The following is a 56516-nucleotide window of genomic DNA, read 5'->3' on the forward strand; positions in this document are numbered from 1 at the left end:
GGATAATTCAGCACGACATCCGATGTGCCGGTGGCAAGACCGATCAGATAGAAAACGGCGGCGAGCAATAGCGTGAACAGCGAGAAGAGCAGCATCGCCAGTGACAGGGGCACGCGATAGCGCCAATAAAAGAGCGCAAGCAGCGGCGGGAACGGCAAGGCAATCGTCATCCAGGAGGTCATGAGGCCCAGGCCGCCGGCATTTTGCGTACCGAAATGCATGACGGCTACCCAGAAGGTCCAATGGACCAACGCGATCGTCAACACGACGGCGGGAAGCGCCAGACGTTGGCGGCGGACCAGGATTTCGGCCAGGATGATGATGGCCGGTAGTGGACCATAATAGCCGGTGAGCCCCCACAGGCCAACAAGCAGGACGATGATGCCGATGGTGATTAGCACGTCATGGAAGCCACGAATGAAACGCGGCGCTTCGCTGTCCTCCAGCGGGTTCGCCACGTCGTCCTCGCGAGGCTGCGAAAGATCGTGCCTGATGGTCGCCCCTTTGACGCCGATATTTCGCTCGGCGAGATAAGGCAAAAGCCGTGTGGCCTGATCCGAGGAGATGATCCCCTCGCCGGCGGCGCCTTCCAGCGCGGTCTTGAGATCGCTCATGTCATTCCTGCCTGATGATATCGTTGCCCAGCCTCATCATATCGCCGGTACACAATCAAGGGCTGCGAGGCAGCCGACACCATTCGCCGCGCCTCTTTTCCCATAGCGGCCATGAAAATGCTTGCACCATTGCCGCCTCGCATGCGATTGCGCACGGACGGAATGAAGAGACTGGTGACGGATATGGCAAAATTGACATATGAGGATTTTCAGCCCGAACAAGTGTTTCCGCTCGGCCCGAAACATGTGACCGCGGAAGAGATCGTCGAGTTTGCGCGCGAGTTCGATCCGCAACCGATGCATCTCGACGAAGCTGCCGGTCGCGCCAGCATCCTGGGCGGGCTCGCAGCCTCCGGCTGGCACACCTCGGCAATGTTCATGCGCATGATGACCGACAGTTATCTGCTGAACACCGAGGCCGAAGGCGCACCGGGCATCGACTTCATGGACTGGAAGAAGCCGGTTCTGGCAGGCGATACGCTCTCGGGACGGTCGATCGTGCTCGAATCCCGCGCCATGCGTTCCCGCCCCGGCATCGGCATTGTCCGATTCCGTCATGAGGTGGAAAACCAACGCGGCGAGCTCGTTTGCCTCGGCGAAAACGCGACGATGATCCGCATGCGCTTACCCATGGAGGTTTCCGCATGAAGATGACGGAGCTTTATCCGATCGGTGCGCGCGCCGAGATCGGCAACCATACGTTCACCGCCGAAAATATCGTCCGTTTCGCCTCGCGCTTCGATCCGCAGATTTTCCACATGGATGCGGAAGCGGCCAAACACACATTGTTCGGTGGGCTCTGCGCCTCCGGTTGGCATACCTGCGCGGTCTGGATGCGCACCTTCGTCGACTATTGGAAAAGCGAAACCGCGCGCCTCCAGGCCGAAGGCAAAAAACCGCCAAATCTCGGCCCTTCTCCCGGGTTCCAGAAGCTGCAATGGCTTCGCCCGGTCTTTGCCGGCGACACCGTCGCCTACGGCGTGACCTTGCTTGCCAGCCGCCCCTTGGCGTCACGCCCCGGCTGGACGCTCAACACCATCCTCTGCGATGGAGCCAACCAGCACGGCGCGGCAGTGTTGCGGTTCGAAAGCACCGTGCTGGAATTCGAGTAAAGCCTTCGCCCCTTTTGGAGGTGAAGGCATGCTGTTCTTCAATGCCCTGCGAATTCCACCAGGGTGTGAACCGGCACATCGAGCGCTTCCAGCTTCTTGCGGCCACCGAGATCCGGCAGGTCGATGACGAAGCAGGCGGCAACGACCTGGGCGCCGATCTGGCGCAGCAATTGGGTGGCGCCCACTGCGGTGCCGCCGGTAGCGATGAGGTCGTCGACCAGGATCACCTTCTCGCCGGGATTCACCGCATCGCGATGCATCTCCATCTCATCGACACCATATTCCAGGCTATAGGCGATGCGCACGATATCGTGCGGCAGCTTGCCCTTCTTGCGGATCGGCACGAAGCCGGCCGACAACTGATGCGCCACCGCGCCGCCCAGAATGAAACCGCGTGCCTCCATGCCGGCGACCTTGTCGATCTTGGTGCCGGCGTAGGGCTGCACCAGCGCGTCGACTGCACGGCGAAATGCCTTGGCATTGCCGAGCATCGTGGTGATGTCACGGAAGATGATGCCGGGTTTTGGATAATCCGGAATGGAGCGGATGCTGGCGGCAAGCTCCGAAGCGATAGTGTCCATGTAAATATGTGCTCTCAGGCTATGATTGGGCGCGGCGCACACTATCAAGACGGCGTGCTCGATACCAACAAAAAAGGCGACCCTGAAGGCCGCCTTTCGCTGATTGCATGGCTGAGGCGCTTAGTGGGCGCCGGCCTTGGCATAGACCGAACGCTTGGTGAGGTAGATCAGCGCCGAGAAGATCAGCAGGAAGATGATGACCATGAAGCCGAGTTGCTTGCGGTCTTCGAGATGCGGCTCCGAGGCCCACATCAGGAAGGAGGCAACGTCGCGCGCATATTGGTCGACCGTCTGCGGCGAGCCGTCGTCATAGGTGACCTGGCCGTCGGAGAGTGGCTTCGGCATGGCAAAGCTCGCCGCCGCATCGAAATACGGATTGTAGTGCGAGTTCTGCGGCACCTGGAAGCCGGCCGGCGGCTCTTCATAGCCGGTCAGCAGCGAGTAGATATAATCCGGGCCGCCTTCCTGATACTGCGTGAAGATATCGAAGATGAACTGCGGGAAACCGCGTTCGACCTCACGCGCCTTGGCAAGCAGCGACATGTCCGGCGGCACCGCACCATTGTTCGAGGCGGCCGCCGCTTCGTCATTCGGGAATGGCGGCGGGAAGTGGTCGGACGGAACCGCCTTGCGGGTGAACATCTCACCCTGGGCGTTCGGGCCGTCCTGCACCTCGTAATTCGCCGCGAAGGTTTTGACCTGCGCTTCCGAATAGCCGAGCTCTTCCAGCGTGCGGAACGGCACCAGCTTCATCGAATGACAGGCGGAGCAGACTTCCGTATAGACCTTCAGGCCGCGCTGAAGCTGCGCCTTGTCGTAGTAGCCGAAGGGACCGGAGAAGGTCCAGTGCTGCTCCCTCGGCTCCTTCAGCGGATAATGCGGCGTCGCCGCTTCGGCGGCAGGCTTGGTCTCCGCGGCAACGGCTGCAACCGTCGCAAAGCCACCGATGAGGGCGATCGACAGAAGGCCGGCAACAAGCTTTTTCATGTTCTCTTCCTCTATCGTCGCCGGTTATGCTTCAACCGGAGCGGCTGTCTTGCCACTCTGCTTTTCAAGAACCGCCTCCGTAATCGAATTCGGAATGCGTCTCGGGGTTTCCACCAGGCCGAGAACCGGCATGGCGACGAGGAAGAACAGGAAGTAGAACAGCGTCGCAAACTGCGCAGCCGTGGTGTAGACGCCTTCCGCCGGCTGCGAGCCGAGCCAGCCGAGCAGGATGGCATCGGCGACGAACAGCCAGAAGAACAGCTTGTACCACGGACGATAAACCGCCGAACGGATCTTCGAGGTGTCGAGCCAGGGCAGGAAGAACAATACGATGATCGCACCGAACATCGTCAGAACGCCGCCGAGCTTGGAATCGATCGGGCCGATGTTGAAGGTGATCGAACGCAGCATCGCGTAGAACGGCAGGAAGTACCATTCCGGAACGATGTGGGCCGGCGTCTTCAGTGGGTTGGCCGGAATGTAGTTGTCGGCATGGCCGAGGAAGTTCGGCAGATAGAAGACGAAATAGGCAAACACCAGCAGGAAGATGGAGACGCCGAGCGCATCCTTCAGCGTCGCATAGGGCGTGAAGGCCACGGTATCGGTCTTCGACTTGACCTCGACGCCGGTCGGGTTCGTCTGGCCGGTGACATGCAGCGCCCAGATGTGCAGGACGACGACGCCGGCGATCATGAACGGCAGCAGGTAATGCAGCGAGAAGAAGCGGTTGAGGGTCGGGTCGTCGACGGCAAAGCCGCCGAGCAGGAAGGTCTGGATCCAATCGCCGACCCAGGGGAAGGCCGAGAAGAAGCCGGTGATGACGGTCGCCCCCCAAAACGACATCTGACCCCAGGGCAGAACATAGCCCATGAAGGCCGTCGCCATCATCAGGAGATAGATGATCACGCCGAGGATCCAGAGGATTTCGCGCGGCGCCTTGTAGGAGCCGTAATAAAGACCGCGGGCGATGTGCAGATAGACCGCCACGAAGAAGAAGGAGGCGCCGTTGGCGTGCATGTAGCGCAGCAGCCAGCCGTGATTGACGTCGCGGACGATCTTTTCGACCGAGTTGAAGGCGATCGTCGTATCGGCCGCATAATGCATGGCGAGAACGACGCCGGTCAGGATCTGCAGGACCAGCATCACGGCCAGCATGGCGCCGAACGTATAGGCATAGTTCAGATTGCGCGGGACCGGATAGGCGATGAAACTGTCATAGACCATACGCGGCAGCGGCAGCCGCGCGTCGACCCATTTTTCGAGCCCCGTAGATGGCTCGTAAGACGAATGACCACTCATGATTCAGTTCCCCCTCAACCGACCTTGATCTTTTTTTCTGCGGTGAACGCATATACTGGAATGGCGAGGTTCTGGGGCGCAGGCCCATGGCGGATGCGACCGGCGGTATCATAGACCGAACCGTGGCAGGGACAGAACCAGCCACCATATTCTCCCGCCTGACCGAGCGGTATACAGCCGAGATGCGTGCAGACGCCGACCATGACAAGCCAGTTCTCCTTCCCATCACCGGCCGAACGGGCCACATCGGTGGCTTGCGCATCGGCCGGGAGATTGGCATTGCGGGCAACCGGGTCCTTCAGATCAGAGATCTGCGCACCCTTCGCATCGTCGATTTCCTTCTGCGTGCGATTGCGGATGAAGACCGGCTTGCCGCGCCATTTCACCGTCATCGACATGCCGGGTTCCAGGCTCGAGACGTCGACTTCGATGGAAGCAAGAGCGAGCGCCGAGGCATCCGGCCGCATCTGGTCGATAAACGGCCAGGCGACCGCGACGGCGCCTACTGCGCCAGCCATGCCCGTCGTCAGATAAAGGAAATCTCGGCGAGTCGGCTCGCCCGTGGTTTCACCTGTCGTAGTATGCTCGCTCAATGCCGGACCATCCTCTTCCGCAAAACCCGCAGCTAGGCGCTGCGGTACCCCCTCACTAACGACGAATCAACGCGACCATAATTCCGCCATAGATTCCTCCGTAACCCGCCGCGTTCTAAGCTTGATCGCAAATTATGTCCAGTCTTGGCAAGGGGTGGGGGCACAATGTCGCGGGAAAACTGCACTATTTAGCCGCAAGCGCCGGACTTAGAATCCACGCCATCGCTTAAGCAGGCGTAAGCACATGAAATATCATCAGATATGCATAATAGTTTTTCGCAATGCACCGCGAAAGAAACGGCGATTTCAATGCTGCATTGCAACATAGTCGACCGCATCCTGACGATTGATTGATGCTAAGTCTTACTTCCTACTCCTTAAATCCGAGTGGATTTAAGCAGTGACTTGTGTGCCTTTATGATGCCGCCGCCGCTCTCAAAGCCACCGACGAATACGGCTGAGGACATGACTATGAGACACACGATCTACTGCGTTCTATGCGTCCTTGCCACATTGGCGCTGGCCATCCTTGCGGCGCGTTATGTAACCGATCTCTGGCTGCTCGCCTTCTTTGAAAGCCTGCAGACCCACATCAGCCTTTTCGGCATCGCGCTTGCCCTGCTCGCCCTTCTCTTCAAGCGGCATTGGTATGCGGTTTTCCTGCTGGCTGTCGGTGCCGGGCTTACCGTCCATTCCGTCGTGATGCTGCGCGAATACGCCGCCTCGCCTCCGATGAACCCGCCGGCAGTCGCCGATGAGAGCAAGAGCTTCACCCTACTCTCTTTCAATATTGAAGACAGTAACTTCGAAAACGGCGCACGGATCGCTGATCTCATCGTCAACTCGAAAGCCGATGTCGTGGAAATCTTCGAGGCCGGCCCGATCCAATCGGAACTGAAGCGGATAACCAAAGTCTATCCCAACTATATCGGCTGCGGCATCATGACCACCGATTGCGATTCCCTACTGCTGTCGAAACGGCCGTTCCAGACGCAGGTAATGCGCAGTCTCGGCAGCCTCTGGGACAATCGTTTTGTGCTGGCGACCATCGATATGGACGGTCAGCCGGTCAACTTTGCCTCCGCTCATCTCAGTAAACCCTATTTCGACGAGTTTCATGAAATAGAGTTGGATATCCTCGGTCCGATCCTAAAGGATGTTCAGGGGCCGCTGATCCTTGCCGGCGATTTCAACGCCTCGGTCATTGCACCCGATATGCGGGCCTTCCTCAATGACACCAGTCTACGCCACGCCTTCCCTGAACCCGCCACCTGGCCGATCATAGCCGGCGGCTATGGCATCTCCATCGATCATGTTTTCGCGCGCGCCCCGCTGCGGCTGAAATCCGTACAGCAGATACCCGATGCCATGGGATCGAACCATTTCGGGCTGATGACGGAATTCAGCGTTTCGAAATAACGCTTTGATTTTGCGCAAGCTTGTGCGGGAACTACTCGGCTTCGGCTGCTATGAAGCCGCCGGACTGACGCGCCCATAGTTCTGAATAGAGACCGCCCCGGGCAATCAGTTCGTCGTGGGCGCCCTCTTCAATGATCCTGCCCTTGTCGATGACGATCAGCCGGTCGAGCTTGGCGATGGTCGATAGGCGATGTGCGATCGCGAGCACCGTCTTGCCCTCCATCAATGCTTCCAGATTGGACTGTAGCGCCGCCTCGACCTCGGAATCCAACGCCGACGTCGCCTCATCCAGCACCAGGATCGGCGCGTCCTTCAACATGACGCGGGCAATCGCGATGCGCTGGCGTTGGCCACCGGATAATTTGACCCCCCGTTCGCCAACATGGGCGGCATAGCCCTTGCGGCCCTTCTGATCCTCCAGCGTCACAATAAACTGGTCCGCCTCCGCCCGCCGGGTCGCCTGTGCCATCTGCTCCTCGCTCGCCTCCGGACGGCCAAAGAGGATATTGTCGCGAATGGAACGATTGAGCAGCGCAGTGTCCTGCGTCACCATGCCAACCTCTCCACGCAGCGACTCCTGCCGCACCGTGGCGATATCCTGGCCATCGATCAGGATGCGCCCGCCTTCGAGATCATAGAAACGCAGCAGCAGATTGACGAGCGTCGTCTTGCCGGCACCGGAGCGACCGACAATGCCGACCTTCTCGCCGGCACGGACCGTCAACGAAAAATCGTCGATGACGCCGCTGCCGCGACCATAGTGGAAGCTCACGCGCTCGAAGCGGATTTCCGGACGGACAATCTGCAGGTCTCTGGCGCCCGGACGATCGACCAGGCCGATCGGCTCGGAGATCATCTCAGCAGAATTCTGGATCGTGCCGAGATTGCGCATGATCGCATTGAACTGCGCCATCATGCGGCCGAAGAGCATATTGAGCCGCAGTACCATGCTGAGCGTGAAGGCGACGCCGCCGGTGGAAATCTCGCCGGCGAGCCAGAGGTGGATGGCGAGCGCCGCAATCGTCGTGATCATCACCCCGGACAGGAGCGCCAGCGACGAGCGCACGCCGGTCAGAAGCCGCGTGAACGGCATGACGGCGCCTTGGAAGTGATCGAAGCCGTTGCGGATATAATCGTCGTTCTGCTCCTCGCGGCCGAAAAGTTTCAGCGTCTGGATATTGGCATAGGTGTCGACCATGCGGCCGTTCAACATCGACGACGCCTCGGCGGCGTTGCGCGCATGGCGCCGGATGCGCGGCACGAAATAGCGGGCGAGCAGTGAAAAGATACCGATCCAGACCGCGATCACCAGCGCAAGGCGCCAATCGAGCCCGCCGACCAGCGCTATGGTCGAGGCAGCATAGATGATGATGAACCAGACCACCTGCAGCAGCGACACGACGAGATCGCCCGTCGACTGCCCCGCCGACCAGACCTTGGTGACGATGCGGCCGGAGAAATCGTTCTGGAAGAAGCTCACCGACTGGCGCGCGACATGTACATAGGCCTGCCAGCGCACGAGATTGAGAAAGCCGGGCACAACCACCTGCTCCTCGACCAGCGCCCCGAGACTGACCACAACGAAACGGACGACCAGCACGACGAAAACCATGCCGAGCAGCGCGCCACCGTGGCCTGACAGCAACCCTGCCCAGCCCGCGCCCGGCTGCACCTTGTCCAGGATGTCGACGAGATGCCCGACAAACCAGAACAGCGCCGCCTCCAGCACCGCCACCGCGCCGCCGAGCGCCGCCATCGCCAAAAACGGCCCCTTCGCCTGGCCGACATAATACCAGATGAAAGCCCAAAGCGACCGCGGCGGACGCAGATCGCCAGTGCGGTAGTAGGGATCAATCCAGGTTTCGAACAGGCGATAGACGGAACGGATCAGCATCCCAGCGATATAGGAGGTTTCACCGGGGGAGCAAAGGAAAGTGAGTGGTTATGGAATCTTATATTTTTGTCATGTTCCACAATTGGAGGCTGCAGTACAAAGTCACCAATGAGTCGGAATTCAGAACCATGTCTATTTCAGCTTGATACTCATACTATTGTGATTTATATATTACGGACGCTCCATGCTTCGCATACTCCAGACAGTTACTTATCAACGCTGGGAACGCCGGCTTCGGGATGAGCGCGCTCGAGCGGCGATTGCTGCACGACTTTCCCGCTTAGCATTTGGTCTTATGGGAGACATCAAACCGGTCGGCGACGGCGTGAATGAAATGCGTATCCATTACGGACCGGGCTACCGAGTCTATTTTGTTCAACGCGGCGGAGAGATCATTATCCTCCTGTGTGGCGGCGATAAGAGCAGCCAAGCCAGGGATATCGAACAAGCGAAAATGCTCGCCAAAAATGCGGACGAATTTGATGCCTGAGAAATTAATCCCGTACGATCCCGCAGAGGCGCTGACTTCCAACGACGCCGTCGATGAATTCATGAGGGACGCCTTTGAAAGCGGTGACGCAGGATATATCGCCCATGCGCTCGGCGTCGTCGCCCGCACAAAAGGCATGACTGGAATAGCGAAAGAGACTGGTAAGGCGCGGGAAGCGCTCTACCGCTCCTTCGCATCGGATGGCAACCCGACGCTGAAGTCCGTCCTTGCAGTAATGCAATCGCTTGGATTTGAACTAACGGTCAAACGACACAACATTTGACATAGTGGGAACCGCCGCAGGGATGGCCCGTAACCTCTTTCAGCCAGATCTCAGCAATAAATAGCCTCAACAAAAAAGGGCGAGCCCGAAGCCCGCCCCTCTTCTCATTCCGCGGCCGCCTCGGCCTCTTCGTGATCCGCCAGGAACCCGCCGGACTGCCGGTTCCAAAGGTCGGCATAGATGCCGCCGTGTTGGACCAGATCGTGATGGGTGCCCGTCTCGATGATGCGGCCCTTGTCCAGCACGATGAGGCGGTCCATCTCGGTCAGCGTCGACAGCCGGTGGGCGATGGCGATTACCGTCTTGCCCTGCATCAGCGCGAAGAGGTTTTCCTGGATCGCCGCTTCCACTTCGGAATCGAGCGCCGAGGTCGCCTCGTCCAGCACCAGGATCGGCGCGTCCTTCAGGAAGACGCGGGCAATCGCGATACGCTGCCGCTGGCCGCCGGAAAGCTTGACGCCGCGCTCACCGACCTGGGCGTCGAGCCCCGTGCGGCCCTGCATATCCGACAGCCCTTCGATGAACTCCCAGGCATTGGCGCGCTTGGCCGCCTGGATCACCTCCGCATCGGTCGCCTCCGGATGACCGTAGGCGATGTTGTCGCGGATCGAGCGATGCAGCAGCGATGTGTCCTGCGTCACCACACCGATCAGCGAGCGCAGGCTATCCTGTGTCACCTTGGCGATATCCTGGCCATCGATGGTGATGCGCCCGTTTTCGAGATCGTAGAAACGCAGCAGCAGGTTCATCAGTGTCGTCTTGCCAGCGCCGGAGCGGCCGACGAGACCAACCTTCTCACCCGCCTGGATATCGAAAGTCAGATTGTCGATGACACCTTTGGCCTTGCCGTAATGGAAGCGGACATGATCGAAGTGGATCGCCCCCTGCTTGGCCGTGATCGCGGGAGCTGCCGGCACGTCGACGATGTCATGCGGCTTCGTCAGCATCTCGATACCGTCATAGATCGTGCCGATGTTCTCGAACAGCGCCGAGACTTCCCACATGATCCATTGCGACATGCCGTTGACGCGCATGGCAAGCCCGATGGCGATGGCAATGGCGCCGATCGAGATTGAACCGCTCAGCCAGAACCAGATCGACAGTGCCGAGATGACGAACAAAGCCACGCAGTTGTTGACGTAAACCGCGATGTAGAACAGCGTCACCTTGCGCATCTGCCCGTAGACGGTCTGCAGGAATTCGCTCATGCCGGCCTTGGCATAGCCCTCTTCACGGCCCGCATGCGAAAACAGCTTCACCGTCGCGATGTTCGTATAGCTGTCGACCACCCGCCCCGTCATCGTAGAGCGTGCATCGGCCTGAGCGGCTGCGATCTTGCGCAGTCGCGGCACGAAATAGCTGACGATGCCGACATAGATTATGAGCCACGCCAGGATCGGCAGCATCAGCCGCCAGTCCGCTGCAGCGATGACCAGGATCATCGACAGGAAATAGGTGACGACATAGACGAAGACATCGAGGATCTTCATCACCGCTTCGCGCACGGCAAGCGATGTCTGCATCACCTTGGTGGCGACGCGGCCAGCGAACTCGTTAGCAAAGAAGGTCATGCTGTGGCGCAGCAGGAAGCGATGCATCTGCCAGCGGGCAATCATCGGATAATTGCCGAGCAGCACCTGGTGCATGATAATGGAATCGAGCACGGCCGCCAGCGGCAGGCCGACCAGCACCATCGCGCCCATCCAGAAGAGCTTATGCCACTCCGTTTGCAGGAATGTCGCCTTGTCCGCATGCGACAGCCAATCGACGATAGCGCCCAGGAACTGGAACAAAGCCACTTCGCCGATGGCGATCAGCATAGTGAGAACGGCCATAGCGATCAGCCAGGGCGCGGCCGGCTTGGTATAATGCCAGCAGAAGGCAAAGAGACCCCGCGGCGGGACGTCCGGCACTTCGCTCGGAAAAGGGTTTAGTCGCTGTTCGAACCAGCCAAACATGAAATGCTCCAAAGACTCGACCCTTCGGCTACCACTTCCGCGTCTAAAGGGACCGCAGGCTGATATGGTGGCCGGGTGATGAAAGAACGAGGCCCTATCGGCCGCGCAATGAATCAAAAGGGGGAAACTTGCAAAACGCGCCTTAAAGCGCCTGTATCATCGCCATGGGATCACGGCCGGGAGGCGCATCATCACAAACAAATTATTCATCTGAGCCTCCTCTGTCGCAAGTTGTAGAGCGGTTGTGTTTTACCGTGCATTGATCGCGTTGAAAAGCGAAATGTGCCTAAAAACACGCCGGAATCTTCAATTCTCCTGATGAGGACATCACGGAAACCAGGGGGATTCGACAAAAAGCGAAGACAACTCTCGGCAATTTCGTTAGTTGCAGAATATGACTTCGCTGCGCATTGCCCTCTATCAGCCCGACATTCCCGGCAACACCGGCACGATCCTCCGACTCGCCGCTTGCCTCGGCCTTGGCGTCGACATCATCGAGCCGGCAGGTTTCGACATATCGGATCGCAATCTCAAGCGCGCCGGCATGGATTACCTCGCCGCCGTCGCGCTGACGCGGCATGTCAATTGGGAGCGTTTCGAAGCCTGGTGGGCGGAAAGCGGGCGGCGTTTGGTGCTCGCCTCCACCAAAGCAGCCGAACGCTATACGGATTTCGCCTTTCGCAAAGACGACATCCTGCTCTTCGGCCGAGAGAGCGCCGGCGTGCCCGATCATGTGCATGAAAAGGCCGATGGCCGCATCCTGATCCCGATGGTTGGCGGACAGCGCTCGATCAATGTCGCCATGTCCGCGGCGATGATTTCGGGTGAGGCGCTGCGGCAGACGAACTGGTCGTAAATGTCGCGGCAAATCTGGGTGCCACGACGGCCAATTGTCGTTGGCACGTCGGGTAAAGTGTGAGAAGCTTTTTCTGGAATGCTTTACCTAACCTAACGGCAGCTTTGGCGAGGTGACCCATGTTCCAGACGGCATTCACGCTCACCCTCACTCAATTCGCGCGCACCCTCAGCCTCCCCGAGCGGCTACAGCGCTCGCCGCTACGCAATCTCACCCTGGAAGCTCTTCGCCAGCGCAACACTGCGCTCGACGCGCTGTTTTATGACGTCAAGGTCATCACCCCGGATGAGGCCTTCTACCTCAGCGGCTCGCTTGCGGCTGAAGGCTCGATCATGATCGTGCCGCCGAGCGGCGGGGCTGCGATCACACTCTGCGAAACGCTGGAGGAGTTCGCGCTTCGCGGCGGCGGCAATGCCCCGGCACTGGCCATCGCGGGCATCGGTGGCTCCGCCCTTGGTGCGGCCGCCTTCGCCCGCAATGTCGCTGACGCGATCGGCGCGCCGGTCGCCGTCGTCGTCTCCGGATATGGCCTGGCCGACATCGTCACCGAGGCTTTTGGCGGCCACTTCTTCTTCGGCCATCTGAGGGGTCTACGACCGGTCTTCGAAATGCTGGACGATTTTGCTGGGCGGCCGAAATTCGGAGCCACCGACAAGAATGATGGCGAAACGGCCTCGCGCACCAGCCTCGATACCAGGACTGTGCGTGCGCTTCTTGCCGACCCCCGCTTCTCCTTCCGCCTGCTGGCCGGCCACTCGAAAGGCAATCTGGTTATTTCGGCCGCCCTTCACGACCTCTACAAGCAGGATCAAGTCCGCGCCGAGACGTTGGCGAAGAGATTGAAGATCGTCACTATCGGCACCCGCATCGCCATGCCACCGATCTTTACTGATGTCGTCGATATCATCGGCGAATGGGACTGGTTCGGCGAGATGAACTCCAGACCATTCATTTCGACCGATCAGCACATTCCGCATGCCTGGCACCACACCAACACGGATTTGGCTGGCCACCTGCCTGTCACCAGAGTGCTGAAAGAGATCTTGGCCGATGCCACGATTTCGCAGGAGTCTGAAGCGGCGCCGACCCTGCATGTGGTGGCCGAGCCGGAGGCGTCGAAAGCCGAAACCACCGTCCCACGGTCTTCGGAGCGCACGACGCGGCGGCCCGCAACGATCGATAAGGTGAAAGAAGCCTTCTCTGAAAAAACGTTGCCCGACATCCCGCCGAGAAAAACCGACCGATCCGGTGAAATGCAGCCGCCGAAGCCGCATTAAAATCAGGCGCTCCGCAAATATTGTTCAGATATGTCGCTCGCAGTGTTGAAGCGCGGGCCATAAGAGGCATATTATATTTAGCCGGCAATCAAATCGCCGCCCGTTCATCGGACAGGAAAAAGCACTGAAAATCATGCCTTTTCAGAAGCTTATGCTTGATTTCCGATAATTGCTGAAAACACGATGGCATGAGAAAGACATAAAAAGACGAAATGGAATCCACCATCGTGATGATCAATTTGTTCGGCGCCGTTGCTTTGCTGCTGTTCGGCCTCGCGCAAGTAAAGGATGGTGTATCACGCGCCTTCGGCGCCAAACTCAGAACCGGTCTTGCCAGCGGCACGCGTAGCGGGCTCCGCTCCTTCACCTCCGGTTTCGTGGCGACGGTGGCACTGCAGAGCTCGACCGCAACGGCGCTGATGATCGCCTCGTTCGTGGAGCGCGAGCTTGTCTTGCCGAGCATGGCGCAGATCGTGTTGCTCGGCGCCAATGTCGGTACCGCCGTGACAGCCTGGATCGTCGCGACCGGTATCGAATGGCTGTCGCCGCTGCTCGTTCTCGTCGGCATCGTGCTCTATCGCCGCTCGTCCACCGCCAAACAAGGCGCCGGTGCGGCGCTGATCGGCATTGGCCTCATGCTGCTGTCGCTGCAATTGCTGAGCCTTGCCACTGCGCCGATGCGGCAATCGCCGGCGCTTGCCGCCTTTATTGAGCTGCTCGACGGCGCCCTGCCCGTGGCTTTGATCTTTTCAGCCGTGCTCGCTTTCGTTTCGTCGTCCAGCCTTGCCATGGTCGTGCTGATCCTGTCGCTCGCCTCGACTGGCATCCTTTCTCCGGCCCTGACAGTCGCACTCGTGCTCGGCGCCAATCTCGGCGGCGCGATCCCGCCGGTCATGGCCACCCTCTCCGGCCCTGCCACTGCGCGGCGGGTGACGCTCGGCAATCTGATCGTGCGCACCATCGGGTGCCTCATCGTTCTGCCCTTTGCGGGCTATATCGGCGCGTGGCTGCAAGCCCTGCATTTTTCGCCGGCCAAGCTGCCCGTCGACGTCCATCTGCTCTTCAATATCGCCCTCGCGCTCTGCGCTTGGCCCTTCTCGTCCTTCCTGTCGAAAACAATGCAGCGGCTCGTGGCCAACGATCCGCAGGCCGACGACGGACCGAAATTTCTCGATCATAACGCGCTCAACACGCCAGTCGTCGCACTTGCCAGTGCGACGCGCGAGGTTCTGGGCGTCGGCGACCTCATCGAGCGCATGCTGATCCGCACGGAAAACGCCTTCAACAACAATGATCTGACGCCTCTGAAGGAAATTGCGGTTCTGGAGAAGCGCGTCGACCGGATCCAGCAGGAGGTGAAGATCTATCTCTCCAAGCTCGGGCGCGAAGGATTGGACGACGAAAACGGCCGCCGCTCGATCGTCATCATCGACTATGCCATCAACCTCGAACATATCGGCGACATCATCGAAAAGGGTCTGGCCGAACAGGTGGCGAAAAAGATCGGCAAAGGTCTGACCTTCTCCGACGATGGCTATCAGGAGCTGCAGAGCCTTTTCAAGCTGACGATCGATAATCTGCGCATCGCCCAGACCATCTTCGTCACCCGCGATTTCAACCTCGCCCGCCAACTCATGGAGGTGAAGGTCGACGTTCGCCGGCTAGAGAAGCAATCCTCCGAGCGCCACCTCGAACGCCTGCGCGACGGCCGTGTCGACAGCCTGCAGACCAGCTCGCTGCACCTCGACATGCTGCGCGACCTGAAGCGCATCAATGCCCACATCGTCTCGGTGGCGCATCCGATCCTGGATGAAAGCGGGCTGCTGATCGAGAGCCGGTTGCGAAACACGCAATAGCCGCTTCGACCTCCCCATCCTTGTGTTTTGATTTCGCTCAGCAATACAGAGATTTCCCCGGCATTACATTATCGCCACTTTAGAAGCCTATGTTGTAGGGCATTCTCAGATGACAGATGGAGGAAACGTCATGCGTCTGGATGCCTATCTGATCTTTGACGGCGATTGCCGGCAAGCCCTCGAGTTCTACCACCAATGCCTTGGCGGTGAACTCACTATCATGGACTACAGCCATCCGAATGTGGCGAGCCAAACGCCGGAGCACTGGCGCGAGAAAGTCATGCATGCGCGGCTGACGGTCGGCGATGCGGTCTTGATGGCTTCTGACGGCAGGCCGGGTGAAACCGGCAAGAAATACGGTTTTTCGATCTCCGTTCAAATTGACAGGGCGGAAGAAGCGGAGAAACTGTTTGCGGCGCTGCAGGAGGGCGGCACGGTGACCATGCCGATCGATGAAACCTTCTGGGCAGAGCGTTTCGGCATGCTGGTCGACAAATTCGGCGTGCCGTGGATGATCAATTGCCAGCGTTCGACCGCCTGAAGACATTCCGCCGATTCAATCGGCGGACGGCAGGCGTCGCATGGTGAATTCGATGCGATCGCCTTCCACCTGCCGCCAGCTTTCGACTTCGGTCCAATAGGCGGCTTTCGGAAATTCATCGAACCACTCGCGCGCCTTGGCGCGCGCTTCCGGGCGGCTGAGACAAAAAGTCTCGCGGACAAAATCACTTTTCCCGCCGGCGGACGCTTCCTGCCGGTAACGTGATATTCTGCGTCTCAACCCGTCAAGGGGCGGCGGTCCGGGTATCTTCATCATGAAACCTCGCCTTCGAGAGGGAAGATAATACCGCATTTGGCAATTTGCGAGTCGATTCTCCGGCGAGCCCAGCGCGCTGGTGACGATGCGATGATGCTGATATTCAAACCGGGAATCGACCTTACGAGAATCGCGGGCCTATAGCGGCCCGCATCGCCGGAGAGCATGCATGGAACGACCGGAACTTCCCAAGGGACTACCCGAGGACATCGAAGAGAAGAAAGAAGCGGCAAAGGGCTGGTTTGAAAGCCTGCGGGACGCGATCTGCGCCCAGTTCGAACAGTTGGAAGACGAGCTTGCCGGCCCCCTCTCCGCTCAGGAGCCGGGGCGTTTCGTCGCCAAGGATTGGCTGCGGGAGAATGGTGAAGGCGGCGGCGGACGCATGTCGATCATGGAAGGCCGTGTCTTCGAAAAGGTCGGCGTGCATACGTCCACCGTTTACGGCGAATTCTCGCCCGATTTCCGCAGTCAGATTCCGGGCGCCGAGGAAGATCCGCGCTTCTGGGCTTCCGGCCTGTCACTGATCGCCCACCCCGTCAACCCGAATGTCCCGACCGTGCATATGAATACGCGGATGGTGGTGACGACCAGCCACTGGTTCGGCGGCGGCGCCGACCTGACGCCGGTGCTCAACCGGCGCCGCACACAGGAGGATGCCGACAGCGTCCTCTTCCATCGCGCGATGCAGATTGTTTGCGATCGTCATACGGTTGCAGATTATCAGCGCTATAAGACCTGGTGCGACGATTACTTTTATTTGAAGCATCGCAATGAGCCGCGCGGCATCGGCGGCATTTTCTTCGACTGGCTGCATTCTGGGGAGGAAGCAGGTGGTTGGGACGCCGATTTCGCCTTCACGCGCGATGTCGGGCGTGCCTTTTCGATGGTCTATCCGCGGATCGTGCGCTCGAACTTCAATGAAGTATGGTCCGAGGAGGATCGTGACGAACAATTAATTCGTCGCGGACGCTATGTGGAGTTCAATTTACTCTACGATAGGGGTACAATATTTGGGTTGAAGACAGGGGGCAACGTAGAGTCGATCTTATCGTCCTTGCCACCCGTCGTGCGTTGGCCCTAGAATGGCAAATGCTAATAAAAGAAAACCCTTGAATTAGTTCGGAGGAGTACCGAGGTTAGGTAATGCTCGTTTCAATCGGAGGAGGTTGTAATGGCAGTACAGAATCAAGTGGCAGAAACCGCGAATGACCGAAAACTTTCGCGGGCAGTCGATACGCCGGAATTCGTCGTGCGGCTGGCTGAAGACATGAGGATCAGAAGCGGGTCGGATCTGCCACTCTCCTGCTTCATCGAGCAGGTCAGAATGCAATTGGCAGGCAAGTCGCCAAGCGACGTCGCCCGCATCGTATCCGATCGCCCGGCAAGACAAGCGCCCATTCCGAAGTATCAATCTTCGGATTGCTTCAAATCCTGGGCCATGCCGGATTGATATACCGGAACATCGTCCGGCAGGGTGGAGGCCCTGCCGGACGTCCGAAACCTTTCCCCACCTTTTGCGTTTTGACCTTCAGGCCGTTTGTGGCGTGAAGTCTTTTATGGCGTCAAAATATCAGGAGGCAGATATGCGACTGTTCGAATGTGGTACTCTGGTGCCCGGCTGCGACTGGCACACTCGGGCCAATGATGATGCCGAAGTGGTTCGCCGCGCTGTCGAGCACATGCGCAACGCCCATGGCGAGACGATCATCCGCGAAAACATGGTCGACAACATCAAGGCCCGCATTCGCGACGAAGCAAGCGCCGCCTGATCATTGGACCATAAGCATCAGGACTCGATCAGTTCCTTGAGCCGGGCGAGAAGAGCCGCCCGGTCCATAGCGAAATTGCTGTCGACCCATTGCTGCTCGAGTTTACCCAAGATATCGCCGACACGAGGCCCTGCGCCAACGCCGGCGGCAAGCGCATCTGCGCCATTGACCGGAAAGACCGGCTTCTTCCAGCGTGCCGTCCGCTCCAGCAATTTACCGAGCCGTGCAGCGCGCGCCATCTCCTCGAAATCGCCTTCCGCCTTGCCCCGAGCAACGGCAAGCGCCAGTTTCAGGCGCGCGGCAATGCCGGGTGCATCATGGCGGTAGAGCAAACGATTAAAGGCTGCTTCAGACACATCGTCCTTGATGCCGGGCGCATTCGCCCAGTCCTGCAAATAGCCCGCTTCGGCCTTCGACAACTTGAGCCGTTCGCCAAGCTTTGCCAGCCTCGCGGCATCCGGCGGCACAATGGCGGCCAGCCGCAGCAGCGGATCGGGCGCCCAGCCGAGCGCCTGTTCTGTCGCTATAAGCGCGGGAATGGCGTCGATGCCCCACTTCTCGGTTTCCGGCAGCACCTCGGTCAAAATGCCGACCTGCCGCATCCAGAGCAACACCCGGCCTGGATCTTTGGCCGCAAGCAGCTTCTTCATCTCCGACCAGACACGCTCGGCCGAAAGCGCCGCGATCTTCGAGCGCGCGGCCGCGCAGGCGCGCAATCCGTCCGCATCCGGTCTTCCGCTGCCGTAATAGGCGAAAAAGCGAAAGAAACGCAGGATCCGCAGATGATCCTCGGCAATCCGCGTCGCCGCATCGCCAATGAAACGGATATTGCGGCGTTCCAGATCGGCAAGCCCGCCGATCATATCGACGACTGCGCCATCGGCAGAGGCATAGAGCGCGTTGATCGTGAGATCGCGCCGCTCGGCATCGGCCTGCCAATCATCGCTGAAAGCCACCCGCGCACGCCGGCCGTCCGTTTCAACATCGCGCCGCAAGGTAGTGATTTCGAAAGGCTTTCCGTCGATGACCAGCGTCACCGTCCCATGCGCGATGCCCGTCGGCACCGCCTTGATGCCGGCGGCAACGGCCCTTTCTACGACGGTCTCGGGCAGCAATGTCGTGGCGATATCGATATCGGCTACCGGTAGCCCGAGCAGGCTGTTGCGCACAGCTCCGCCGACGACACGCCCCTCGCCGCCATCGGCGTTCAACAGTGCCAGCACCCGCTGCAGCGCTCCGTCCTGGAACCAGGCCTCACCAGCAATGGAGGTCATGAATAGAGCCTTTCGTAAAGCGTGCGGACAATGCCGGCGGTAATGCCCCAGATCATACGCGGGCCATAGGGCATGCGGTAAAAATGTCGCTCCATCCCCTGCCAGACCATGCTGTCGGTCACATGATGGCCGGGATTCATGAGGAAGGAGAGCGGCACTTCGAAAGCATCCTCGACTTCGGTGGGATTGAGAGCCAGTTCGAAGCCGGGCTTGACCACGGCGAGGATCGGCGTGATGCGGAAGCCGGTCGCAGCCAGATAATAGGGCAACCGAGCCACCGGCTCGATGAAAACATCCGCCAATCCGATCTCTTCGCCCGCCTCGCGAACCGCTGCCATTTCCGGCGAAGCATCCTCCGGGTCGATGGTGCCGCCGGGAAAGGCGATCTGGCCGGAATGTTTGCGCAATGTCGAGGTGCGCAGCGTGAAGATGACATTGGCGTCGTCGCCATCGTCCACCACGGGCACCAGCACTGCGGCATCGCGCAGCTTCAGGCCTTCGACTTGCAAAATGGTGTCCCGATTGAGCGCGTGGTCGCCATGGTCGCGCCACGCAAGCTCGATCGGACCGCCGCTCTGATTGAGCGCACGGCGCCGGAACTCGGCGGCGGAATAAAGCGGGAATTCGCTCATCGCGTCAACGCGTCCAATTCGGCGACCGGCATGACTGGAAAGATCGTGCCGCCCGAACGCACGCAAAACATCTCGCGCCCCGCGATCACAACGGTCTCGCCGAGCTCGACAAGATCATACATCACCGCGCGCGTCACCAGCGCCTCCAGACGGCCGCGAACATGGAGATAGGGCTTCAGCTCGTCGTTCTCGCCGCGGATGACGAAACGGATCGGATGCTCCCTGCCCGCCTCGACAACGTCGCCGACATTGGTGCGGAACGTTAGTACCCGCTTGCCTTCGCGCTCGGTCACGCTCATTTCGACGGCGATGAAGGGCGCGTCGACGACGCGGATACCGACCTTTTCCACAGGCGTAACGAGATAGGTCTTTTGATCCGCATCCCTGCGCAGCACCGTCGAAAACAGCCGGACCAGTGGCGCACGGCCGATCGGCGTTCCCATGTAAAACCAGGTGCCATCAGCACGGATTTCCATGTCGATATCGCCGCAAAATGGCGGATTCCAGCGATCGACGGGCGGCAGGCTCTTCTTGCGTCCGCCGGCATCTCCGGCCGCGCGCGAAATCAGCGCAGCCAGACTTGCCGCATCGCTCGCCGCTCTGATTTCCTCGGTTGCCATTCTTCCGTCCCGGTTTGTGCTTAGTTACGAATACGACCGCCTCTCACGAGATAGTCATTCGAAACGTGCTTGTCAGCTATCTTCATGGCGATAAGTTCTATTGATTATGGGGCAAATGTGTAAGGTCTGCGAATCGCGCGTACCGTTTTTCTGCCGTTGGAGACGCAAATGGGCATGATCAAATCGACCGAAACGAGCCTCGACGACCAGGCCATCATCGCATCCGCCGAACAGGCGTTGAAAGATATCGCCTCCATACGCGCCGAAGTCTCCAAGGTCATTTTCGGCCAGGAAAGCGTCGTGGAGAACACGCTTCTTGCCGTGCTGGCCGGCGGTCATGCTCTGCTCGTCGGCGTGCCCGGCCTCGCCAAGACCAAGCTGGTGACCACGCTCGGCGCCGTTCTCGGCCTCGCCGCCAACCGTGTCCAGTTCACCCCGGACCTTATGCCGTCCGACATCCTGGGCTCGGAAGTCATGGACCAGGATGAGACCGGTCGCCGCTCCTTCCGCTTCGTCAAGGGGCCGGTCTTTGCGCAATTGCTGATGGCCGACGAAATCAACCGCGCTTCGCCGCGCACGCAATCGGCGCTGCTGCAGTCCATGCAGGAGTATCATGTCACCATCGCCGGGCAGCGCTACGATTTGCCTGCGCCGTTCCATGTCCTGGCAACCCAGAACCCGCTGGAACAGGAAGGCACCTATCCGCTGCCGGAGGCGCAGCTCGACCGCTTCCTGCTGCAGGTCGATGTCGATTATCCGGAGCTTGCCGACGAACGCAAGATCCTGCTTGAAACCACCGGCCTCAGCGAAGCGACGCCTCATGCCGTGATCGATGCCGCGCGCTTGATGGAAATCCAGAAGTTGATCCGCCAGATGCCCGTCAGCGACGGCGTCGTCGACGCCATCCTGTCCCTGGTGCGTTCCGCGCGCCCCGGCCAAGGCAATGAAGCGACAGACAAGCATGTCGCCTGGGGTCCTGGCCCGCGCGCCGGCCAGGCAATGATGCTCTGCGCCCGCGCCCGTGCGCTTTATGAAGGCCGGCTTGCGCCGTCGCTCGACGATGTGCACGCCCTGGCCGAGCCGGTGCTGGAGCATCGCATGGCGCTGACCTTTGCTGCCCGCGCAGACGGCATGTCGGTACGAGACGTGATTGCCGGGTTGATCAAGCGATCGAGATCGTAACCCAGGATGTCAAGGAGAGTATAGCGCGTGGCATCCATCGGACAGATCGTCAGCCCGACCCCAGGCAATGATGCCCTCTCCCGAGCCCGCAGCCGTGCTGCCCTCGTGCCGGATTGCCTTGTCGAAGCCAAGCGCATCGCCAACACCGTGATTGCCGGCTGGCATGGCCGGCGCAAGCGCGGCATCGGCGAAAATTTCTGGCAATTCCGCCCCTATACCGAGGGCGAGAGCCTGTCCCGCATCGACTGGCGCCGCTCGGCCCGTGACGATCATACCTATATCCGCGACCATGAATGGGAAGCGGCCCACACCATCTGGCTCTGGGCCGACATGTCGCCGTCGATGATGTACAAATCAACCTACGGCCATGTCTCGAAGGAAGGCCGTGCTCTGGTGCTGATGCTGGCGCTCGCCGAAATCCTCGCCCGTTCCGGCGAAAGGATCGGTTGCCCCGGCATCATGGAGCCGGTCTCCGCCCGCAACGCCGCCGAACGGCTGGCGGCCGCCCTGATGCACACGCCGCTCGAAGGTGGCCTGCCGCAGACCACCATGATCCGCGGCTGGAGCGATATCGTGCTGATCGGCGACTTTCTGGACGAAGCCGACAGCGTCATGGGCCGGATCGGACCGCTGGCCCGCCGCGGATTGCGCGGCCACGTGGTCGAGGTCGCCGACCCTGCCGAAGAGGTCTTCCCCTATAGCGGCCGCACCGAATTCACGGATCCGGAAAACGGCGCGAAGCTGGTGGCTGGCCGCGCGGAAAACCTGCGTGAAGATTACCAGCGCGCCTATCTCGCCCGCCGCGAAAACCTCGGCCAGTCCCTGCGTCATCTCGGCTGGACCTTCGTGAGCCACCGCACCGACCGGCTGGCATCGGAAGCGTTGGTCGCCGTGCATATGTATCTCTCCGGCATGCCCGCCAAAGCGACGCTTGGGGGGCAGCCATGAACGCGCTTTCCTTCGCTTTCGCTTCCCCAGCCATCCTCAGCGCATTGATCCTGCTTCCGGCGATCTGGTGGCTGCTGCGCCTGACGCCGCCGCATCCGAGAGCGGAAGTCTTTCCGCCGCTGCGTATCCTGGCAAAGATCCTGAAGCGCGAGGAAACGCCTGCGCGCAGCCCATGGTGGTTGACGCTGCTGCGTATGATCCTTGCGACTCTGGTCATCCTCGCCATCGCCAATCCGATGTTCAATCCGCGGAGCAATACGCTGTCGAGCGGCGGACCTTTGGTGCTGCTCATCGACAATAGCTGGGCGAGTGCCGCCGATTGGGAGCGCCGTGTGCAGACGGCCGATGCGCTGATCGACGACGCGGACGCCAAAAGCATCCCCGTCTCCATCGCCTTCACCGCAGATCGGAGCAACGACACCACGCCGGGCGCCGCTGCCGCCGCCCGTGACAAGCTGCACGCGGCCAATGCAAGGCCGCTGGTGCCTGATCGCCAGCGCGCCGCCCAGGCCATCAAGGCCGCGTTGAATGGCACGAAGCCGGGCACGATCGCCTTCCTTTCCGACGGCGCCGAAAGCAGGGACAAGGACGATATCGTCAACCAGCTTGCCACCCTGGAGCCCAGCGATCTGCGGCTGATCCAAAGCGATGGCAACGAGGTACTGGCAATCACCGGCGCCACCAATGCCGCCGACAACATGACTGTCACCGCGACACGGCTGAACGGCAGCAGCCCGCTGCGGCTGGGGCTCAGCGCACTGGACAATCAGGGTCGGCCGATCGCGGCTGGCTCATTGAATTTCGCCGGCGGCCAGACGGTCGCGACCGGCACCATCGCTGCCCCCTTCGAAATGCGCAATGATTTCGCCCGCATCAGCATCGACCGCCATGCGAGCGCCGGCGCCGTGCATCTCCTCGACGACGGTTTCAAGCGTCGCCGTGTGGCGCTGCTGTCCGGACAGGCGGCCGACGAGTTCCAGCCGATCCTGTCGCCGCTCTATTACATCCAGCGCGCCCTGCAGCCCTATGCCGATCTGGTCCAACCGAACAGCGCGGATCTGGCGAAGTCGATCCCCGAGCTGCTCGCCGGCAATCCCTCCGTCATCATCATTGCCGATGTCGGCCGCCTGCCGCAGGAAAGCTACGCGCCGTTGCAGCAATGGATCCAGAACGGCGGTACGCTGGTGCGCTTCGCCGGACCGCGCCTTGCAGCCGCTCCCGCCGACGATCCGCTGGTGCCGGTTACGTTGCGCCAGGGCGAGCGCACCTTCGGCGGCGCGCTCTCCTGGGCCGAGCCACAGCCGCTTGCCGATTTCCCCTCCTTCGGCCCCTTCGCCGGCATGCCGAAGCCGACCAATGTTCTCATCAAGCGCCAGGTGCTAGCTGAGCCCACACCCGATCTTGCTGAACGCACCTGGGCAAGCCTTGCCGACGGAACGCCGTTGGTGACCGAAAAGCAGATGCAGGCCGGTCGCATCGTTCTCTTCCATGTCAGTGCCGAACCTGAATGGTCCGATCTGCCGATCTCGGGCGATTTCGTCGAGATGCTGCGCCGTATCGTGCAACTTTCCCGCTCCGGCGGCGTCAACTCGGCCGAAAGCACCCCGAAGACCAGCGAAGCGCTGCCGCCATTCCGGCTATTGACCGCCAAGGGCGTGCTGACGAGCGAGACCGGCAATGCCCGCCCGCTCACTCCAAACAACAAAGACGCAATCGCGGCCAACTTCGACAACCCGCCCGGCCTTTATGGCTCGGAAGAGGGCTTTACAGCGCTCAACGTCCTACCCGATGGCGCAGAACTCAAGCCGCTGGATGTCTCCGGCGCGGGCGTATCCGTGACGCGTGAGGGGCTGATCGGCGGCGAGGCTTGGTCGGCCAAGCCGATCCTCTTCACCATTGCCTTCCTGGTGCTTCTAGCAGACAGCCTGATCGTGCTTTTCATGAACGGTGCCTTCCCGCGTCTCAGAAGATCGACGAAGACAATCGCCGGCGGTGCCGCCGTGCTGTTGCTCGCAATCTCGGTTGCCGCCTTCCTGCATCCGACGAATTCCTGGGCCGACGATTCCAAACCCGGCGACGACACTACCTATCAGCGGCTCGACAAGACCCATCTTGCCTATGTCGTCACCGGCGAATCCGACGTCGATCATATTTCCGAGCGTGGACTTGCCGGCCTCTCCGATTTCCTCACCTACCGCACGACTCTGGAGCCGGGTCCGCCTGTCGGTTTGGATCTCAGCAAGGATGAGCTTGCCTTCTATCCCATCATCTATTGGCCGATTTCCGCCACCGCGCCGATGCCGTCCACCGATGCCATCAACCGCATCGACGCCTATATGCGCAATGGCGGCACCGTGCTGTTCGACACGCGCGACGCTATCGATACGATGGGCGACAACACCACGCCGAGCCCGAACGGCCAGCGGCTGCAGGCGATCCTCGCCAATCTCGACATTCCGGCGCTAGAGCCGGTGCCGGCCGGTCATGTGCTCACGAAATCCTTCTACCTGCTGTCCAGCTTTCCCGGCCGCTACGCCGATAGCCCGCTGTGGATCGAGGCGCGGCAGGATACGCGCGGCGACGGCCATGCGGTCGCTTCGTCAGACGGCGTGACCCCGATCATGATCACCGGCAACGACTTCGCCGGCGCCTGGGCGACCGACGACAATGGCTCGCCGCTGCTGCCGACCGTGCCGCCGGACGAAACCCAGCGCGAATATGCCTACCGCACCGGCGTCAACATCATGATGTACATGCTGACCGGCAACTATAAGTCCGATCAGGTGCACATCCCGGATATTCTGGAACGGTTGGGGCAGTAAGATGAATATTGGTTTCGCCCCGTTCCTGCCCTGGCCCATCCTCGCCGCCCTTGCGGTGCTGACGCTTGCCATCGCCGCGCTCGCGATCTACCGCCGCATGCGCGGCAGTGGTATCCGCGCGCTGGCGGCATTGGCCCTGCTCGCCGCCCTTGCCAATCCCGTATTGATGCAGGAGGACCGCGACCAGCTCTCCACCATCGTTCCCGTCATCGTGGACCGCAGTCCGAGCCAGGAGACGCCGGAGCGCATCAAGATGACCGACGATGCGCTGGCCGCACTGAAGGATCGGCTGGCGCAATTCCCGCGTATCGAGCCGCGTATCGTCGAAGTGCGCGAACCCGCCGAATCCGAGTCGCCTTCGACACGCCTCTTCGCTGCGCTCTCGTCAGCGACCGCCGATGTGCCGCCCGCCCGTGTCGGCGGTGCGATCTTCCTGACGGACGGCCAGATCCACGATATTCCCGGCGTCAATCAGGCACTCGGCTTCGACGCACCGATCCACGGGCTGATCACCGGTAAGCCGGACGAGTTCGATCGTCGCATCGAGGTGGTGCGCGCGCCTCGCTTCGGCATCGTCAACGACGAGCAGCAGCTCGTGTTGCGCGTTGTCGATGATGGCAAAAGCCCCGGCGGCACCGCAGCCGTCACCGTCAGGATGAATGGCGACGAGATCGCCACGCTGCAGGCGACGCCCGGCCAGGACACGCCCTTCAGCTTCAAGGTGCCGCGCGCCGGCAACAATGTGCTCGAATTCGCCGTCGCCGAAGTCCCCGGCGAAGTGACGCCCATCAACAATCGCACCGTTCAACTGATCGAAGGCATCCGCCAGAACATGCGTGTGCTGCTCGTCTCCGGCGAACCGCATGCCGGCGAGCGCGCCTGGCGCAATCTTCTGAAGTCGGACGCCTCCGTCGACCTCGTGCATTTCACCATCCTGCGTCCGCCGGATAAGCAGGATGGTACGCCAATCAACGAGTTGTCGCTGATCGCTTTCCCGACGCGCGAACTCTTCGTCGACAAGATCAACTCTTTCGACCTGATCATCTTCGACCGTTACCAGGACCGCCCCAACGTCCTGCCGACGATTTATTATGATTACATGGCCCAATATGTCGAAAACGGCGGCGCATTGCTGGTGGCCGCCGGTCCCGAACATGCGGCCGGCAATTCGATCGCGCTGACGCCGCTATCCTCTGTCCTCCCGGCAGAGCCGACCGGCCAGATGATCGAGAAGCCTTTCTATCCGCGCCTGTCGGAACAGGGCCGCAAGCACCCGGTCACGCGCGGCCTCGACGGATCGGACACCGAGCCGCCGCATTGGGGCCGCTGGTTCCGCAGCGTCGATGTGGAGAAGCCGCAGGGCCAGACCGTGATGGTCGGCGCCGATAACCATCCGCTGCTGGTTTTGAACCGCGTCGGCCAAGGCCGCGTCGCCATGCTGCTTTCCGACGAAGGCTGGCTCTGGGCGCGCGGCTATGAAGGCGGCGGACCGCATGTGTCGCTCTATCGCCGCATCGCGCATTGGCTGCTGAAGGAACCGGCTCTGGAGGAAGAGGCACTGACGGCAAACGCCGCCGGCCGTACGCTGGAAGTCACGCGCCAGACGATCGGCGACGATCCAGGCCCCGTCACCGTCAAAGCGCCCTCCGGCAAGACGCAGACCCTGCAGTTGAAACAGGCGCAGCCGGGCCTCTATCAGGCCCAGAAGCACATGAGCGAAATCGGCCTTTACCAGATCACCAGCGGCAATCTTTCGACGCTGGTGCATGTCGGCGCCGTCGACGCGCCGGAATTCAAGGCGATGATCTCGACGACGGAAACGCTGAAGCCCCTGGCAGAAAAGACCAAGGGGCTTGTCACCCGCGTTGCCAGCGCTGGCGGCGGCGTCACCGTTCCGCCGATCCTACCGGTGCGCGGCGCCGTTCGCATCGCCGACGACCAACGCCTGACCATCCGCATGACCGACGAAACCGTCCTGAAGGGCGTCAACAACCTGCCGCTCTTTGCAGGCTTCGCCGGTCTTGCCGCTCTCCTCTTCGCATTCTCCGCAATGTGGTGGCGCGAAGGACGGTGAACATGATGCCGCAACTCGATGTGACCGACACCCCGTCAGAAAGTGAACTCGCGGCGATCGGCGAAGGATTGACGGCCTTCAACGCCGCCGATGTCGGCCCTTCCAAGCGCCGCTCGCTCGCCGTTCTGATCCGAGACGAAAGCGGCAAGACCATGGGCGGCATTTCGGGTTATACGGCCTGGGGCTGGCTGTTCACCGCGTGGCTGTTCGTGCCGGAAACGCTGCGCGGTCAGGGCATGGCGGGAAAGCTGCTGGAAGCAGCGGAGACGGAAGCGATCACCCGCGGCTGCCAAGGTGCCTGGATCGACACTTTCAATCCGCAGGCGCTGCGCGCCTATCAGCGGCAGGGCTATGTCATCTTCGGCGAACTGCCGGAATTTCCCATCGGACGCAGCCGCTATTTTCTACAGAAAAAACTATCGCCCCGCTGATGGAAACGGGACGATAGGCTTCTTTTTACAGATGCCCGCGCGATGCAGCCGGCAAGCGACAGATGGCTTGTGGAAGTCGCGGCGTTAGCCGGCGATTGCCCTCAACGGCAAATCGTCATCGTCATTTTCCTCATCGGAGACAACAACCGGGATGTCCGCGTCCCGCCAGGCGATCGTGCCCGTGAGCCGCGCATGCGTGTCGGCGGCGATCGGCACGACGAGTACCCTGTTGGGATCGACCGGCCCCGGAAAAGCGAGCGCGTTGTAGGCGACTTTCTCGAAGCCGAGCGGACCATAATAAGGCGGATCGCCCACCAGGATCACCGCTTCCGACCCCCCGCGCTTGGCGGCTTCGACGGCGATCCGCACGAGCTCGCGGCCGATACCCTGGTTCTTGTGGGAAGGCCGGACGGCGAGCGGTCCCAGCAGATGCCCCTTGACGGAACCCGCCAGCACCGGCGTCATCCGGACAGAGGCGATCGTCTCGCCATCATCTGCGCAGATGAAGGAGAGCGAGCGGTCATGCGCGCCCTGCTCGCGAATCCGCGCTGCGGCACGGGTAAACCGACCGGGACCAAATGCTTCTTCGTTGATGAGTTCGATGACAGCGTCATGCGACGCGTCCTCAGTGAGGTAGACCAATTCGTGCTTGTGCATTAGACCAAAGAAACCAGATAGACATACGGGATGGTTCTCGAAAACGCTTGTCGAGCGTTCGGGATCATCGGCGTCGTCGCAGGCTTCTGATTGCTTCCATAGCAAGTGGTCCTCAAAGTGTGACAAGCCCGATAGCAGGAAATGCCCGGCTCGTCCAATGCAAAATGCGAGCGGCCGGTTATTGAGGCATGATCTTGTCCGAAAACCACTTCGCACTTTTCGCGATCATGTCTGTGACGCACTGTTCATCGTTTGCCGTCTCGAAATTCCGCCGGCATGCCGTATTTTCCAGGTCAAGTTCCTCGACAGGATTTCCGAAAGGACAGAGTAATGGGCATGATGGTTGACGGCGCCTGGCATGACATCTGGTACGACACCAAGGAAACCAAGGGTCATTTCAAGCGCGCGGCTTCGCAGTTTCGCAACTGGATCACCGCGGACGGCACGCCGGGTCCGAGTGGTGTGGGCGGTTTCAAGGCCGAGGCCGGCCGCTATCATCTCTATGTTTCGCTCGCCTGCCCATGGGCGCACCGTACCCTGATCTTCCGCAAGCTGAAGAAGCTCGAAAACCTGATCTCCGTTTCTATCGTCGATCCGCTGATGCTGGAAAACGGCTGGGAGTTCAAAGATCGGGATGGTGGGACTGTCGATAACCTCTTCGGCGCAAAGGCGCTCTGGGAGGTCTACGCCAAGGCCGATCCGCATTATTCCGGCCGCGTCACCGTTCCCGTCCTCTGGGACAAGAAGACCGGTACCATCGTCAACAACGAATCCTCCGAGATCATCCGCATGTTCAACAGCGCCTTCGACGGCCTGACCGGCTCGAAGGACGATTTTTATCCGATGGACGTGCGCGGCGACATCGATGCGCTGAACGAGATCGTCTACGACACGGTCAACAACGGCGTCTACAAATCCGGTTTCGCCACGACGCAGGAAGCCTATGAGGAAAATGTGCTTCGCCTGTTCGAAACCCTAGATATGCTCGACAAGCGCCTGGAACGAAGCCGCTACCTCTTCGGCGACCGGCTGACCGAGGCCGACTGGCGGTTGTTCACCACACTCGCCCGCTTCGATGCCGTCTATGTCGGCCACTTCAAATGCAACATCCGCCGCATCGAGGATTACCGCAATCTATCCGGATATCTGCGCGACCTCTACCAGATCCCGGGAGTCGCCGAGACGACCAATCTCATGCACATCAAAAATCACTATTATTGCAGCCACAGGACGATCAACCCCACCGGCATCGTCCCCGTCGGCCCTGACCTCGATTTCGAGCGCCCGCACGCCCGGGAGCGGCTGGCAAAGGCGGCTTGAGGCAGCAAGGCCTACCAATAATTCGAGGGCGGCGCGTCGCCCTCCAGCTCCTTCAGCCGCCGGTAAGTTGCCCTAGTCGTTCCAGGCGGCAGGGCATCGAGCGGAAAGAAACCGCTTTCGACGATTTCGAGATCCGGCTTGCGCGGCACGGTCTGCTCGACCTCCACACGGTAGAAGACGACGTGATCGCGTTTGCTGGTCCGGTTGTTGAAGTAGACGTGGAAGATCTGCGGCCGGCCGGATATCACCAGATTGCCCTCTTCCCGCAATTCCTTCGCCAACGCCTGTTCCACTGTCTCATGCCGCTCAACACCGCCGCCGGGCATGTGCCAGCCGGCGACATACGAATGCCGAACCAGGAAAATCCGCCCCTGACTGTCGAAACAGGCCGCCCGCACACCCATGGTCATGCTGCGGGTGAGCACAAAATAGCTGTGCAGCATTCGGCCGAACAGCTTGGCCCGCCAACCGCGGGCTTCGTCGGGAGCAGTGCTGTCATTCATGCTGCGGTCCGCCGTTGCGTTCCACCATCGAAAAACCGATGTATTTGTTTTGACAATAGACTGAGCTATGTCTCATCTCATGTTCAAGCTCGCGCATATTTCCGACGTTCACCTAGGCCCCTTGCCTCGGCTTTCGATCAGAGAACTCGCCTCCAAACGCATTACCGGATTTGTGAACTGGCACCGAAACCGGCGCAAGCATCTTTTTGGCGGAACGCTCGATCTTCTGCTCGACGACATCAGGTCAAAGCAGGCCGATCATCTGGCGGTGACCGGCGATCTCGTCAATCTCGCCAGCGGTATCGAAATCCGCACTGCCGCGGAATGGCTGAAGACGCTCGGCGACCCTGCCTTTACCTCCGTCGTACCCGGCAACCACGATGCCTATGTGCCCGGCTCCTATGAGAAGGCCATGCGCGCCTGGTATCCATATGTCCAGGGCGACCATGCGCCGTCTGAGTGGCAGGAGGATCGGCGCATTTTCCCCTATCTGCGCATTCGCGACCGCGTCGCGCTGATCGGCTGCTCGACGGCGGTGGCGACGCCCCCCTTTGCCGCCAGCGGCTTCTATTCGGCCCGGCAGGCACGCGAGACAGTCAATATGCTGCGCGCCGCCGGCGAGGCCGGCCTTTTTCGCGTTGTTATGATCCATCATCCGCCGATCCGAGGCGCAACCAGCTTTTACAAGCGCATGATCGGCATCCGCCGCTTCGCCGCTGTGGTCTCGACGGGCGGTGCGGAACTCGTCCTGCACGGCCACACGCATCTTAACACGCTGCATTGGCTGAGGGGGCAGACCGGCCCGGTGCCCGTCGTCGGCATCGCATCGGCCTCGCAGGGTCCCGGCGGGCTGAAGCCGGCCGCTGCCTACAATCTCTTCACCATCGACGGCCATCCCGGCGCCTGGGAGCTCAAGGCCGAGCGCTTCAGCCTCAATGCACGGGGCGACGACGTAGAGGAGCAAGGCGTCGATATCCTGGCTTCATAAGCTCTGGCATTTTGTGAAGGCGGCCCCGTCGTTTCGGTGGCGTTTTCGAATATCCGGCGCTACAATTCTCACATCGGATTTCAGGAGGATGGAATGGGTTTTGGTGTAGCGATGAAGAGTTCGGCCGTGACTGCGCTTGCGGTCGGATTTCTGTTTGGCGCCAGCCTGCAGGCTCTCGCCGCCGGCTCCGAGGGCGACGAGACGGCACCACCGCCGAAGACCAAAACCACAACCAAATGTACTGACGGCAAGGTCTGGGACAAGGATAAAAAAGAATGCGTGAAACCGCAGAAAAGCGGCTTCAACGACGATAAGCTTTTCCAGGCGGCGCGCGAATTCGCCTATGCCGGCCAATATGACAACGCCATCACCGTCCTGAAACTTGCCAAGAACCAGGACGATCCCCGTATTCTCAACTATCTCGGTTATTCCAACCGCAAAGCCGGACGCATGCAGCTCGGCATGACCTATTATCGCAAGGCCCTCCAGCGCGACGAAAACTACATTCTCGCGCGTTCCTATATGGGCCAGGCGCTGCTCGAGCAGGGCGATGTGCAGGCGGCGCGTGTGCAACTTGTTGAAATCCGCGATCGCGGCGGCGAAAACACCTGGGCCTATCGCGCGCTGCTGCAATCGCTGAATGGTCAAATCAGGTATTGAGACAGGTGCGAGAACCCCATTCCTCAAGATCGTGTGAGAAGTGGAGATGAAGCGCACAACCGCTTTTTGAAGACTTGCGAAACGGCACGAAAATGGTTCATACCAACACAGAACGATCCTTCGGCTCAGTTAGCTTTTTCCGCAAGAAAGGCCGTCTTTTGCCGAAGGACGACCGCAGCTCGACAACCCTCAACGCCCCTGTGGAAAGACAATGCCTACGCCGGTAGCCGCCATCGACATCAGACGAGATCTGGTAGGCCTTCTTCCGAAGCTCCGGCGCTTCGCCTTGACACTGGCCGGCGATCTGACTGACGCGGACGAGCTGGTGCAGGGCGTTTGCCAGCGCGGCATTGCGAAATTCCATCTGTGGAACAATGACGGCCGGCTCGAAAGCTGGCTCTACACCATGGCCCGCCATCAATGGGTGGAAGAGTCCCGACGCCATCGGCTGCGGCCTGCCACCAAGGGTAGCGCCTTGGAACAAGGCGAACTGGCAACGCCGGGCATGCGTACCAATCCTGTCGAAGCAAGCGAAGCGCATCAGATGGTCACATCTTTGCCCGAAGGACTTGCCAGTGTCTTCCTGCTCGTCGATGTCGAAGGGCATAGCTACAAACAGGCGGCCGATATTCTTGGCATCTCCTTGTCGACGGTGGCGTCCCGGCTTTCCGGCGCCCGCCTTCGCCTCGCCACTCAAGGTCACAGCCGCTCGCCGCGAAGGTTTTAGCATTGCAGGATATGAAAAAAATGCCGCTCGAAACTCGTTTGTCCGCCTTTATGGACGGCGAGACGAGTCGCGAGGAGAAAGAGGAGCTGGAGCGGCTCATCGCCTCCGATCCGGAAGCGCGGCGGATTTTCGATGAACTGAAGCATGGCTCCGATGTCGGCCGCAAGGCTTTCGACGAGGTACTGAAGGAGCCGGTGCCGCTAGCTTTGGTGCGCTCCATCAAAAGCGCGCAGGCGCCGAAGCCGCGCGAGCCCGCCCCTCGCCTTTCCCGGCCATCCCTGAAGCTTGCTCCGACCGGTCGCCAGGCGCTCGCCGCCGCTCTCATCCTCTTCGTGGTCGGTGGCGGCATCGGCTATCTCTTCGGCGTCCAGCCGTCCAGCGCGCCGGCTGCGACCCCGGCTGCACCGGCCCCGAGCCGCACATGGCTGGACGATATTGCCGCCTATCACCGCATCTATGCGCATCAGCCTCGCCATGTCGTCGAAGTACAGGCGACTGAAGCCGACGAGATCATCCAATGGCTGAAGGGGACCGTCGGCGTGAAATTCAACGTGCCGGATCTCGCCGCCGATGGGTTGGTCTTCCAAGGCGCGCGCATGTTCATTGCCACCGGCAAACCGGCCGGTCAGTTGATCTACAAGGACCTCGACGGCGACGTCATCGCCATCTGTTTCATGAAAGATGAAGGGGTCGCCGACGACGGCAATTTTGACGAGACCATCAGGGATGATGTGAGCATCGTATCCTGGCATCGCAACGGCACCGCCTATGCCGTCGTCGGCCCCTCCTCCGACGCGATGCTCGACCAGATCGCCGACCGGGTATCGACGGAAATTTGAGCTGAGCCGCCACAGCCCTGCTTGCGACTTTCATGCAGCCCGAGGATACTATCAGTCAGTCCATCGCGCCCGGAGCTTCAGCCGACGGGCGCATTCCCTGGAGATTGACCATGTCCGACATTCTGTTGACCATCCCGGAGATTGACGAGCGCATTGCGGCAATAAGAGAAAATCTCCGCGAGTTGATCGAACAGGCGGCCGCATATTCCGGCGCAGCGGACGAGGAACTCGCATCGACACGCATCGCCGAGCAGGAGGAAGAGCTCGAACGCCTGATGAAACGGCGCGAGGAACTTTCCGGACAAAAGCCCTGACGGCGAGAAGACGGCGTTGACTTGTCTGCCGTCTCCTCTCGCAAGATCAGCGAGATCGCGCCGGCGAAATCGTTGCCGTGGCCTGCTCACTTGAAAAGATGATGAAGGCGAACAGCAGAACGCCGATGAAGATCACGATCGACGCTGCCGCAACGATCGGCTCCATCGCCATATTGCCGAGAAGCATCATATACAATGCCGGCACCAGGACTGCGACGCCGGCTGTGTAGACACAATATTGAATCATCGCCAGCCGCCTTTCCGCCTTTTGCGGGTTCAGCGCATGATAACCGCCGAAGAGTGCCATGGTCACCCAGCCGAGGAGATTGGCATGCGCATGGGCGCCGATGACGCTATGATCCTCGGTAATTGCCATTTTCAGGCCTATTCCAATTCCGATGATCAGAAAGATGATTGCTGTCTTGAAATACAGATTGGCAACGCGTGGCATGACGTTCCCCCCAGATAGGATTGCCGGCAGTTTAAAATATCACGCCGATCCGCCTGCCGGGAATTCAGCTTAATGGACGATAGCGGGGTCGATTTCACCCATATCGGGGGAAGCGCCTTTCTATGGATGCCATTTTTGCTGACATTAGCGCCATCATGCGCTATACAACCGGCAAGCGACTTGAGAGGAGAGCGTTTGATGAAAACCCACGGCACCGGAAACCACCGCTGAAAAGCAGTGCCGTGAAGGGCTGCTTGTTCGGCCCATCCATCAAACTGTCATCTCGCGCCCCTGGAGGGCACTCATGTTTCGTCGCTTTGAAAAGCTCGTCGATCCGTTCCAACATTATGCCGATCTGAACCCGCCATCCGATCCATGGCGGTATCTGAAGGGCAACCTGCATCCGTTCCGCTTCGTCATGGCAATGAGCCTTGCCCTGACCGTCATCGGTGCGGCGATCGAGATCTGGCTCATCGGCTATACCAGCCAGCTCGTGGATATCCTGGCAGCCGCTCGGCCGGATCAACTTTGGGCATCCCATGGCACCGAATTGCTGGCTGCCGCCGCCCTTGTGCTGATTGGACGGCCGCTTGCCGGCTATGTCAGGGAAAGCCTCGACGACATCGCATTTCGGCCGAATGCCGAGACCTTGTTTCGCTGGCGCGCCCATCGCCACGTCCTGCGGCAATCCGTTGGCTGGTTCCGCCAGGATTTTTCCGGGCGCATCGCCAGCCAGGTGCGCGACATCGGCAATTCCGCGACTGGAGCGGCCTATGCGGTGCTGCATACGCTATCCTTCGTGACAATCTATGTCGCCGGCTCGCTCTGGCTCATGGCCTCGATCGATCTGCGTCTCATCTGGCCACTCCTCGTCTGGCTCTGCTGCTATCTGGGTCTGATGGCGTTGGTCATCCCGCGGCTTCGCAGAGCGTCCGAGGACTTTCAGGGCGCCTATGCAGCGCTCACGGGCATGTTGGTCGACACCTATGCCAATATCGACATCATCAAGCTCTTTGCCAATGCGGCCGAAGAAGACCGTGAAGGACGGGAGCGCTTCGCCGCTGCCCGCAAGACCTTCGTGCGCGTGCAGAAGCTCGAAGTCATGGTCAATTCGAACATGCTGTTCCTGGGTAGCTGTCTGATCGTCGGCCTGGTCGGCTATGCCGTGATCCTTTGGCAGGCCGGCAGCGCGCCGCTCGGTCTGATTGCCGCCTCACTCGCCTTGAGTTTCCGCATCACCGGCATGGCGGAATGGATGCTCGACGCCGTCTCGTCGCTGTTCGGTCACCTCGGCGCAATGCGGCAATCGCTGCTGACCGTGACGCAACCGCTCACCGTCACGGATGCGCCTGATGCCCGCCAACTCACAGTCAGTGGCGGCGGTATTACCTTCAAGAAGGTGACGCATCATTATGGCAAGGGTAGTGGCGGCCTGGCCGGCGTTTCACTGCGGATCGCACCCGGCGAAAAGGTCGGCCTCGTCGGTCGTTCCGGCACCGGAAAGTCGACGCTCGTCAATCTGCTATTACGGTTCTTCGATCCGGAAGCGGGTTCCATCGAAATCGACGGACAGAATATTCGCGGGATCACCCAGGAGAGCCTGCGCAGACAGATCAGCATGGTGACCCAGGACGCTGCCCTGCTCCACCGCTCGGTTCGCGATAACATCGCCCACGGCGATCCCCGGTTCTCCGAAAACGCGATGATGGCGGCGGCGGACAAGGCGGCGGCGAGCGGATTTATCGCAACGCTCCGGGATCACGAAGGCCGCACCGGCTACGATGCCCATGTCGGCGAGCGCGGCGTCCAGCTATCGGGCGGACAAAGGCAACGCATCGCCCTTGCCCGCGCCATCCTCAAGGATGCGCCGATCCTCGTGCTGGACGAAGCGACGTCGGCGCTGGATTCGGAGGTGGAGGCTGTTATCCAGGAGACGCTCTATGGCGTCATGGAGGGCAAAACGGTCATCGCGATCGCCCATCGCCTGTCGACCATCGCGCGGATGGATCGCATCGTCGTCCTCGATGAAGGGCGGATCGCAGAAGACGGGACCCATGGCGATCTGCTCGCGCAAAACGGCATCTATGCCGCATTATGGGCACGCCAATCCGGCGGCTTCATTGGCGACGATGATCCCGTCTTGAACGACGGATAGTGGACAAAAAAAATCCCCTCGATGACATCGAGGGGATTTGTCTTCACTAGGCGATGCGGCTGAAATTCAGCCCTGTTTCGCCCGGATATCGAGCACGCGGTTCGCCGCCGAGACGATCGCCTCGAGAGAGGCGGCGACGATGTTGGTATTGATGCCAGCACCGAAGAGCTTGCCGCCGGGATAGGAGGTCTCGACATAGGAGATTGCCGCGGCATTCGAGCCATGCTGCAGCGAATGCTCGGAATAATCCTCGACCGACATCGGAATGTCGAGATAGATCGAGAGAGCATTGATGAAGCCGTCGATCGGGCCGTTGCCGCGGCCTTCGATGCGCTTCACCTCGCCATTGTCGGTGATCTCGGCTGCGACGATCCGCTGCCCCCTGTTCTCGGGATCGGCGAAGGTGTGGTGGTCGACGAAGCGGATGCGCGCGTCGGACTGGGTCACGTAACGCTCGATGAAGTGGTCGTAGATGCGCTTGGACGGCAATTCCTTGCCCTCTTCGTCGGTGATGCGCTGGATCTCTTCGCGATATTCCACCTGGAGATTGCGCGGCAGGTTGAGCCCGTAATCCTGCTGCATGATGTAGGCGATGCCGCCCTTGCCCGACTGCGAGTTGATGCGGATGATCGCCTCGTAGGTGCGGCCGACATCCTGCGGATCGATCGGCAGATACGGCACTTCCCAAACCGGATGGTTGGCGACCTTGGCGGCCTTCATGCCCTTGTTGATCGCATCCTGATGTGAGCCGGAAAAGGCGGTGTAGACCAGTTCGCCGACATAGGGGTGGCGTTCGCCTATCGCCATCTGGTTGGAATATTCGAAGACTTCTTTCATGCGCTCGATGTTCGAGCAATCCAGCTCCGGATCGACGCCCTGCGTGAACATGTTCAGCGCCATGGTGACGACATCGACATTGCCGGTACGCTCACCGTTGCCGAACAGCGTGCCTTCGACGCGGTCGGCGCCGGCCATCAAGGCCAGTTCGGCAGCGGCGATACCGGTGCCGCGGTCATTATGCGGATGCAGCGAGATGATCAGGTTTTCGCGGTTGTCCAGATTGCGGCACATCCATTCGATCTGGTCGGCATAGATGTTCGGGGTCGCCATTTCGACGGTGGAAGGCAGGTTGATGATCAGCTTGTTGTCCGGCGTCGGCTTCACTACGTCGATGACGGCGTTGCAGATTTCCAGCGCCACCTCCAGTTCGGTGCCGGTGAAGCTTTCCGGCGAATATTCGAAGCGATAGCCGCCACCCGCCTTGGCCGCCATGTCGGTGATCATCTTGGCCGCATCGACGGCGATCTCCTTGATCCCCTTCACATCCTTGGCAAACACCACGCGGCGCTGCAATTCGCTGGTGGAATTGTAGAAATGCACGATCGGCTTGTTGGCGCCTTCCAATGCCTCGAAGGTGCGGGTGATCAGCTCCGGCCGGCACTGCACCAAAACCTGCAGCGACACGTCGTCGGGCACATTGCCTTGCTCGATGCACCAGCGGGCAAAGTCGAAGTCGGTCTGTGATGCCGAAGGAAAACCGATCTCGATTTCCTTGAAGCCCATCTCCAGCAACAGGTGGAACATGCGGGCCTTGCGGTCGTGGCCCATCGGATCGACGAGCGCCTGGTTGCCGTCACGCAGATCGACGGAGCACCAAATCGGCGCCTTGGTGATGGTTTTCGAAGGCCAGGTTCGGTCGGGAATATTGATCTGCGGGTAAGCGCGGTACTTCGCCGCTGCGTCGGGCATGCCTTTGGGGGAATGGCTGTTCGCGTCCATGTTTCGTCTCTTCCTTTCCCGTCATTTGCCCCGCGTCTTAACCGATCGTATGCGGCTTGGCGATGACAAATACGGACCCGCTATGGGGTATACTGTCGATTTTAGGGATATGTCGCGAGGAGCGATGGCCGGGCGGGCTCTACGGCCGCCGAGCGCTCCTCAAAGGACCCGGCAACCGCGCGTAAGGCCGAGAAGAAGAAGCGAAGTCAGGGCGCGCGTATTGTCACGCAGGGCAACGCGCCCACGTGCAATCTGTTCGGAAATCTTCGCGCCAGTCGTCTTCATGCCCGCGCTTATAGCCGTGCAGTCAAAAAGAAGCAACCCCTCGCTTATTTCTTCAGCAATTGCACCATGTGCGACAGTGCCATCATCAATCCTCCCGCGACCAGCCCCCAGAAGGCGCCGGAGATGCCAGCGAAGGAAACGCCCGATGCCGTGACGAGGAAAGTGATTGCGGCCGCCTCGCGCGATTCTGCCTTTTGAAAAGCGTTCATGGCCGAGTTGGACAATGCACCAACCAGCGCCAGCCCGGCGACGGCTTCGATCAGGATCGGCGGCGCCAGCGCCACGAAGGCGGTGACCGCACCGGCGAGCAGCCCAAGGATGATGTAAACAACCCCGGCAATAATCGCCGCCCAATAGCGCCGCTGCGGGTCGGCATGGGCGTCCTGTCCCGCACACATGGCGGCGGTGATCGCGGCAAGATTGACGGCATGCCCGCCGAGGGGCGCGCTGAACAGGGAAAACAGGCCCGTGACGGCAAAGAGCGGACCGGGCTTCGGATCATAATGGTGAACCTTCAGCACCGCGATGCCCGGAATATTCTGCGACGCCATGGTGACGATGAAGAGCGGCAGTGCGACGGAGACGAGGCCGGCGGCGGTGAAGGCCGGTTTGACCAGTTCAACGCTCGGCAGCAACGAATGCTGCAGCGATGCCAGCGCTCCATCAGGCACCTTCACGCCGAAAGCCAGCACCAGCGCGAAGGCAGCAAGCGCCGCCGGCACGGCCCAGAGCCGCTTGAATGCGCCGACGACGATCCAGGCGATAATGATCGGCAGGCCGAGCCAGGGATTGAAGCCGATTGCCTTCACCGGTGCGAAGCAAAGCCCGAGCAACACGCCGGCAAGCATGGCATTCGCCAACGCCGGCGGAATAGCGGCAACGGCACGCCCGAGCGGCCGGAACAGGCCGGCAATCACGATCAGCACCGCACAGACGAGAAACGCACCGACCGCCGCCGGAAAGCCGCCCTCAATGGCGCCGGCGCTCGCCAGGAGCGCCGCGCCCGGCGTCGACCAGGCAATGCTGATCGGCAGCTTTGTCGCAACGCTGAGCACGATGGCGCAGAGGCCCATCGAGATCGACAGGGCCGTCAACCCGGACGCAGCCTGCGCAGCCGTGGCACCGACCGCCTGCAGCCCATGCAGCACGACCGCGAACGAACTGGCAAAGCCGACAAAGGCGGTAAGACAGCCCATGAACAGGCTTTGAACGGAGAAATCTTTGAGCATGGCAGCGGCTGGAGACTCGTGGGTACGATGGAAAGCGCATGGAGCATCTCAAGCGTCGGTCATGCAAGTGCAGTTTCGCGAAGATCAGGCAATCCACCCAACCGAGCGCCATTCGATTGACAAAAGAGCACAGACAGGGATTGCGCACCAAACATCAAACCTGTGTAGTCAAATGCAACTAAGAGGTTTCTGAACTCCAGCCGATAGCTCGATTGGCTGAAACCGATAGATCCATAGAGGGGGAACGATCTATGTATTACGCCATCCTGGCCTATCACGAAGAGGGTGTGGTCGAATCCTGGACCAAGGAGGAAGATGCGGCCTTGATGACCGAACTTCTCCAGATCAATGATCGCCTCGTTCAGGAGAAGTCTTTGGGACCCGCCGCACGGCTTGGCTCGACGCAAGGCGCCGTGACGCTGCGAGGCAAGGGTGCCGGCATCGTCACTGACGGCCCTTTTGCTGAGACCAAGGAGCAATTGCTGGGCTTCTATGTTGTGGATTTTCCAACGCTTGAGGCGGCAGTTGCGGCAGCGCGCGACCTCCGCCGCGTCAATCCGACCGCGGTCTACGAAATCAGACCGATTTCGCTTTATATTCCCGGAGCGTCACTGGCATCCCGCGACGAGGAATAGCAAGTTCGGCCATAGCGCATCACCATCGCAACTTCCGCTACCCGGCAACGCAAAACGCCCTCGCCTGCCTTTCGGCAAGCAAGGGCGCCTTAACTCAGCAAAAGCCTTCGCTTAGATGTCGGCCTGCGACGTCACGATCCGGGAAACCAGGCCATAAGCCTTGGCTTCTTCCGCAGACAGCCAGTAGTCACGGTCCGTATCCTTGGCGATGCGCTCGACGGGCTGGCCGGTCGCTTCCGAGAAGATCTTATTCAGGCGCTCGTTCATCTTGATGATCTCGCGAGCCTGAATTTCGATGTCGGAAGCCATACCGCGCGTGCCGCCGGACGGTTGGTGCAGCAGGAAGCGGGTGTTCGGCAGGCAGATGCGGCGCTCCTTGGGGGCTGCCACGTAGATCAGCGCGCCCGCAGAAGCGACCCAACCGGAACCAATCATCCAGACCTTCGGCTTGATGAACTTGATCATGTCGTGAATGGAATCGCCGGATTCGACGTGGCCGCCAGGCGAATTCACGTAGATTCGGATATCCTCATCGCTGGCCGCGGCAAGCGCCACGAGCTGCGAGCAGACCTTCTGCGCCAGTTCCTGCGTAATGCCGCCATAGATGAAGATCGAGCGCGATTTGAAAAGATTCGCCTCCGCGTCCTTGCCCAAGGGCAGCTCTTTCGTCTTTTCTTCCTGTTCGTCTTCGTCGTTCATTCGCAAGTCTCCAGCAGATGTGTCCTACCGCACATAGTGCGACTCAATGCGTAAAACAATGCCGGAAAAAGGCAAGGCGCGAATAGCCTGGGAAAGCATGGCGTTATGGTTGCGGATTACCGAATTGTAACTTGAAGCGGCTTTGAAAAGCCGGAATTCCATCCTACGTCAGGTAAGCGCGAGAATCGCGCCCCGAATTTGCAGCAACAGATAGCCAAGGAGGCCATCATGTCGCCTGAAGAACGTCAACTGCTCGCGTCCCTCTTCGATCGCGTCCGCGCTACGGCCAGCACTCAGCGCGATGCAGATGCGGAGGCCTTCATCAATCAGTCGGTTCGCGATCAGCCCTATGCGCCTTATTTCCTCGCACAAGCTGTGCTCATGCAGGAACAGGGCATGAAGGCTGCCGCTGACCGCATCCAGCAGCTCGAAGCGCGCGTGCGCGAACTGGAACAGCAGGGCGCCGACAATCACCCGCAGCCCCAGAGCGGCGGCTTCCTCGGCGGTCTCGGCTCGCTGTTCGGCGGTGGCCAGCAGCAGCCGCAGCGTGGCCCGGGGCCGCAAGCCGGTAATTCGCAGCAGCAGGGCCGTCTCTATGACGATTATGCCCGCAATGCTCCGCAGCCCGGTCCGTGGGGCGGCCAGCAACAGCCAAGCGGCCCGTGGAACCCGCAGGCCGCCGCTCCCTCGGCAGGCGGCAGCTTCCTGCGCGGTGCCCTCGGCACGGCAGCCGGCGTCGCCGGCGGCGTCATGCTGGCGGAATCGCTCTCCAGCCTGTTCAGCCCCCATCTCGGCGGTACCGCCGGCGGTGGTCTCGGCGGCCTCTTCGGCGGCACGGCCGCCAATGCAGCCGAACAGCCCGTTCAGGAAACGATCATCAACAACAATTATTTCGGCAACGACAGCAATGGCCAGAACGATAATGGTCAAACCAATGTCGACTACGCATCGAATGATCAGGACGACGACAATGACAATGACTACGACGACTCGTCCGACAACGGCGGCGACGACAGTTCATTTGCCTGAAGCCAATCGTCTCTGATTGCAAAAAGCCGCCTCCCTTCGGATGGCGGCTTTTTAGTTTACCCGCGCCCACGATAAGGCTGCACGCCCTGATCCGGCAACCACACACCCTCCGGTGCCTTTCCCGTCTGCCAGAACACATCGATCGGGATACCGCCTCGGGGATACCAATAGGCACCGATGCGCAGCCATTTCGGCTCCAGCAGTTCGACCAGCCGCTTGGCGATGTAGATCGAGCAATCCTCGTGGAAAGCGCCGTGGTTGCGGAAGGAATGCAGGAAGAGCTTCAGCGACTTCGATTCCACCAACCACTCGTTCGGAATGTAGTCAATGACGATATGGGCAAAATCCGGCTGACCCGTCATAGGGCAGAGCGAGGTGAATTCCGGAGCGGTGAAGCGCACGACGTAGTCCGTGCCGGCATGGCCGGACGGCACTTTTTCGAGAACGGCGGCTTCGGGGTTCGCAGCCGTTTCGGTCTGACTGCCGAGCATCGACAGACCGGAAACATCGGTTGTAGGCATCTTAGATCTCCTTGATCACTTTGACGCGGATGCCATGGGCCTTCTCGCCCTCGGGCTCCACGTGAATGGTTATTTCCGCGCCCGCATGGATCGCCCGTATGGCGTCTTCAAGGCGGTCGCAGATGCGATGTGCCTCGCGGACAGGCATGGCCGCGGGTACAACGAGGTGGAAATCGACAAAGGTGACGGCGCCCGCCCGGCGCGTCTTCAGATCGTGCACGCCGAGCGAGCCGTTGGCATGCGTCGCGATCGCCTCTTTGATCACCGCTTCCTCTTCCGGTAGGACGGCCTTGTCCATCAGCCCGTCGATGGAATTGGAGACGACCTTCCAGCCCTGATAGAGAATGTTGACGGCGACGAGAATAGCAAGCACCGGGTCGAATATCGGGTAGCCGGTGCCCAGCGCCAGCAGCAGGCCGAACAACACGCCGATGGAAGTATAGACATCGGACATGATGTGCTGCCCATCCGCCGTCAGCGCCGGCGAGCGATGCTCGCGCCCTGCCCGGATCAAGGTCAGCGCCCAGATCGCATTGATGACACCGGCGGCAAAGTTGATGGCGAGGCCGAGGACGGGCGCCTGCAACGGCTGAGGATTGCTCAAATGCCCCATCGCCTCCTGCACAATCATCAGCGCAGCGACGATGATCATCGCGCCTTCTGTGACGGCCGAAAGATATTCCGCCTTGTGGTGGCCGAAGGGATGATCGTGATCCGCCGGCTTCTGCGCATAGCGGATGACGAAGAAAGCGATGAAAGCGGCCACGACATTGACGAGGGATTCCAGGGCGTCCGACAACAGCGCCACGGAGCCCGTCACCCACCAGGCGAGCATCTTCAGCGCCAAGACGCCGAGCGATAGCGGAATGCCCCAGAGGGCCAGTTGCCGTATCGTCTGGTTGCCCTGTCCGTTCATGCGTTTCTCCAATGCGGATGCGCGCGCCCTGCATATGCGAACGAATTGCAAAAACCGCGCCATTCAAATGCAAAACCGCCCGCGCGAAATTCGCGCAGGCGGCTCAATTGGCGTTCATATGATGCAGAACGCACCGTTTGTCAAAGGACGGCTTGGGCCTCGCGCATCACAATTTATCCCAAATAGCCCGGTTAAACAAAGTCGGGCCGCAAAGCTGCCGCTGAAAGACGATGATGCGACAAAGATGATGGCCGGCAGGTCATATGCTTGCCTGTGAAAATCATGATGGCACCTTCCCGTGCGAGCATGCACTAAGCTATAGGTCGACCGATAACGCCCCAGCGAACGGCATTCCGCCACGAAACGTCGCCGCTACCTCCAAATCCACGGTGGAACATGCCTTCTTTTGATGATCCCTCCCATTCGCACAACGCAGCTTCGGTCGCAGATGTGCCACCCAAAGAAGCGGATCATCTGATCGCGGCATGCGCCTTCTCCGAAGCGGAGCGCGCTGCCGTCTACCGTGCTATCGAAACCCGCCGCGACGTGCGCGATCAGTTCCGCTCCGACCCGCTACCCGACGATCTTGTGAGACGGCTGCTCGAAGCAGCTCATCGTGCGCCGTCGGTCGGTTTCATGCAGCCATGGAATTTCCTCCTGATCCGCCAGCAGGAGACGCGCGAGCGCGTCTGGAAGGCATTTCATCAGGCCAATGAAGAAGCCTGCCTCATGTTCGAAGGCGATCGCCGCGCACAATATCAGCGACTGAAGCTCGAAGGCATTCGCAAGGCGCCCCTCAGCATCTGCATCACCTGTGATACCAAGCGCGGCGGGCCTGTCGTGCTCGGGCGGACGCACAATCCGGCGACGGACGTTTATTCGACGGTCTGCGCCGTTCAAAATCTCTGGCTGGCCGCGCGGGCCGAGGGTGTCGGTGTCGGTTGGGTAAGCATTTTTCACGAGGACGCGATCAAGAGCATCCTGAACATACCCGAGCATGTCAAAATCGTCGCATGGCTATGCGTCGGCTACGTCGATGAACTCTACGATATGCCCGAGCTTGCCGTGAAAGGTTGGCGCGATCGCCTGTCGCTCGACAAGCTGATTTTCGAGGAATGTTGGCAGGATGATCAGGACGCTTTCTGAGCAGCCTTGATCCGCGCTACTCCGCCTGAGTGGATGCAAAACGGTCGCGATCGTTGTGCAGGCTGAGTGACAGCCGCAGCGTCCAAGGCAGCGCCGTCCATAAGCCCGAAGTCAATCCCGCCTGCCTCAACCCGGCGGCTGTCCAGGTATTGCATCCCGTGAGCGCGTTGAAATATCCCCGCGCCTCGAAGAACGCATCATTCGGTCCGTAATTGCTGCCAATCAACGGGCTCGGCTGGTTATTCGTTTGCTCGAAACTGCCGAGAATGAACCGTTTGAGCCGCTCCAGCCCCTCGGTATCGATGCTGATGGCCGTGACATCAGGAGCATCCGCCGGAATCTCGCCCGCCAGCTCGGCGTGGATGACGGCACGATCCAGAGTGAAGCTTTTCAAGACAGGGCCAGCCTTCAAATCAGCCCAAGTTCGCGTCTCCGTATAGAAACTCCGGCCGCCCCAGCCGAAAACGAGATAGCGCACATTCGGATTATCGAGATCAAGCCCCGCTGTCCGCAGGAATGCGAAACGGGAGATGAGATCGCCATCGACCGGTATGGCGATATCCGTATGGATGGGATTGCTGAGCACGAGGATATGTTGCGACCGCTCGGCTCTTGCCGCCTGCCCGTCATGCCAAAGCGGCCGCGGCGCAACGATGCCGAGACCTGCGATCGCCACAACCGCAAGCACGGCGAAAAAGACGCCCTTGAATATCCTTGAGATCACCGACCGAAAGCCCCCGCCAACATCGAATGTCTTCAGCGGTTTGTTGGCTCTTTCAAGGCAAAAAACACCCCTATGCACTTTTTCCGAGTGCATAGGGGCGTTCGAACTCGACGGCTAACGGTTCTCGCCTCACGCAGCCTTCGTCTTCACCCGCCGCGCCAGATGCGCTACGACATTCTCGATCATCCGCATGCCGGCGTCGCCACCAAGCGTCATGATCGATTCCGGGTGGAACTGTACAGCCGCAATCGGCTCCTTGACGTGCTCGATGCCCATGATCGTGCCGTCTTCGCTTTCGGCCGTGATCATGAAGTCACGCGGCAGGCTCGACGGATCGGCGAAGATCGAATGATAGCGGCCGACCGTAACCTCGCGGCCAAGACCCGAGAAGACGAGTCCCGGCTCCAGCACGCGGATGCGTGATGGCTTGCCATGCATCGGAACCGCAAGATGGCGCAGCTCGCCGCCATAGGCCTCGGCGAGCGCCTGCAGACCCAGGCAGACGCCGAAGATCGGCAGGTTGCGCGCCCTCGCCTTCTTGATGGTCGCCTTGCAATCGAAGTCCTTCGGATTACCGGGACCCGGCGACAGCACGACCAGATCCGGATCAAGCCGGTCGAAGACCTCTTCCGGCACCGGCGTGCGCACGGTCGAAACCGTGGCACCCGTCTGGCGGAAATAATTGGCGAGCGTGTGCACGAAGCTGTCTTCGTGGTCGACGAGCAGGATCTTCACACCCTTGCCCACGGAGGCGACGTCACGTTGCTGTTTGCCGGAATTGCCGGTCTTGGCATCACGGATGGCGGAAAGCATGGCAGAGGCCTTCAGTTCGGTTTCGGCTTCTTCTTCCTCGGGAATCGAGTCGTTGAGCAGAGTTGCGCCGGCACGCACTTCGGCAATGCCGTCCTTGATGCGGACGGTACGCAGCGTCAGGCCGGTGTTCATGTCGCCATTGAAGCCGACCATGCCGATCGCACCGCCGTACCATGCGCGCGGGCTCTTTTCATGGCTCTCGATGAAGCGCATGGCCCAGAGCTTCGGCGCGCCGGTGACGGTGACAGCCCAGGCGTGGCTGAGGAAGCCGTCAAAAGCATCCATGTCGTCGCGCAGGCGGCCTTCGATATGGTCAACCGTGTGGATCAGGCGCGAATACATCTCGATCTGGCGGCGGCCGATGACCTTGACCGAACCCGGCTCGCAGACACGGCTCTTGTCGTTGCGGTCAACGTCGGAGCACATGGTCAGCTCGGACTCGTCCTTCTTGGAGTTCAGGAGCTTCAGGATCTGCTCGCTGTCGGCAATCGGATCGTCTCCGCGCTTGATCGTACCCGAAATCGGGCAGGTCTCGATGCGGCGGCCGGACACGCGCACGAACATCTCAGGCGAAGCGCCGACGAGATATTCCTGATTGCCGAGATTGATGAAGAAGGAATAGGGCGACGGATTGATCGCCTTCAAGCGCTTGGAAATATCGGATGGCTTGCTCTCGCAGCGCTCCATGAACTTCTGGCCGGGCACGACTTCAAAAAGATCGCCCTTGCGGAAGCTCTCCTTCGCCTTGACCACCAGCTCGGCATATTCGCCGGGGCGATGATCGCTCTTCGGCGGAATGGTATTGGTGTGGCGGAAGGGCTCGGCAGCGATCTCGCCGGACTTGCCTTCGGTAGTGACGCCTCCCTTGGCAAAATCGTAACGATCGATCCAGGCCTTGGCGGAATAGTTGTCGACCACCAGAATCTCGTCCGGCAGATAGAGCACCATGTCGCGCTGGTCATCAGGACGCTCGAGCTTCAGGCTGATCGCGTCGAACTGGAACGCCAGATCGTAGCCGAAGGCGCCGTAGAAGCCGATGCTGGCATCGGCCTGCGAATAGAAGAGATCAGTGACCGCGCGTAGCACCGTGAAGACCGTCGGGGTCTTCGAGCGCTCTTCCTCGGTAAAGACGCGATCCGGCGTCTTTACCGTCAGGTCAAGCCGGCGTTCTGTCGAAGCGCCAAGCACCAGTTCGGAAACCGTCTTCAGCTTTTCAGCGATGAAACCGAGAATGACCTCGCCACGCTCATTATAGGCCTCGATCCAGACATTGCGCCCATTGCAGGACAAACCGAGCAGCGGATCGACGATGGCGGTATCCCAACGGGTGTAGCGGCCGGGATATTCGTAGTTCGACGAGAAGACCGCGCCACGGCGCTCATCGAGCTTGTCGATATAGGACGAAACCGCATCCGCATAGGGAGTCGGCCGGCGTTGCCGGGTGACGGTGATGCCACCCTTCGTCTCGTAGATTTCCGCACCATCATCCCGAAGGATCGTTACCATTGTTCCTCACTCCGTTGTCGGGCCCGGATGACAGGCGGCCTTTATAACAAAAAAGCCGCCTCGAAATCTCGGGCGGCTCACTCGTCGTCTTTGAACACGATTGGTCGAGGCCGCCTCAGCGTGCCCACCACCAAACTGCAATATTGTTCAAGGACATGTTCATGAGGGAATTGTTAGCGTGAGACGAGATGATGCGCAAGCCGCAATCTCAGGATTACGCAACCGCCTTGTTTTTTCTCCAACGGAAGGGCGGTCCATATTTGTTGGCATCGGCATTTCCCCTTGGAATGCCAACAGCGATGATCATAACTAAACAAAGAAGTATCGGTCCTGAAGTCGCGTAGGATGGCAAACTAGACATCTGGTCCACCCCGATAAGCGAAAACATCGCCAGTGGAATAACAAAACTCAAGCCGACAATGACGCTCCATCCCCAGAAGCCAGACCACCCGAAATCGCGCAGCCGCGCCGCAACAAGCGTTGCCGCGATAGCAACTGCCAGAACGAATAGCGGAAGTCCCCATGCGGTATCCCCATTGTTGCCCCCCTCAGCCGCCGCTCGCGCGAAAAGAACCGCAAAGACGAACACCAGGCCTGCCCAATAGGCGGAGCGGTTCACACGTCGTCTGAAAATAGACAGTGGCGGCAAAATCCAGCGCCGCGCAAATTGCTGCGTGGATTCCGATACAACTATGTTATACCGCGACGGCATTCTATATTTGCTATCCGGATCGCTTGGCGGAAGCCCCACAACTGTGACCAAAGCAAGGAACGGAAGTGTGTCAAATAAGGTAATATAGCCCCCAGCGGGACCATCCACCCATCCATTCGGCAATATCGCCGGCTTTAGTATCGCTATTATTCCAACGGGAAAAACGAAACTAAACAACGCCACGCCCGCCCAACCCCAAAAGGCTGACCATCCAAAATCCCGTAGTCGTGCGCCCATCACGGACGCGACGAAGAAGAGGATGAAGTCCATATGACGTAAGAGATCGGAAGTGTAACCCATCTCGCTCAGAACAACGGCTCCGACCCGAAATCCTAAAAATATGCAGATGAACATCCAGTATGCAGGGCGGTTCAGGCGATCGTTCAGAATCAAGCTCGTCAAGTTGCACCTTCATGAAATGTCGGTTGCATTCTGTATGCTGATATTTCTCGCTGTCAACTCAAAGCTGTAGATGCGTTCACAGTCGATGCTCGCTGCCGATCCGATCGCCTTACCCTACCTCTTATTCCTACCTCCTGGCCGCCTCGAAGAACTCCTCCGGCCCCTCCACTTCCGTCAGCCGCTTCTTCTCAATCAGCCAGAAGCGATTGCCGATGGCGCGGACGAAGCTGCGGTCGTGGGAGACGAGCAGGCAGCTTGCCTCTTGCGTCATCAACTCGCCCTCCAGCGCCTCCTGCCCATCGATATCGAGATGGTTGGTCGGTTCGTCCAGTAGGTAGAAGTTAGGATCGGTCAATCGCAGCACCAGCATGGACAATCGCGCCTTCTGACCACCCGAAAGCCTGCCGATGGCCCGGCCCTGCATGTCGACGCCCATACCGGCGCCAGCAAGCAGCGTGCGCGCCCGCTGTTCGCCGAGTTCGAACAGCCGCGTGATCACGCCGAGCGGGGTGTCGTCATGACCGAGATGCGAGAGCGCCTGATCGCTATAGCCTAGCGCCAGCGATGGCGTTGCCCGGATTGCCCCCGATGCGCTCTGATCGGCAATGGCTTTGTGGATCATCTCGACAAGCCGGGTCTTGCCTGCCCCATTTTGGCCAAGCAGGACGATGCGATCACCCTGGCAGATCCAGCGTTTGCCGGTCTTGAACAACAATGTGCCATCCGGTGTCTCGACGCAGGCATCATCGAGCGTCACCAATATCTTCGCCTGAATGCCGCGATTGGCGAGCTTGATCGCACCGGACGAACGCTCCTGATGACCCGGCCGTGCCGCATCCTCCAGGCGCTCGGCGCGCGCCTTGAGCTGTTTCGTCTTGACCGTCAGCAGGTCGCTGCCGGAATTGATGCCGAGATTGTTGAGCTTGGCTGCCTGCTTGCGCAATTGCTGCGCCGTCTTCATGTCCTTCTGGTAACGCCGCTCATCCGAAGCGTCGGCCTCGTCCAGCGCAGCCCGTGCCCGGCCATACGGCAAGGCGTAGTCCACCGATTGCTCCTGGCGCAGGAACAGGGTGCGGTTGGTGACGGCATCGAGAATGGCGCGGTCGTGGCTCGCGATCAACACCGGCACATCGCGTGGCAGAGCGTTCAACCAATCTTCCAGCAGCGCGATCTTCGCGAGATCGAGGTGGTTGGTCGGCTCGTCCAGCAGCAGGACATCCGGCTCCGTCACCCAAACACGGGCGAGCATGGCCAGCCGCTGCCAACCGCCACTAAGCTCCGCAAGTGCCCTCTCCCGCAGCACCTGCGGCACGTCGAGCGAATCCAAACTGACGTCGACGCGCCAGCCCTCGCTCTCGGCTTGTTCGGCCGGCAGAGCACGGAGAACCGCATCGTAGAAAGAGATAGCAGCCAGATCGGCCGGCACATTCTGCTCGACATAGCCGACCCGAAGGCCGCGCGAGCGGGTAACGTCGCCCGCTGTCGGCTCCAGCCGGCCGGCGATGCAATTGAGCAGGCTGGATTTACCCCTGCCATTGGCAGCAACGATGCCTATACGGTCGCCGGCACCCACGGTGAAATTGAGATTGGAGATGAGCGGCACACCCAAGGTAATGCCAAAATTGCGGAGATTGATCAGAGTCATGGTCTTTTCCGGTCTGACCCAAGCAAGCCACCGTCCATCGATCCAAGGCGCCTTATCGCCATGGGATGCAGGTGTTACCGGCCGTATGTTCGGCTCTTTGCTCGGTAAACTGTCATGACGCAGCCGCGCGAACACAAAAGCTCAGCGCTGCGTTACCCAACAGGGGCAGACCAGAAGGAAATGAGTGAGTGACAGCCTCTGATCAGCCCTGCAAACGCGTTTGCAGGGCATGAGTCGGACCGAACTGGCGATTACGCCAGACAAACGTCATCATGCGGCCCTCCTCTCTCAATCGGTTGAGCCGCCTTGATAGCATTGAACGCTGCGATAGACAATCGCGCGGCATTCGCAGGCAGGCGTTCAGGAAGGCGAAGCCGAGCATGTTTATGCGTCAGCTTCCCCAAAAATGCTCAGGAAAAAGGGCGATGCCGAAGCATCGCCCTCCCTGTCATCACGATGAGATCGCTTAGAACTTCTGCGTCAGCGTCAGCTTGAAGGTCCGGCCAGGCTCCGAATAGAACTCATGCGGTTGCGTCAGACTGGTCGAGGCGACGTTCAGTGCGTCGTAATAGGTCTTGTTGAAGATATTATAGACCCCTGCCCGCAACGTCAGGCCTTTCACCTGCTCCGGTTCCCACCATCCCGTCAGGTCGAAGATGCCGTAACCCGGCGTGCGGAAGCTGTCGCCATCCTTCTTCGGCTCGCTCGTCGCGGTGATGAAGGTCAGATCCGTACCCCAGATCTCGGTGGCATAGCCGACGGTGAAGGCCGCCTTTGCCGGAGCGACGGAATCGAGCCATTCGCCGGTATCGGAGTCCTTGCCATTGGCATAGGCAAGCGAGCCCTTGATATGAATGCCATTGTCGAACTTCTTGTGCGCATTGACCTCGACGCCGAAGATGCGGACGTTGTCGCGGTTGAAGTATTCGGTAATCCCCAACGGGTAAGTACGCGTCGGATCGACGGAAGTCTCGCTGTCGATGAAGTTCTTATACTTGTTGTAGAAGCCGCCGATATGGCCGCCGAAATCATCATCGCCGAGGTTCGCGCCGATTTCGACGCCGTTGCTGGTCTCCGGCTTCAGATCGGGATTGCCGTAGCTGACATAGCCGCCGGGCACGCCGTAATTCAGGTAGAGTTCGCTGACATTCGGCGCGCGGAAGCCCATGGCCCATTGCGCATAAAGCTCGACATTGTTCTGCGGCTGGTATGCCGCACGCAGCTTCGGCGAGAAGCGGGTGTCGGACTGTCCGGACGGCAGGCCGGAATAGTTGGCGCTGTCGCGATAAGCGTCGGTATTCTTTGGCGAGTAGTCATACCAGTCGAAGCGCAGGCCCGGCGTCAGCGAAAAGCTGCTGGAGCCGATTTCGATCTTGTCGTCGATGAAGGCGCCGACGCGCTTGCCGTCGACATCAGGCATATCAGACTGGTTGGTGTGCAGGAATGCGCAAGAAGCGGCCCAACGAGGAAGGTTGCAGCTATCGCCGCCGGCTGAATATTGATGCGTCTTGGTGAAGGCGACGTCGAGGCCGAAGGTGACGTTGTGATGCAGGCTGCCGGTATCGAAGGACTTCGACGCATTGCCGTTGAAGCCGATGCTGCGATCCTCGACCTCGTTGCGGCGCCAATAATCGCCGATGACGGAGGTATAACGATAACCCTCGGCGCCGTTCTCGCGCATCAGGTTCTGCCAGTAGAAGACCGCATTGGCGGTGTCGACCAGCGAGTCGGCGCTATCGGCCTCGTATTTATAATCGAGCGACAGGCGGTTGCGTTCGATATTGTCGGTCGTATCGTAGTTGCCAGGCCGGAAGTTTCCGGTCGGGCTCTGCAGATGCATGGCATCGATATCTGTATCTTTATTGTAGTGTTCGGCCGTAATGCCAAAAGTTCCGACATCGGTATATTGGCGGATCTTGAAGAGGCCATTGCGCTGGTTGTAGTTGGCCGGATCGGCCTCGGTGCGCTTGGTGGAGTAGCCGCCGACATCGCCGTTGTTTTCCAGCTCATGTCCGTGCGTGTATCCGCCCTCGAAAAGAACGGCAGTATTGTCGATGCGCTTGGCAACTGCGGCCGAGCCGCCGACGCTGCGGTCATCGCCGTTGTAGCCGAGTTTGAAGACGCCGCCCCAGGTCGAACCAGGCGTGATCAGATCCTCCGGCTCCAGCGTGCGCAACACGAAAGCGCCGCCAAGAGCACCGGAACCAGCGCGGCTGGAATCGGCGCCGCGCACGACGTCGACCGTCGAAAGCGTATTGAAGTCGAAGCTGTTGACGCCGCCGTCCGCAGCGCGAGCGCCGTCGAGCAGGAACGGGACCTCGATGCCGTCGATCGTCGTCAGCACGCGGTCGTCTTCGAGGCCGCGAATATTGATGCTGCCGCTGGTGCGGTCGAAGCCAACGCCGACTTCGGTGCTACGGCCAAGGTCCTCGATACGGGTAATCTGATTATCGTCGATTTCCTTTGCCGTCGTCTCAGTGGTCGTCGGCGAGTCGGCGAGCACGTCTTTCGACGCTTTCCCCTTGACCACGATCGGCTTCAACTCCGTTGCGCGGCCGCTCTTCGCCGCCGCTCCGTCTGCGGTCGCATCATTCTGATTTGCCGTCTGCGCATAAGAGGCCGTGCCGAGCCCGAGGGCCAGAAACGCCGTGCACGCCAAGAGAACCGAGCGGGATCGCCGGACAACCATAACCATTCCTTTCGAATTGCTTCACCGGGCTGGCTGGTTGGTGCCTTCTGACGCACGCAAGGGGCTGGCTGGGTTCTTTTCGTTGAACGAAGCGGAGCAATTTCCGCCTTCTTTCTGCCGCATAAAAAACATGACTATTATTGTCAATATATCCAGTTGATATAATTATGAATAAAATTGTCATGTTTAAAACATGACCGATAAAGTTGCTGAATTGCAACGAAATCGCTGCATCGAGCGTTCTCCCGGCGTTGCTATTAGAAATGGGTGAAATACTTGATGCTGCTCCGGATCATCTCCGTCACGATCGCCGTCGCCATGTTGACGGCAGCCTCCCTCCCCGAAACCGGCCCTATGCCCCAGTCCAAGCCGGATAGCGAACAAACTCAATCGCCTACTGAGCCGCCGATACCGGCACAAAAACCGGAGACTTCCGAGACCCAACCGGCCGAGACCCAACCGACCGACGGGGAAATGCAAGGGCCGCCCAAGCCGCCGCTAACCGTCGCAGCGGAATCGGACGAAGAGCATCAAGCCTGTCTTAAAGAATTGAGCGCCATGGGTGCGGTGTTCAAGGACATTCCCCGCATCGATGACGGCAACGGCTGCGGCATCGACAAGCCGATTGCCCTCTCCGAACCGCTGCCGGATATCAAGCTGAAGCCGGAAGGCACGATGCGCTGCGCGGCCGCCTTGGCGCTTGCCCACTGGATGAAAGAGAGCGTGATCCCCGCCGCCGCAACTGCGCTGAAGGACAATGGCCGAATTACCGCGCTCAACCAGGCCTCGACCTATATCTGCCGCCTGCGCAATAACGCCACCACCGGCAAGATCTCGGAACATGCCCGCGGCAATGCCATCGACATCGCCAGCTTCACCTTCGAAAACGGCGAGACCGTCGGCATCGAGCCCCGCCACGAAGATCCGACCCTGACAGGTGCGTTCCAACGCAGCGCCAGTGCCTCCGCCTGCCTCTATTTCACAACCGTCCTCGACCCGGACAGCGACGCTGCACACGAGACGCATTTCCATCTGGACGTGCTGAAGAGGAACGGCGAGTTCCGATATTGCCACTGAGCGTCGGGCTTTGGCCCGCTTAGGGGAGCTGGCGCGGCTCGGTCAGCTCTCGGCGCTGGCCAACAAAGTTCTGACCCTCCGGCTCCCCAGTTGCACCGGAATCGGAACTTAAAACAATCCCTCGATATATCCCTGATCATTGAGGAAAATCCGCTCTGCCGCCGGGGATTTCGGCAGGCCTGGCATGGTCATGATCTCGCCGGTGATAACGACGACAAAGCCGGCGCCGGCCGAGAGGCGCACTTCGCGGACTGGCACGATATGCCCCTCCGGCGCGCCGCGGATGTTCGGGTCCGTTGAGAAGGAATATTGTGTCTTCGCCATGCAGACCGGCAAATGGCCGTAACCCTGATCTTCCCAGGAACGGAGCTGATCGCGCACGGCCTTGTCGGCGGTCACCTCGCCGGCATGGTAGATCTTCGAAGCGACGATCTCGATCTTTTCAAGCAGGGAGAGGTTGTCAGGATAGAGCGGCTGGAATTTCGCCTGGCCGGATTCGGCAAGCTCGACCACCTTGTAGGCAAGCTCTTCGATCCCCGCCGATCCCTCGGCCCAGTGGCGGCAAAGGATCGCCTCGGCACCAAGCCGCGCCACGTAATTCTTCAACGCCTCGACTTCCGCATCCGTATCCGAAATGAAGTGATTGATGGCAACAACGACCGGCACGCCGAATTTGCGGACATTGGCGACGTGCCGCCCGAGATTGGCGCAGCCTTTCAGAAGGGCTCCGACGTTCTCCTGGCCGAGATCTTCCCTCCTGACACCGCCATTCATCTTCAGTGCCCGGACCGTCGCGACGATAACAGCCGCATCCGGCGAAAGCCCGGCCTTACGGCACTTGATGTCGAAGAACTTTTCCGCGCCGAGATCGGCGCCGAAGCCCGCCTCGGTCACGACATAGTCGCCAAGCTTCAGCGCCGTGCGCGTAGCGATCACAGAATTGCAGCCATGGGCGATGTTGGCGAAGGGGCCGCCATGCACCAAAGCCGGATTGTTTTCCAGCGTCTGCACTAGGTTCGGTTGCATCGCATCCTTGAGCAGCACCGCCATTGCCCCATCCGCCTTGAGGTCGCGGGCATAGACCGGCGTGCGGTCGCGGCGATAACCGATGATGATGTTGCCGAGCCGCTTTTCCAGGTCCTTCAGATCGGCAGCCAAACAAAGGATCGCCATGACCTCGGAGGCGACGGTGATGTCGAAACCGCCCTCGCGCGGAAAACCATTGGCCACGCCGCCGAGCGAGGTGACGATATCGCGCAACGCCCGGTCGTTCATGTCCATGGCGCGGCGCCAGGTGATGCGACGGACATCGATATTCTGTTCGTTGCCCCAATAGATATGATTGTCGATCAGCGCGGCCAAAAGATTGTGCGCCGCCGTGACAGCGTGGAAATCGCCGGTGAAGTGCAGGTTGATATCTTCCATCGGGATGACCTGCGCGTAGCCGCCGCCCGCCGCCCCGCCCTTCACGCCAAAGCAAGGTCCGAGCGAGGCCTCGCGCACGCAGACGATCGCCTTTTTGCCGATGCGATTCAGCCCGTCGCCGAGGCCAACGGTGGTCGTCGTCTTCCCCTCGCCGGCCGGCGTCGGATTGATAGCAGTGACGAGGATCAGCTTGCCGTCCGCGTTGCCCGCTTTCGAAGCGATGAACCTCGCCCCTATCTTCGCCTTGTCATGTCCGTAGGGCGCAAGATCTTCGGCAGGAATGCCAAGCTTGGCGCCGATCTCGGCGATCGGCAATTTCTTCGCGGCGCGCGCGATTTCTATATCGGATTTCACCGCTGTCATAGCACCTGTTCCCGCCCTGAACATGGAAGCATTCCCCCTGTCGGGATAGCCCAATAAATATCCACTGTGAATAGCTGCATATTGCGGTCGGTCCTGCAACCATGCTGCCTTGCAGCAAAGCGCCGGCGCACCTATTTTCCCGGACGATCTGCAGGACGAACGAAAAGGATAAGGCATGAAGTCCCTGGAACTACTGCTCGAGCGCATCATTCTCTCCAGCCGTTGGATTCTGGTGATCTTCTATCTCGGCCTCGCTGCCTCGCTCGCGATCTATGCCGTCTCGTTCGGCTACAAATTCCTGAAGGTCGCCGCCGGCGTCTTTGACTATGACGAGGCGGACATGATTCTCGCCATTCTCGGCCTTATTGATGCCGCGCTGGTGGCCAGCCTCATCGTCATGGTGATGATTTCAGGCTACGAAAATTTCGTCAGCCGCTTCGACAAGGCCGATGACGAAGTCTCCTTCCTCGGCAAGCTCGATTCCGGCAGCCTCAAGATCAAGGTTGCCTCTTCGATCGT

The 56516-nt window shown here is 60.1% G+C and carries 55 protein-coding genes (2 of these 55 cut by a window edge); 30 read left to right on the forward strand and 25 right to left on the reverse strand.

Annotation, left to right across the window (positions count from 1 at the left end; translation table 11 throughout):
- A protein-coding gene (locus C9E91_RS12780) for a hypothetical protein (RefSeq protein WP_107108661.1) crosses the window boundary here: on the reverse strand, positions 1–614 show its 5' portion. It extends 511 nt beyond the left edge of the window; only the first 614 of its 1125 coding nucleotides appear in the window; its start codon is at positions 612–614; the stop codon falls past the left edge of the window.
- 183 nt (positions 615–797) lie between these two features.
- Between C9E91_RS12780 and C9E91_RS12785 the strand changes: the two genes are divergently transcribed.
- Positions 798–1262, forward strand: a complete 465-nt coding sequence (locus tag C9E91_RS12785; RefSeq protein WP_107108847.1) for a MaoC family dehydratase — start codon at positions 798–800, stop codon at positions 1260–1262.
- Positions 1259–1726, forward strand: coding sequence for a MaoC family dehydratase (locus C9E91_RS12790; protein WP_107108662.1), 468 nt, complete (start codon positions 1259–1261; stop codon positions 1724–1726). Before C9E91_RS12785 ends, C9E91_RS12790 begins: the two co-directional genes overlap by 4 nt.
- 38 nt (positions 1727–1764) lie before the next feature.
- On the opposite strand, the gene C9E91_RS12795 is transcribed toward C9E91_RS12790, so the two are convergent.
- From C9E91_RS12795 to petA, 4 genes are all read right to left on the reverse strand, one after another.
- Entirely contained in the window at positions 1765–2307 is a 543-nt protein-coding gene (locus tag C9E91_RS12795) for an adenine phosphoribosyltransferase (RefSeq protein ID WP_107108663.1), read from the reverse strand.
- A 120-nt stretch (positions 2308–2427) separates the two neighbouring features.
- Positions 2428–3294 (reverse strand): cytochrome c1, encoded by an 867-nt coding sequence (locus C9E91_RS12800; RefSeq protein WP_107108664.1) that lies wholly within the window; start codon positions 3292–3294, stop codon positions 2428–2430.
- Positions 3295–3318: 24 nt separating this feature from the next.
- Complete coding sequence (locus C9E91_RS12805; protein ID WP_107108665.1) at positions 3319–4593, reverse strand: cytochrome b; 1275 nt, start codon at positions 4591–4593, stop codon at positions 3319–3321.
- Positions 4594–4607: 14 nt separating this feature from the next.
- Positions 4608–5186: a ubiquinol-cytochrome c reductase iron-sulfur subunit gene (gene petA / locus C9E91_RS12810; RefSeq protein WP_107108666.1), complete on the reverse strand. Its 579-nt coding sequence runs from the start codon at positions 5184–5186 to the stop codon at positions 4608–4610.
- Between the two features lie 471 nt (positions 5187–5657).
- Here petA and C9E91_RS12815 point away from each other — a divergent pair, with 471 nt between their 5' ends.
- The gene (locus C9E91_RS12815; RefSeq protein WP_107108848.1) at positions 5658–6605 is read left to right on the forward strand and encodes an endonuclease/exonuclease/phosphatase family protein; all 948 of its coding nucleotides are present in this window, start codon (positions 5658–5660) and stop codon (positions 6603–6605) included.
- 31 nt (positions 6606–6636) lie between these two features.
- On the opposite strand, the gene C9E91_RS12820 is transcribed toward C9E91_RS12815, so the two are convergent.
- Positions 6637–8499: an ABC transporter ATP-binding protein gene (locus C9E91_RS12820; protein ID WP_107108667.1), complete on the reverse strand. Its 1863-nt coding sequence runs from the start codon at positions 8497–8499 to the stop codon at positions 6637–6639.
- A gap of 184 nt (positions 8500–8683) precedes the next feature.
- Between C9E91_RS12820 and C9E91_RS12825 the strand changes: the two genes are divergently transcribed.
- Complete coding sequence (locus C9E91_RS12825; RefSeq protein ID WP_107108668.1) at positions 8684–8989, forward strand: type II toxin-antitoxin system RelE/ParE family toxin; 306 nt, start codon at positions 8684–8686, stop codon at positions 8987–8989.
- A complete protein-coding gene (locus C9E91_RS12830; protein ID WP_107108669.1) occupies positions 8982–9272 on the forward strand; it encodes an addiction module antidote protein in 291 nt (96 codons plus the stop codon). Before C9E91_RS12825 ends, C9E91_RS12830 begins: the two co-directional genes overlap by 8 nt.
- Before the next feature lie 104 nt (positions 9273–9376).
- On the opposite strand, the gene C9E91_RS12835 is transcribed toward C9E91_RS12830, so the two are convergent.
- A complete protein-coding gene (locus C9E91_RS12835; RefSeq protein WP_107108670.1) occupies positions 9377–11230 on the reverse strand; it encodes an ABC transporter ATP-binding protein in 1854 nt (617 codons plus the stop codon).
- 394 nt (positions 11231–11624) lie between these two features.
- Between C9E91_RS12835 and C9E91_RS12840 the strand changes: the two genes are divergently transcribed.
- From C9E91_RS12840 to C9E91_RS12855, 4 genes are all read left to right on the forward strand, one after another.
- Entirely contained in the window at positions 11625–12086 is a 462-nt protein-coding gene (locus tag C9E91_RS12840; protein ID WP_107108671.1) for a tRNA (cytidine(34)-2'-O)-methyltransferase, read from the forward strand.
- A gap of 119 nt (positions 12087–12205) precedes the next feature.
- A complete protein-coding gene (locus tag C9E91_RS12845; RefSeq protein WP_107108672.1) occupies positions 12206–13363 on the forward strand; it encodes a hypothetical protein in 1158 nt (385 codons plus the stop codon).
- A 212-nt stretch (positions 13364–13575) separates the two neighbouring features.
- Entirely contained in the window at positions 13576–15219 is a 1644-nt protein-coding gene (locus C9E91_RS12850) for a Na/Pi cotransporter family protein (RefSeq protein ID WP_107108673.1), read from the forward strand.
- A gap of 130 nt (positions 15220–15349) precedes the next feature.
- Positions 15350–15760 (forward strand): VOC family protein, encoded by a 411-nt coding sequence (locus C9E91_RS12855; RefSeq protein WP_107108674.1) that lies wholly within the window; start codon positions 15350–15352, stop codon positions 15758–15760.
- A gap of 15 nt (positions 15761–15775) precedes the next feature.
- Here the strand turns inward: C9E91_RS12855 and C9E91_RS12860 are convergent, their stop codons facing one another.
- Positions 15776–16036, reverse strand: a complete 261-nt coding sequence (locus C9E91_RS12860; protein WP_107108675.1) for a hypothetical protein — start codon at positions 16034–16036, stop codon at positions 15776–15778.
- Positions 16037–16205: 169 nt separating this feature from the next.
- On the opposite strand from C9E91_RS12860, the gene hemF reads away from it, so the two are divergent.
- The 3 genes from hemF to C9E91_RS12875 all read left to right on the forward strand — a co-directional run bounded on the left by hemF (position 16206) and on the right by C9E91_RS12875 (position 17805).
- Positions 16206–17117 carry an oxygen-dependent coproporphyrinogen oxidase gene (gene hemF, locus C9E91_RS12865; protein ID WP_107108676.1) on the forward strand — a complete coding sequence of 304 codons (912 nt, stop codon included), beginning with the start codon at positions 16206–16208 and terminating at the stop codon, positions 17115–17117.
- A gap of 90 nt (positions 17118–17207) precedes the next feature.
- The gene (locus tag C9E91_RS12870) at positions 17208–17486 is read left to right on the forward strand and encodes a hypothetical protein (RefSeq protein WP_107108677.1); all 279 of its coding nucleotides are present in this window, start codon (positions 17208–17210) and stop codon (positions 17484–17486) included.
- 133 nt (positions 17487–17619) lie between these two features.
- Complete coding sequence (locus tag C9E91_RS12875; protein ID WP_104825157.1) at positions 17620–17805, forward strand: DUF1059 domain-containing protein; 186 nt, start codon at positions 17620–17622, stop codon at positions 17803–17805.
- A gap of 17 nt (positions 17806–17822) precedes the next feature.
- Here C9E91_RS12875 and C9E91_RS12880 read toward each other — a convergent pair whose 3' ends face one another.
- From C9E91_RS12880 to C9E91_RS12890, 3 genes are read right to left on the reverse strand one after another with little or no spacing between them, the layout of a single operon-like run.
- On the reverse strand, positions 17823–19079 hold the full coding sequence (locus C9E91_RS12880; protein WP_107108678.1) for a CCA tRNA nucleotidyltransferase: 1257 nt from the start codon (positions 19077–19079) through the stop codon (positions 17823–17825).
- Positions 19076–19711: an NUDIX hydrolase gene (locus C9E91_RS12885; protein ID WP_107108679.1), complete on the reverse strand. Its 636-nt coding sequence runs from the start codon at positions 19709–19711 to the stop codon at positions 19076–19078. The genes C9E91_RS12880 and C9E91_RS12885 overlap by 4 nt, the downstream gene beginning before the upstream one ends.
- Positions 19708–20331, reverse strand: coding sequence for a DUF1285 domain-containing protein (locus C9E91_RS12890; protein WP_107108680.1), 624 nt, complete (start codon positions 20329–20331; stop codon positions 19708–19710). Before C9E91_RS12890 ends, C9E91_RS12885 begins: the two co-directional genes overlap by 4 nt.
- 168 nt (positions 20332–20499) lie before the next feature.
- Here C9E91_RS12890 and C9E91_RS12895 point away from each other — a divergent pair, with 168 nt between their 5' ends.
- The 5 genes from C9E91_RS12895 to C9E91_RS12915 are packed head-to-tail and all read left to right on the forward strand — an operon-like array spanning position 20500 to position 27788.
- Positions 20500–21513 (forward strand): AAA family ATPase, encoded by a 1014-nt coding sequence (locus C9E91_RS12895; protein ID WP_107108681.1) that lies wholly within the window; start codon positions 20500–20502, stop codon positions 21511–21513.
- Between the two features lie 27 nt (positions 21514–21540).
- Positions 21541–22461 carry a DUF58 domain-containing protein gene (locus C9E91_RS12900; protein WP_107108682.1) on the forward strand — a complete coding sequence of 307 codons (921 nt, stop codon included), beginning with the start codon at positions 21541–21543 and terminating at the stop codon, positions 22459–22461.
- The gene (locus tag C9E91_RS12905) at positions 22458–25283 is read left to right on the forward strand and encodes a DUF4159 domain-containing protein (RefSeq protein WP_107108683.1); all 2826 of its coding nucleotides are present in this window, start codon (positions 22458–22460) and stop codon (positions 25281–25283) included. Before C9E91_RS12900 ends, C9E91_RS12905 begins: the two co-directional genes overlap by 4 nt.
- 1 nt (position 25284) lies before the next feature.
- Positions 25285–27357, forward strand: coding sequence for a hypothetical protein (locus C9E91_RS12910; RefSeq protein WP_107108684.1), 2073 nt, complete (start codon positions 25285–25287; stop codon positions 27355–27357).
- Positions 27358–27362: 5 nt separating this feature from the next.
- Complete coding sequence (locus tag C9E91_RS12915; RefSeq protein WP_107108849.1) at positions 27363–27788, forward strand: GNAT family N-acetyltransferase; 426 nt, start codon at positions 27363–27365, stop codon at positions 27786–27788.
- Positions 27789–27872: 84 nt separating this feature from the next.
- Here the strand turns inward: C9E91_RS12915 and C9E91_RS12920 are convergent, their stop codons facing one another.
- A complete protein-coding gene (locus tag C9E91_RS12920) occupies positions 27873–28445 on the reverse strand; it encodes a GNAT family N-acetyltransferase (protein WP_107108685.1) in 573 nt (190 codons plus the stop codon).
- A gap of 330 nt (positions 28446–28775) precedes the next feature.
- On the opposite strand from C9E91_RS12920, the gene C9E91_RS12925 reads away from it, so the two are divergent.
- Positions 28776–29765 carry a glutathione S-transferase family protein gene (locus C9E91_RS12925; protein ID WP_107108686.1) on the forward strand — a complete coding sequence of 330 codons (990 nt, stop codon included), beginning with the start codon at positions 28776–28778 and terminating at the stop codon, positions 29763–29765.
- 11 nt (positions 29766–29776) lie between these two features.
- Here C9E91_RS12925 and C9E91_RS12930 read toward each other — a convergent pair whose 3' ends face one another.
- Complete coding sequence (locus C9E91_RS12930; protein WP_107108687.1) at positions 29777–30268, reverse strand: NUDIX domain-containing protein; 492 nt, start codon at positions 30266–30268, stop codon at positions 29777–29779.
- A 67-nt stretch (positions 30269–30335) separates the two neighbouring features.
- Here C9E91_RS12930 and C9E91_RS12935 point away from each other — a divergent pair, with 67 nt between their 5' ends.
- The 5 genes from C9E91_RS12935 (at position 30336) to C9E91_RS12955 (ending at position 33796) form a co-directional block, all read left to right on the forward strand.
- On the forward strand, positions 30336–31256 hold the full coding sequence (locus C9E91_RS12935; RefSeq protein ID WP_245407485.1) for a metallophosphoesterase family protein: 921 nt from the start codon (positions 30336–30338) through the stop codon (positions 31254–31256).
- A 93-nt stretch (positions 31257–31349) separates the two neighbouring features.
- A complete protein-coding gene (locus tag C9E91_RS12940; protein WP_107108688.1) occupies positions 31350–31916 on the forward strand; it encodes a hypothetical protein in 567 nt (188 codons plus the stop codon).
- A gap of 211 nt (positions 31917–32127) precedes the next feature.
- Positions 32128–32643 carry an RNA polymerase sigma factor gene (locus C9E91_RS12945; protein WP_107108689.1) on the forward strand — a complete coding sequence of 172 codons (516 nt, stop codon included), beginning with the start codon at positions 32128–32130 and terminating at the stop codon, positions 32641–32643.
- A 20-nt stretch (positions 32644–32663) separates the two neighbouring features.
- Complete coding sequence (locus tag C9E91_RS12950; RefSeq protein WP_107108690.1) at positions 32664–33482, forward strand: anti-sigma factor family protein; 819 nt, start codon at positions 32664–32666, stop codon at positions 33480–33482.
- 110 nt (positions 33483–33592) lie between these two features.
- The gene (locus C9E91_RS12955; protein ID WP_107108691.1) at positions 33593–33796 is read left to right on the forward strand and encodes a hypothetical protein; all 204 of its coding nucleotides are present in this window, start codon (positions 33593–33595) and stop codon (positions 33794–33796) included.
- A gap of 46 nt (positions 33797–33842) precedes the next feature.
- On the opposite strand, the gene C9E91_RS12960 is transcribed toward C9E91_RS12955, so the two are convergent.
- Entirely contained in the window at positions 33843–34247 is a 405-nt protein-coding gene (locus tag C9E91_RS12960) for a hypothetical protein (protein WP_107108692.1), read from the reverse strand.
- A gap of 304 nt (positions 34248–34551) precedes the next feature.
- Here C9E91_RS12960 and C9E91_RS12965 point away from each other — a divergent pair, with 304 nt between their 5' ends.
- Positions 34552–36402 carry an ABC transporter ATP-binding protein gene (locus tag C9E91_RS12965; RefSeq protein ID WP_107108693.1) on the forward strand — a complete coding sequence of 617 codons (1851 nt, stop codon included), beginning with the start codon at positions 34552–34554 and terminating at the stop codon, positions 36400–36402.
- A 66-nt stretch (positions 36403–36468) separates the two neighbouring features.
- Here the strand turns inward: C9E91_RS12965 and leuA are convergent, their stop codons facing one another.
- Both leuA and C9E91_RS12975 read right to left on the reverse strand, forming a co-directional pair.
- Positions 36469–38181: a 2-isopropylmalate synthase gene (leuA, locus tag C9E91_RS12970; protein ID WP_107108694.1), complete on the reverse strand. Its 1713-nt coding sequence runs from the start codon at positions 38179–38181 to the stop codon at positions 36469–36471.
- Positions 38182–38510: 329 nt separating this feature from the next.
- On the reverse strand, positions 38511–39695 hold the full coding sequence (locus C9E91_RS12975; protein ID WP_107108695.1) for a benzoate/H(+) symporter BenE family transporter: 1185 nt from the start codon (positions 39693–39695) through the stop codon (positions 38511–38513).
- A 251-nt stretch (positions 39696–39946) separates the two neighbouring features.
- Here C9E91_RS12975 and C9E91_RS12980 point away from each other — a divergent pair, with 251 nt between their 5' ends.
- Positions 39947–40330, forward strand: coding sequence for a YciI family protein (locus C9E91_RS12980; protein WP_107108696.1), 384 nt, complete (start codon positions 39947–39949; stop codon positions 40328–40330).
- A gap of 111 nt (positions 40331–40441) precedes the next feature.
- Here C9E91_RS12980 and C9E91_RS12985 read toward each other — a convergent pair whose 3' ends face one another.
- Positions 40442–41029, reverse strand: coding sequence for an ATP-dependent Clp protease proteolytic subunit (locus C9E91_RS12985; protein WP_107108697.1), 588 nt, complete (start codon positions 41027–41029; stop codon positions 40442–40444).
- 228 nt (positions 41030–41257) lie between these two features.
- Here C9E91_RS12985 and C9E91_RS12990 point away from each other — a divergent pair, with 228 nt between their 5' ends.
- The gene (locus C9E91_RS12990) at positions 41258–42058 is read left to right on the forward strand and encodes a DUF2076 domain-containing protein (RefSeq protein ID WP_107108698.1); all 801 of its coding nucleotides are present in this window, start codon (positions 41258–41260) and stop codon (positions 42056–42058) included.
- Between the two features lie 56 nt (positions 42059–42114).
- Here the strand turns inward: C9E91_RS12990 and queF are convergent, their stop codons facing one another.
- Both queF and C9E91_RS13000 read right to left on the reverse strand, forming a co-directional pair.
- Positions 42115–42579, reverse strand: a complete 465-nt coding sequence (gene queF / locus C9E91_RS12995; RefSeq protein ID WP_107108699.1) for a preQ(1) synthase — start codon at positions 42577–42579, stop codon at positions 42115–42117.
- Position 42580: 1 nt separating this feature from the next.
- Positions 42581–43495 carry a cation diffusion facilitator family transporter gene (locus C9E91_RS13000; protein ID WP_107108700.1) on the reverse strand — a complete coding sequence of 305 codons (915 nt, stop codon included), beginning with the start codon at positions 43493–43495 and terminating at the stop codon, positions 42581–42583.
- Between C9E91_RS13000 and C9E91_RS19890 the strand changes: the two genes are divergently transcribed.
- Positions 43494–43772 carry a hypothetical protein gene (locus tag C9E91_RS19890; RefSeq protein WP_146143997.1) on the forward strand — a complete coding sequence of 93 codons (279 nt, stop codon included), beginning with the start codon at positions 43494–43496 and terminating at the stop codon, positions 43770–43772. The genes C9E91_RS13000 and C9E91_RS19890 overlap by 2 nt on opposite strands.
- 119 nt (positions 43773–43891) lie before the next feature.
- Positions 43892–44641, forward strand: a complete 750-nt coding sequence (gene bluB, locus C9E91_RS13005) for a 5,6-dimethylbenzimidazole synthase (protein ID WP_245407486.1) — start codon at positions 43892–43894, stop codon at positions 44639–44641.
- A 16-nt stretch (positions 44642–44657) separates the two neighbouring features.
- Here bluB and C9E91_RS13010 read toward each other — a convergent pair whose 3' ends face one another.
- The 5 genes from C9E91_RS13010 to C9E91_RS13030 all read right to left on the reverse strand — a co-directional run bounded on the left by C9E91_RS13010 (position 44658) and on the right by C9E91_RS13030 (position 53132).
- Positions 44658–45365 carry a TIGR02117 family protein gene (locus tag C9E91_RS13010; protein WP_245407487.1) on the reverse strand — a complete coding sequence of 236 codons (708 nt, stop codon included), beginning with the start codon at positions 45363–45365 and terminating at the stop codon, positions 44658–44660.
- Between the two features lie 129 nt (positions 45366–45494).
- Positions 45495–47684 (reverse strand): anthranilate synthase, encoded by a 2190-nt coding sequence (locus C9E91_RS13015; protein ID WP_107108702.1) that lies wholly within the window; start codon positions 47682–47684, stop codon positions 45495–45497.
- 214 nt (positions 47685–47898) lie between these two features.
- Positions 47899–48798, reverse strand: a complete 900-nt coding sequence (locus tag C9E91_RS13020; RefSeq protein WP_146143998.1) for a DUF805 domain-containing protein — start codon at positions 48796–48798, stop codon at positions 47899–47901.
- Positions 48799–48925: 127 nt separating this feature from the next.
- Positions 48926–50443, reverse strand: a complete 1518-nt coding sequence (locus C9E91_RS13025; protein ID WP_107108704.1) for an ABC-F family ATP-binding cassette domain-containing protein — start codon at positions 50441–50443, stop codon at positions 48926–48928.
- A gap of 466 nt (positions 50444–50909) precedes the next feature.
- Complete coding sequence (locus C9E91_RS13030; protein WP_107108705.1) at positions 50910–53132, reverse strand: TonB-dependent hemoglobin/transferrin/lactoferrin family receptor; 2223 nt, start codon at positions 53130–53132, stop codon at positions 50910–50912.
- A gap of 279 nt (positions 53133–53411) precedes the next feature.
- Between C9E91_RS13030 and C9E91_RS13035 the strand changes: the two genes are divergently transcribed.
- A complete protein-coding gene (locus tag C9E91_RS13035; RefSeq protein WP_107108706.1) occupies positions 53412–54209 on the forward strand; it encodes an extensin-like domain-containing protein in 798 nt (265 codons plus the stop codon).
- Positions 54210–54317: 108 nt separating this feature from the next.
- Here the strand turns inward: C9E91_RS13035 and C9E91_RS13040 are convergent, their stop codons facing one another.
- Positions 54318–55997: a formate--tetrahydrofolate ligase gene (locus tag C9E91_RS13040; protein WP_107108707.1), complete on the reverse strand. Its 1680-nt coding sequence runs from the start codon at positions 55995–55997 to the stop codon at positions 54318–54320.
- Between the two features lie 175 nt (positions 55998–56172).
- Here C9E91_RS13040 and C9E91_RS13045 point away from each other — a divergent pair, with 175 nt between their 5' ends.
- A protein-coding gene (locus C9E91_RS13045) for a TIGR00645 family protein (RefSeq protein WP_107108708.1) crosses the window boundary here: on the forward strand, positions 56173–56516 show its 5' portion. It continues 166 nt past the right edge of the window; the window shows 344 of its 510 coding nt (coding positions 1–344); the start codon lies at positions 56173–56175; the stop codon falls past the right edge of the window.

The organism is Rhizobium sp. SEMIA4064 (assembly GCF_003025035.1).
Lineage (GTDB): Bacteria > Pseudomonadota > Alphaproteobacteria > Rhizobiales > Rhizobiaceae > Rhizobium > Rhizobium paranaense.

Coding starts and splice junctions, on each gene's coding strand:
- C9E91_RS12805 (WP_107108665.1), bottom strand. CDS start 4,593: ATGAGTGGTCATTCGTCTTACGAGCCATCTACGGGGCTCGAAAAATGG.
- C9E91_RS13035 (WP_107108706.1), top strand. CDS start 53,412: ATGCTGCTCCGGATCATCTCCGTCACGATCGCCGTCGCCATGTTGACG.
- C9E91_RS12915 (WP_107108849.1), top strand. CDS start 27,363: ATGCCGCAACTCGATGTGACCGACACCCCGTCAGAAAGTGAACTCGCG.
- C9E91_RS12935 (WP_245407485.1), top strand. CDS start 30,336: ATGTCTCATCTCATGTTCAAGCTCGCGCATATTTCCGACGTTCACCTA.
- C9E91_RS12835 (WP_107108670.1), bottom strand. CDS start 11,230: ATGTTTGGCTGGTTCGAACAGCGACTAAACCCTTTTCCGAGCGAAGTG.
- C9E91_RS12885 (WP_107108679.1), bottom strand. CDS start 19,711: ATGAGCGAATTCCCGCTTTATTCCGCCGCCGAGTTCCGGCGCCGTGCG.
- queF (WP_107108699.1), bottom strand. CDS start 42,579: ATGCCTACAACCGATGTTTCCGGTCTGTCGATGCTCGGCAGTCAGACC.
- C9E91_RS12940 (WP_107108688.1), top strand. CDS start 31,350: ATGGGTTTTGGTGTAGCGATGAAGAGTTCGGCCGTGACTGCGCTTGCG.
- C9E91_RS13040 (WP_107108707.1), bottom strand. CDS start 55,997: ATGACAGCGGTGAAATCCGATATAGAAATCGCGCGCGCCGCGAAGAAA.
- C9E91_RS12800 (WP_107108664.1), bottom strand. CDS start 3,294: ATGAAAAAGCTTGTTGCCGGCCTTCTGTCGATCGCCCTCATCGGTGGC.
- hemF (WP_107108676.1), top strand. CDS start 16,206: ATGGAACGACCGGAACTTCCCAAGGGACTACCCGAGGACATCGAAGAG.
- C9E91_RS12945 (WP_107108689.1), top strand. CDS start 32,128: ATGCCTACGCCGGTAGCCGCCATCGACATCAGACGAGATCTGGTAGGC.
- C9E91_RS12795 (WP_107108663.1), bottom strand. CDS start 2,307: ATGGACACTATCGCTTCGGAGCTTGCCGCCAGCATCCGCTCCATTCCG.
- C9E91_RS12830 (WP_107108669.1), top strand. CDS start 8,982: ATGCCTGAGAAATTAATCCCGTACGATCCCGCAGAGGCGCTGACTTCC.
- C9E91_RS12920 (WP_107108685.1), bottom strand. CDS start 28,445: ATGCACAAGCACGAATTGGTCTACCTCACTGAGGACGCGTCGCATGAC.
- C9E91_RS13000 (WP_107108700.1), bottom strand. CDS start 43,495: ATGAACGGACAGGGCAACCAGACGATACGGCAACTGGCCCTCTGGGGC.
- C9E91_RS12790 (WP_107108662.1), top strand. CDS start 1,259: ATGAAGATGACGGAGCTTTATCCGATCGGTGCGCGCGCCGAGATCGGC.
- C9E91_RS12820 (WP_107108667.1), bottom strand. CDS start 8,499: ATGCTGATCCGTTCCGTCTATCGCCTGTTCGAAACCTGGATTGATCCC.
- C9E91_RS12930 (WP_107108687.1), bottom strand. CDS start 30,268: ATGAATGACAGCACTGCTCCCGACGAAGCCCGCGGTTGGCGGGCCAAG.
- C9E91_RS12890 (WP_107108680.1), bottom strand. CDS start 20,331: ATGGCAACCGAGGAAATCAGAGCGGCGAGCGATGCGGCAAGTCTGGCT.
- C9E91_RS12985 (WP_107108697.1), bottom strand. CDS start 41,029: ATGAACGACGAAGACGAACAGGAAGAAAAGACGAAAGAGCTGCCCTTG.
- C9E91_RS12880 (WP_107108678.1), bottom strand. CDS start 19,079: ATGACCTCCATTGCTGGTGAGGCCTGGTTCCAGGACGGAGCGCTGCAG.
- C9E91_RS13025 (WP_107108704.1), bottom strand. CDS start 50,443: ATGACTCTGATCAATCTCCGCAATTTTGGCATTACCTTGGGTGTGCCG.
- C9E91_RS19890 (WP_146143997.1), top strand. CDS start 43,494: ATGCGTTTCTCCAATGCGGATGCGCGCGCCCTGCATATGCGAACGAAT.
- C9E91_RS12785 (WP_107108847.1), top strand. CDS start 798: ATGGCAAAATTGACATATGAGGATTTTCAGCCCGAACAAGTGTTTCCG.
- C9E91_RS12840 (WP_107108671.1), top strand. CDS start 11,625: ATGACTTCGCTGCGCATTGCCCTCTATCAGCCCGACATTCCCGGCAAC.
- C9E91_RS12905 (WP_107108683.1), top strand. CDS start 22,458: ATGAACGCGCTTTCCTTCGCTTTCGCTTCCCCAGCCATCCTCAGCGCA.
- C9E91_RS12870 (WP_107108677.1), top strand. CDS start 17,208: ATGGCAGTACAGAATCAAGTGGCAGAAACCGCGAATGACCGAAAACTT.
- C9E91_RS12860 (WP_107108675.1), bottom strand. CDS start 16,036: ATGATGAAGATACCCGGACCGCCGCCCCTTGACGGGTTGAGACGCAGA.
- C9E91_RS12855 (WP_107108674.1), top strand. CDS start 15,350: ATGCGTCTGGATGCCTATCTGATCTTTGACGGCGATTGCCGGCAAGCC.
- C9E91_RS12910 (WP_107108684.1), top strand. CDS start 25,285: ATGAATATTGGTTTCGCCCCGTTCCTGCCCTGGCCCATCCTCGCCGCC.
- C9E91_RS13030 (WP_107108705.1), bottom strand. CDS start 53,132: ATGGTTGTCCGGCGATCCCGCTCGGTTCTCTTGGCGTGCACGGCGTTT.
- bluB (WP_245407486.1), top strand. CDS start 43,892: ATGCCTTCTTTTGATGATCCCTCCCATTCGCACAACGCAGCTTCGGTC.
- C9E91_RS12875 (WP_104825157.1), top strand. CDS start 17,620: ATGCGACTGTTCGAATGTGGTACTCTGGTGCCCGGCTGCGACTGGCAC.
- C9E91_RS12965 (WP_107108693.1), top strand. CDS start 34,552: ATGTTTCGTCGCTTTGAAAAGCTCGTCGATCCGTTCCAACATTATGCC.
- C9E91_RS12850 (WP_107108673.1), top strand. CDS start 13,576: ATGGAATCCACCATCGTGATGATCAATTTGTTCGGCGCCGTTGCTTTG.
- leuA (WP_107108694.1), bottom strand. CDS start 38,181: ATGGACGCGAACAGCCATTCCCCCAAAGGCATGCCCGACGCAGCGGCG.
- C9E91_RS12990 (WP_107108698.1), top strand. CDS start 41,258: ATGTCGCCTGAAGAACGTCAACTGCTCGCGTCCCTCTTCGATCGCGTC.
- C9E91_RS12925 (WP_107108686.1), top strand. CDS start 28,776: ATGGGCATGATGGTTGACGGCGCCTGGCATGACATCTGGTACGACACC.
- C9E91_RS12845 (WP_107108672.1), top strand. CDS start 12,206: ATGTTCCAGACGGCATTCACGCTCACCCTCACTCAATTCGCGCGCACC.
- C9E91_RS12980 (WP_107108696.1), top strand. CDS start 39,947: ATGTATTACGCCATCCTGGCCTATCACGAAGAGGGTGTGGTCGAATCC.
- C9E91_RS12975 (WP_107108695.1), bottom strand. CDS start 39,695: ATGCTCAAAGATTTCTCCGTTCAAAGCCTGTTCATGGGCTGTCTTACC.
- C9E91_RS12950 (WP_107108690.1), top strand. CDS start 32,664: ATGCCGCTCGAAACTCGTTTGTCCGCCTTTATGGACGGCGAGACGAGT.
- C9E91_RS12960 (WP_107108692.1), bottom strand. CDS start 34,247: ATGCCACGCGTTGCCAATCTGTATTTCAAGACAGCAATCATCTTTCTG.
- C9E91_RS12825 (WP_107108668.1), top strand. CDS start 8,684: ATGCTTCGCATACTCCAGACAGTTACTTATCAACGCTGGGAACGCCGG.
- C9E91_RS12815 (WP_107108848.1), top strand. CDS start 5,658: ATGAGACACACGATCTACTGCGTTCTATGCGTCCTTGCCACATTGGCG.
- C9E91_RS12895 (WP_107108681.1), top strand. CDS start 20,500: ATGGGCATGATCAAATCGACCGAAACGAGCCTCGACGACCAGGCCATC.
- C9E91_RS12955 (WP_107108691.1), top strand. CDS start 33,593: ATGTCCGACATTCTGTTGACCATCCCGGAGATTGACGAGCGCATTGCG.
- C9E91_RS13015 (WP_107108702.1), bottom strand. CDS start 47,684: ATGGTAACGATCCTTCGGGATGATGGTGCGGAAATCTACGAGACGAAG.